Source organism: Mesorhizobium sp. LNHC209A00, assembly GCF_000502915.1.
Taxonomy (GTDB): Bacteria; Pseudomonadota; Alphaproteobacteria; order Rhizobiales; family Rhizobiaceae; genus Mesorhizobium.
In genome coordinates, this window is record NZ_AYWT01000005.1 from 1 (window position 1) to 54,858 (window position 54,858).

Consider the following 54,858-nt stretch of genomic DNA (forward strand, 5'->3'; position numbering starts at 1 on the left):
GCTGCCCCTCATCCGCCTGCCGGCACCTTCTCCCCGTATAGGGACGGGGCGAAGGAAGGGGCTTCAGCGCCGTCCTCGCCCGGTTTGCGGGGAGAGCATGAAGGACAGCGCGGACTTGTCGTCGAAGCGACGCTCGAAGCTCCACCAGCTGAAATCGCCCCGCCTATTCGCCAGCCTGCACCGGTCGAGACGCAGCCGGTCATTGCCGAGGTCGCGCCCGAGCCTCAACCGGTTCCGCAGCCCGCCCGGGAGCCAAAACCCGTTCCCGGCAAGGTGACGGTCGCCAGGAAGGTCGAGCAGAAGGCCGAGCCGCAGAAGGCGCCGGAACCGGCGCCGAGGCAAACCTGGTTCCAGCGCATGCGGGACGGGCTAGCCCGGTCCTCGCGCGAACTGACCGGCAACATTGCCGGCGTCTTCACCAAGCGCAAGCTGGACGAGGAGACGCTGCAGGACCTGGAGGACGTGCTGATCCGCGCCGATCTCGGCGTCGAAACGGCGCTGCGCGTGACCGATTCACTGGCCGCCAGCCGCTACGGCAAGGATGTTTCCGATACCGACGTGCGCGCCGTCATGGCGGCCGAGGTGGAGAAGGTGCTCGCCCCGGTCGCGAAGCCACTCGAGCTCGACCTCTCGCACAAGCCGCATGTCATCCTGGTGGTCGGCGTCAACGGCACCGGCAAGACCACGACCATCGGCAAGCTCGCCGCCAAGCTGACCGATGGCGGCCTGTCGGTGATGCTGGCCGCCGGCGACACGTTCCGCGCCGCCGCGATCGAACAGCTGAAGATCTGGGGCGAACGCACGAAGTCGCCCGTCATTGCCTCCAAGCTCGGCGCCGACGCCGCCGGTCTCGCATACGATGCCTTCGAACGGGCAAAGGAAGCCGGCTCCGACGTGCTGATCATCGACACCGCCGGCCGGCTGCAGAACAAGACCGAACTGATGGCGGAGCTGGAAAAGATCGTCCGCGTGCTGGGCAAGCTCGATCCCGAAGCGCCGCACACCGTGCTGCAGACGGTCGACGCCACGACCGGCCAGAACGCACTCAACCAGGTCGAGATCTTCCGCAATATCGCCGGCGTCAACGGCCTGGTGATGACCAAGCTGGACGGCACGGCGCGGGGCGGTATTCTGGTGGCGATCGCGGCAAAGCATAAATTGCCGGTCTATTTCATCGGCGTCGGCGAACAGGTCGACGACCTCGAACCGTTTTCCGCAAGCGAATTCGCCAGGGCGATCGCTGGAGTGGCTTGAACAGGCATGTTGCCGGAAGTGAGGCTTCCGGATGAGCGTGCGTTAGAAGGAAACCATGAACCCACCCATTCTCGAACGCGATCCGTCCGACCCGCAGAAAGAGAAGAAGGAAGGCATCAATCCCGTGCTCAAGCTGGCGCTGGAGCTTGGGCCGCTGCTCGTCTTCTTTTTCGCCAATGCGCGCGGCGAGTGGCTGACGCAGAAATTGCCCGTGCTGGCTGAATTCGGCGGCCCTATCTTCGTCGCCACAGGCCTGTTCATGGCCGCAACCGCGATCGCGCTGATCGCCTCATGGCTGCTCACCCGCACCTTGCCGATCATGCCGATGGTGTCGGGGGTCGTCGTCTTCATCTTCGGCGCGCTGACGCTTTATCTGCAGGACGACGTTTTCATCAAGATGAAGCCGACCATCGTCAACACGCTGTTCGGCGGCGTGTTGCTCGGCGGCCTGTACTTCGGCCGCTCGCTCCTCGGCTATGTCTTCGAGTCCGCATTCAAGCTCGATGCCGAAGGCTGGCGCAAGCTCACCTTCCGTTGGGGCCTGTTCTTCCTGTTCCTGGCCCTCGTCAACGAAGTCGTCTGGCGGAATTTTTCCACCGACGCCTGGGTTACGTTCAAGGTCTGGGGCATCATGCCGATCACGCTTCTGTTCACCTTCAGCCAGATGCCGCTGATCCTGCGCCACTCGCTGGACGACAAGGCCGGCGGCGAAGAGAAAGTCGGCAAATAAGGTTGCAAAGGGGAGAGCCATGGAATTCGTCACCACCCAGGAGGAGCTGCGGACGATCTACAAGACGCCGCGCCCGACCGATGGCTCGATCCGCAAGGAATTGAAGGCGCTCGACGCCCATTGCCGCTCCTTCATCGGCAAGAGCCCATTCGTGCTGATCGGCTCGTCCGACGGCGAAGGCAATGCCGACGTCACCCCGAAAGGCGACAAGCCCGGCTTCGCCGCCATTCTCGACGAGAACACCATCGCCATCCCTGACCGGCCCGGCAACAATCGGCTGGATACTCTTGAAAACATCATCCGCAATCCCTCGGTCGGGCTGCTCTTCCTCATCCCAGGCATGAACGAGACGCTGCGCGTCAATGGCGATGCCCGCATCACCGTCGATGCCACCTTGCGCGAGCGCCTTGCGGTCGACGGCAGGGAGCCGCAAAGCGTCATCGTGATCGTGGTCAAGGCCGCCTATATGCATTGCGCCAAGGCTTTCATGCGCTCCGATTTGTGGAAGCCCGACAGCTGGCATGATCGCGCCACGCTGCCGACGCTCGGCCAGATCCTGCGCGACCAGCTGGCACTGGCCGATTCGGCCGAGGCGACCGACCGCTGGCTGGACGGCGAGTACAAACAGACGATGTGGTAGGGTTCTCGGCCCCCGATTCGTCTGGACTGGTCCGCCTTGCTCAACCTCATTGCGATATCCGGCAGCCTGCGGGCGGCCTCCACCAATTCGGCCCTGGTCGCGGCACTGGCGCTGAACACGCCAGCGGGCTGTCGCGTCACCGTCTATGACGGGCTTGGCCGGCTGCCGATCTTCAACCCCGACGCCGAGGGCGAGCGGACGCCGCGCGACGTCTCCGATCTGATCGAGGCCGTCACCGGCGCGGACGGTGTCATCGTCTCCTGTCCCGAATATGCCCATGGCGTGCCTGGCGGGCTGAAGAATGCGCTCGACTGGCTGGTTTCGCGCGACGCCGCCGTCGGCAAGCCGGCGATGCTGGCGCACGCCTCCCCACGCTCGCTCTACGCCCGCGCGGCGCTGGCGGAGATCATGCGGACCATGTCGTTCGCGCTTTGCGAAGAGGCCGTGCTCGAGGTTTCGCTCCTCGGCAAGAAGCCGGCGGAGGTTGAACGCATTCTGGGAGAGCCGGCAAACGTGCGGACAATTCGCGATGGCCTGTCAGCCTTCGCGGCGTTCATCCGCTCGCGTCAAATTTGAGCGGACTCGTGCCAAATCTGAGCGGACGCCGTCGTGTCGTCGTCCTGGAAGGACCGGAGGCGTCGGCCAATCGCTACAGCCGATAAACGTACATCACAAAGGTCTCCGCCTCGTCATGCGCCTCCTTGCGCCCCCCGTAAAGTGCGCGGGCAGGCAGATTGTCCGGCTCGGTGCCGACCCATGCCTCTTCGCAGCCTTGCTCACGGCCGAGCGCGAACATGGCGTCGAGCATTCCGCGCGCGATTCCCTGGCGCTGGAAAGCTGGCGAGACGCCGACCTCGTCGACATAGAGTTCGGGCGCCTTGTCCGGATGGCGGTGCATGATCGCCGCGCATTGGCCGACGACAACGTCCTCGGCCAGGGCCACGATCATGAAATGGCCCGATTGCGCGAGATAGCTGGCAAGGCGATCGGGCCGCACCGGCTCGTCGAACACGTCGTCGGCAATCCGCATCACAAGGGCGTCATCTCCCGGATATAGCCTTCTGATCTCAACCGCCATTGTGTAAATTCTCCCAAGTAGGCTTACAAATTTTGACGTTTACGTAAATCCCGAACACACTAACCGATTGAAAATGCAGGGGTCGAAATAATCGTTTGAATTTATTCCGCACCAGAGCTATTGGGTGCGGGAAATTCGCGGTTCCCCGCAGCGGTCCGGCCTCTTCCTCGACGCCGTGTTGGCGCGTTACAGACAAAGGGAAATCATCCTCACATGGCACGCAACAAGATAGCGCTGATCGGCTCGGGCATGATCGGCGGCACACTCGCCCACATGATCGGTCTCAAGGATCTCGGCGACGTGATCCTGTTCGATATCGCCGAGGGTATCCCGCAAGGCAAGGGCCTCGATATCGCGCAGTCGTCGCCGGTAGATGGTTTCGATTCCCGGCTGACTGGCGTCAACGACTATGCCGGCATCGAGGGCGCCGATGTCTGCATCGTCACCGCCGGCGTCCCGCGCAAGCCGGGCATGAGCCGCGACGACCTGCTGGGCATCAACCTGAAGGTCATGGAGCAGGTTGGCGCAGGGCTGAAGAAGTACGCGCCGAAGGCCTTCGTCATCTGCATTACCAATCCCCTCGACGCCATGGTGTGGGCGCTGCAGAAGTTTTCGGGCTTGCCCAAGACCCATGTCGTCGGCATGGCCGGCGTGCTCGACAGCGCGCGCTTCCGCTACTTCCTGGCCGAGGAATTCAAGGTTTCGGTCGAGGACGTCACCGCCTTCGTGCTCGGCGGCCACGGGGATTCCATGGTGCCGATGATCCGCTATTCCACGGTGTCGGGCATTCCGCTTCCCGACCTGATCAAGATGGGCTGGACCTCGAAGGAAAAGCTCGACCAGATCGTGCAGCGCACCCGCGACGGCGGCGCCGAGATCGTCGGTCTTCTGAAGACCGGCTCGGCCTATTACGCGCCGGCGGCCTCGGCTATCCAGATGGCCGAATCCTACCTCAAGGACAAGAAGCGCGTGCTGCCTTGCGCAGCACACCTCTCCGGTCAGTATGGCGTCAAGGGTACCTATGTCGGCGTGCCCGTGGTGATCGGCGCCGGCGGTGTCGAGCGCGTCATCGAGATCGACCTCAACAAGGCCGAGCAGAAGATGTTCGAGGCATCGGTGGCGACCGTGCAGGGCCTGACCGAGGCCTGCGTCAAGATCGCGCCGCAGCTCGCCTCGAAGTAACCCCGCCCAAACGTCACCCCGGCAAAACGACCCTGGAGATAGTTCCCGATGAACATCCATGAATATCAAGGCAAGGCGCTGCTCAAGAGCTTTGGCGCGCCGGTGGCCGAAGGCGTGCCGGTTTTCAAGGCAAGCGAGGCGGAAGCCGCGGCACAAGCGCTGCCCGGCCCGCTCTATGTGGTCAAGAGCCAGATCCATGCCGGCGGCCGCGGCAAAGGCAAATTCAAGGAGCTCGGCCCCGATGCCAAGGGCGGCGTGCGGCTGGCGAAGTCGGTGGCCGAGGTCGTTGCCAACGCCAACGAGATGCTCGGCCACACGCTGGTGACCAAGCAGACCGGCCCGGCCGGCAAGCAGGTCAACCGCCTCTATATCGAGGACGGCGCCGACATCGAGCGCGAACTCTATCTCTCCATTCTGGTCGACCGCTCGGTCGGCCGCATCGCCTTTGTCGTCTCGACCGAGGGCGGCATGGACATCGAGGGCGTCGCGCACGACACGCCGGAAAAGATCATCACCGTCGCCATCGATCCGGAAAAGGGCGTTACGGCTGAGGACGTCAAGGCGCTCAACGACGCGCTGAAGCTCGACGGCGAAGCGGCCAAGGATGGTGGCACGCTGTTCCCGATCCTCTACAAGGCCTTTGTCGAAAAGGACATGAGCCTGCTCGAGGTCAACCCGTTGATCGTGATGAAGAACGGCCGCCTGCGCGTGCTCGACGCGAAAGTGTCGTTCGACAACAACGCGCTGTTTCGCCACCCCGATGTGCTCGAACTGCGCGATACCACCGAGGAAGACGAGAAGGAGATCGAGGCGTCGAAATACGACCTCGCCTATGTCGCGCTCGACGGCAATATCGGCTGCATGGTCAACGGCGCCGGCCTTGCCATGGCGACGATGGACATCATCAAGCTCTATGGCGCCGAGCCCGCCAACTTCCTCGATGTCGGCGGCGGCGCGTCCAAGGAGAAGGTGACGGCGGCGTTCAAGATCATCACCAGGGATCCGGCGGTCAAGGGCATCTTGATCAACATTTTCGGCGGCATCATGAAGTGCGACATCATCGCCGAGGGCGTGATCGCCGCGGTCAAGGAAGTTGGGCTCAAGGTGCCGCTGGTCGTGCGCCTGGAAGGCACCAATGCCGAGCTCGGCAAGAAGATCATCAACGACAGCGGCCTGAACGTGGTTTCGGCCGACGATCTTGACGATGCGGCCAAGAAGATCGTGGCGGCGGTGAAGGGCTGATCCGGTGCCTCCACGCAAGATAAACCTGGTTGAGGCGGCGGATCAGAAGATCACCGCGGTCTTCGATCCGCATATCGCCGGCGACATCAATGACAGCCAGGCCAAGGTCGCCAAGTTCGGCGAGGTCTTCGACTGGCACGCGCATGACAATGAGGACGAAGCTTTTCTCGTGCTGCGCGGCAGGATCGCCATCGATTTCCGCGACGGGCCGATCGAGCTCGGCGAGGGCGACTTCATCGTCGTGCCGCGGGGCGTCGAGCATCGCCCGCGTTCGCTGACATCGGAGCCGGTGGTTCTGATGTTCGAACCGGCGACGACACTCAACACCGGCAATGCCAAGAGCGGCCTGACGGTCACCGATCTGAAGCGGCTCTGACCGATGAACGCGGCCTCCTTCTCCTCGCTCTCTGACGGTCACCAGCGCTTGCAGGCGCTGGTCGGCGCGTGGCGCGGCGAGGAAGAGGTCTCGGACACGCAATGGGCCGATGGCGGCCCAGCGACGTCCGAAGTGCTGGCGCAGGCTGAGTTCGGCGGCCAGTTCGTGGTGCAGCGCTATCGCCAGCGCCGCGACGGTACGATCTCGTTCGGGTCGCACTGCGTGTTCGGCTTCGACCAGCAGAACAGCCTCTTCACCATGCATCAGTTCGATTCGATGGGCTTTGTGCCGGTGTCGCCGGCGACAGGCACGTGGGATGGCAACACACTGACGCTGCTGCGCTCATCGTCGCGCGGAGCCGCGCGCGTGAGTTACGATTTCGATGGCGGTGACAGCTATCGCATGCGGTTGGAGTTTCAGCCGATCGGCAGCGATGCTTGGCAAGACATGGTGAGAGGCCTCTACCGGCGCGTTTTGCCTTCCGAGTTGAGGGAAGGCTGATCGATGGAGATCCTGCGCAAGGCCGTTGAAGAATTACACATAAACACACATATTATGGCTGTGTATTTATGTGGAGATGGACCATGAAGAACGTCACCCTGGCCATGGACGAGGCTCTGCTTGAACAGGCGCGAGGCCTTGCCGAACGTCGCAAGACGACGCTCAACGCCCTCATTCGTTCCCTGCTTGCGCACGAAGTCGAGCAGGAAGACCGGATTGCTTGGGCCAAGGCGGGAATGAAGCGGCTCATGGACGAGGCCGCGAAACGGAGCGATAGCGCCGACACCCCCTACAAGTGGGATCGAAGGGACGCCTATGCCGACCGGGAAGATCGATTGCTTTCTCGACACGAACGTCCTGATCTACGCGGCTTCGGAGAAGAATCGTGATCCGCGCCGCGCGCCAATCGCTGAAGAGCTGGTATCGAGCACTGTCTTTGGCCTGTCGGGCCAGACTTTGGCCGAATTCACCGCAGTGGCGCGCGGGAAATCCCTCCTTGGCGATGATCTGCTCGACCAGTGGCTGGTCCTCCTCGGCACCTGCCCGTTGGTGCCTGTCGATGAAAGCTATGTTCGCGCGGGACTGGACCTCGCGCGACGTTACGGAATTCACTACTACGACGCCGCGCTTCTCGCAGCGGCCGGGTATCTCGGCGCGCCGATTTTCTACACCGAAGACCTCAACCACAACCAGGTTTATGGCTCGGTCCGAGCCGTCAATCCTTTCTTGTAATCGCTGAATTCAGAGGCGTAATCACCCATGTCCATTCTCGTCGACAAGAACACCAAGGTGCTGGTGCAGGGCCTGACCGGCAAGACCGGCACGTTCCATACCGAACAGGCGCTGGCCTATCACGGCACCAAGATGGTGGGCGGCATCCATCCCAAGAAAGGTGGCGAGACCTGGACCGGCTCGAAGGGCGAGAGCCTGCCGATCTTCGCCACCGTCGCCGAAGGCAAGGAAAAGACAGGCGCCAACGCCTCCGTCATCTACGTGCCGCCGGCGGGCGCCGCGGAAGCCATCATCGAGGCGATCGAGGCGGAGATCCCGCTGATCGTCTGCATCACCGAAGGCATTCCGGTGATGGACATGATCAAGGTCAAGGCGCGGCTCGATCGCTCGGCCTCGCGACTGATCGGACCGAACTGCCCGGGCGTGCTTACCCCTGACGAATGCAAGATCGGCATCATGCCCGGGAACATCTTCCGCAAGGGCTCGGTCGGCGTTGTTTCGCGCTCGGGAACACTTACCTATGAGGCTGTGTTCCAGACCACCAATGTCGGCCTCGGCCAGACCACTGCCGTCGGCATCGGCGGAGACCCCGTCAAGGGCACCGAGTTCATCGATATGCTCGAGATGTTCCTGGCTGATGAAGAGACCAAGTCGATCATCATGATCGGCGAGATCGGCGGTTCGGCCGAGGAAGACGCCGCGCAGTTTCTCAAGGACGAAGCCAAGCGTGGTCGCAAGAAGCCGATGGCCGGCTTCATCGCCGGGCGCACCGCGCCGGCGGGCCGCACCATGGGCCATGCCGGCGCGGTCATCTCCGGGGGCAAGGGCGGCGCGGAAGACAAGATCGCGGCGATGGAATCGGCCGGGATAAAAGTCTCGCCGTCGCCGGCACGGCTGGGCACGACGCTGGTCGAGGCGATCAAGGGTTAAGGCAGTAGTGAGTAGCAGGTAGTCAGTAGTGAAGACGGGAAGAACGGGTGAGTAGCAGCTGAGCCGAAAATTCCATTTTCCACTCACTACCCGCTACTCACTATTCCCTCGAAAGGAGACGGAGCCAGGCTCCGCTGAAACGACATGGCAAGACAAGATCAGGCCAACGACCAATTTTCGCTTACCTCTTTCCTCTATGGCGGCAATGCCGATTACATCGACGCGCTCTACGCGGCGTATGAGGACGATCCCGCCTCGGTCAATCCCGANCTATGGCGGCAATGCCGATTACATCGACGCGCTCTACGCGGCGTATGAGGACGATCCCGCCTCGGTCAATCCCGAGTGGCAGGAGTTCTTCGCCGGGCTGAAGGACGATGCCGGCGATGTGCGCAGGAACGCCAAGGGCGCTTCGTGGGCGAAACCTTCCTGGCCGCTGCAGGCCAATGGCGAGCTGGTGTCGGCGCTGGACGGCAATTGGGGCATCGTCGAGAAGCACCTGGAAAAGAAGGTCAAGGACAAGGCCGTCACCAACGGTGTCGTGCTGTCCGACGCCGATGTGCACCAGGCGACACGCGATTCCGTGCGCGCCATCATGATGATCCGCGCCTTCCGCATGCGCGGCCATCTGCACGCCAATCTCGATCCGCTCGGCATCAACACGCTCGAGGATTACAACGAACTGTCGCCGGAGAATTACGGCTTCACCGAAGCCGACTACGACCGGCCGATCTTCCTCGACAATGTGCTAGGGCTCGAATTCGGCAGCATCCGGCAGATGCTGGAGATTCTCACCCGCACCTATTGTTCGACGCTCGGCGTCGAGTTCATGCATATTTCCGATCCCGAGGAAAAGGCCTGGATCCAGGCGCGTATCGAGGGCGCCGACAAGGAGATCTCGTTCACCGCCACCGGCAAGAAGGCGATCCTGCAGAAGCTGGTCGAGGCGGAAGGCTTCGAGCAGTTCATCGATGTCAAGTACAAGGGCACCAAGCGCTTCGGTCTCGACGGCGGTGAATCGCTGATCCCGGCGTTGGAGCAGATCGTCAAGCGCGGCGGCCAGCTCGGCATGAAGGAGATCGTGCTCGGCATGGCCCATCGCGGCCGCCTCAATGTGCTTTCTCAGGTTATGGCCAAGCCGCACCGAGCCATCTTCCACGAATTCAAGGGCGGCTCGGCGGCCCCCGACGAGGTCGAGGGCTCGGGCGACGTGAAGTACCATCTCGGTGCCTCGTCGGACCGCGAGTTCGATGGCAACAAGGTTCACCTGTCGCTGACGGCGAACCCTTCGCACCTGGAGATCGTCGATCCCGTGGTGATGGGCAAGGCGCGCGCCAAGCAGGATTCCCTGTTCGGCCGCGGCCGCGAGGAGATCGTGCCGCTGGAAGAGCGGGCCAAGGTGCTGCCGCTCTTGCTGCATGGCGACGCCGCCTTCGCCGGCCAGGGCGTGATCGCCGAGATCCTCGGCCTGTCGGGCCTGCGTGGCCACCGCGTCGCGGGCACGCTGCACTTCATCATCAACAACCAGATCGGCTTCACCACCAATCCGCGCTTCTCGCGCTCATCGCCCTATCCGTCCGATGTCGCCAAGATGATCGAGGCGCCGATCTTTCACGTCAATGGTGACGATCCGGAGGCTGTGGTGCACGCCACCAAGGTGGCGATCGAGTTCCGCATGAAATTCCACAAGCCGGTGGTCGTGGACATGTTCTGCTACCGCCGCTTCGGCCACAATGAGGGCGACGAGCCGGCCTTCACCCAGCCGCTGATGTACAGCAACATCCGCACCCACAAGACGACAGTGCAGATCTATGGCGATCGCCTGATCACCGAAGGGCACATCACCCAGGCCGAGCTCGATCAGATGAAGGCCGACTGGCGCGCGCATCTGGAAGCCGAATGGGAAGTCGGCCAGCACTACAAGCCAAACAAGGCCGACTGGCTCGACGGCGCCTGGTCAGGCCTGCGCACGGCCGACAACCAGGACGAGACAAGGCGCGGCAAGACCGCGGTACCGGTCAAGACACTGAAGGAAATCGGCAAGAAGCTGACCGAGGTGCCGAAGGGTTTCGAAGCGCACAAGACGATCATCCGCTTCCTCGAAAACCGGCGCCAGGCGATCGAGTCCGGTGAAGGCATCGACTGGTCGACGGCCGAGGCGCTGGCTTTCGGCGCGATCCTGCTCGATGGCAATCCGATCCGGCTTTCTGGCCAGGATTCCGAGCGCGGCACCTTCTCGCAGCGCCATTCCGTGCTTTACGACCAGCGCGACGAGACCCGCTACATCCCGCTAAACAATCTGTCGGCGGCGCAGGCCGGTTACGAAGTCATCAACTCGATGCTGTCGGAAGAAGCGGTGCTGGGCTTCGAATATGGCTACAGCCTGGCCGAGCCGAAGGCGCTGACGCTGTGGGAGGCGCAGTTCGGCGACTTCGCCAACGGAGCCCAGGTGGTGTTCGACCAGTTCATCTCGTCGGGCGAACGCAAGTGGCTCAGAATGTCTGGCCTCGTCTGCCTGCTGCCGCATGGCTATGAAGGCCAGGGCCCGGAACATTCTTCCGCCCGGCTGGAGCGCTTCCTGCAGCTCTGCGCCGAAGACAATATGCAAGTCGCCAACTGCACGACGCCGGCCAACTACTTCCACATCTTGCGCCGGCAGCTGAAGCGCGACTTCCGCAAGCCGCTGATCCTGATGACGCCGAAGTCGCTGCTGCGCCACAAGCGGGCGGTGTCGACGCTGCCGGAAATCTCGGGCGAAAGCTCGTTCCACCGGCTGCTGTGGGACGATGCCCAGCTGTTGCCCAACCAGGCGATCAAGCTGACCAAGGATTCCAAGATCCGCCGTGTCGTGCTGTGCTCGGGCAAGGTCTATTACGACCTCTATGAGGAGCGCGAGAAGCGCGGCATCAACGACATCTATTTGCTGCGCGTCGAACAGCTCTATCCGTTCCCGGCCAAGGCGCTGATCACCGAGCTGTCACGCTTCCGCAACGCCGAGATGGTGTGGTGCCAGGAGGAGCCCAAGAACATGGGTGCCTGGTCGTTCATCGATCCGTATCTGGAATGGGTGCTGGCGCATATCGACGCCAAGCATCAGCGGGTGCGCTACACCGGCCGTCCGGCGGCCGCGTCGCCGGCTACCGGGCTGATGTCGAAGCACCTCGCCCAGCTCGCCGCCTTGCTCGAAGACGCGCTCGGCGAATAAGCAGAACAGAACCGAAAGAACGGACAGGCACAATGGCTACCGAAATCCGCGTTCCCACACTCGGCGAATCCGTCACCGAAGCGACCGTCGGCAAATGGTTCAAGAAGGTCGGCGATGCCATTGCCGCGGACGAGCCGCTGGTCGAGCTCGAGACCGACAAGGTGACGATAGAGGTGCCCGCCGCCGCCGCCGGGACGCTCGGTGAAATCACAGTTGGGGAAGGCGAGACGGTCGGCGTCGGCGCCCTGCTCGGGTCGATTTCGGCCGGTGGCGCGGCTGCTCCCGCGACCAAGCCGCAAGCGGTCGCGCAGGCGTCCAGCCCTGACGCGGCATCCACCACCAAGCAGGCCGCGGCCGAGACCGCCAAGGTTGCCGGCGATGCCGGACCGGTCGAGCCGCGCACCATGCCGCCGGCGCCGGCGGCGGCAAAATTGATCGCCGAGAACAATCTGTCGGTCGACCAGCTCTCCGGCTCGGGCAAGCGGGGCCAGGTGCTGAAGGGCGACGTGCTGGATGCCATCTCCAAGGGTGCGCCGTCGCAGCCGGCCGAGACGCCAAAGGCAACGCCGGCACCGATCGCGGTTCGGGCGCCGTCGTCGGGCGACGATGCATCGCGCGAGGAGCGCGTGCGCATGACCAAGCTGCGCCAGACCATCGCGCGCCGCCTGAAGGAGGCGCAGTCTACCGCCGCCATGCTGACCACCTTCAACGAAGTCGACATGTCGGCGGTGATGGCGCTCAGGACCAAGTACAAGGACGTTTTCGAGAAGAAGCACGGCGTGAAGCTCGGTTTCATGGGCTTCTTCACCAAGGCCGTCACCCACGCGCTGAAGGAAATCCCCTCGGTCAATGCCGAGATCGACGGCACCGATATCATCTTCAAGAACTATGCCCATATCGGTGTCGCGGTCGGCACCGAAAAGGGTCTCGTGGTTCCGGTCGTGCGCGATGCCGACCAGATGTCGATCGCCGAGATCGAGAAGGATATCGGCCGGCTGGGCATCGCCGCGCGCGACGGCAAGCTGTCGGTCGCCGACATGCAGGGCGGCACCTTCACCATCTCCAATGGTGGCGTCTACGGGTCGCTGATGTCGACGCCCATCCTCAATGCGCCGCAGTCGGGCATTCTCGGCATGCACAAGATCCAGGACCGGCCGGTCGTGGTCGGCGGCCAGATCGTGATCCGGCCGATGATGTATCTGGCGCTCAGCTACGATCACCGCATCGTCGACGGCAAGGAAGCCGTGACCTTCCTGGTGCGGGTCAAGGAAAGCCTGGAGGATCCGGAACGGCTGGTGCTCGATCTCTGAGGCGGTCGGATGGCGGCTTGCGGCAAAGAGCGGCCAATGATGGCCCGTTTGCTTGGAGCCACCAAACCGGTTGTGTTGATGGCCGGTATCGTGATGGCTACCGCAGCCGCCCAGGCCGCCTGTCCAATCGAGCTTGCCGTCTATGGCGACGTCCAGAGTGGCGGCGAGATCGATTTTACCCCGACCGGCACATCGGCTGTTGTCACCAACACGTTCCGGCTGATCCTCGACAACAATGTGGTGCTGAACGGCATCGTCACGTGGACCACGGATGTTGCGCGGCCGAACGGCGCGCTGATGTACAAGTGCCCGGAAGGCGACGTGACCGGCGAGGAGCTTGCCGCCTGCACGCTGTGGAACGGCGTCATCTACACGTCCGACGACAAGGGCACTGTCGGGCTTTTGCCGGCCGAGGGTGTCGAGGCGCCGAAGACGCTGATCCTGCCCGATCTCGGGCCGGTGCTTAGGCAATCCCGGGCGTATGGCGGCGGCGGATTTGCGAAAGTGCCATCCGATGTGTTCGCGATGAAGGGATGCCAGGAATGAGCGCGACGCAAAAAGTGCTGCTGGTCACCGGCGGCGGCCGCGGCATCGGCGCCGCCATCTGCCGATTGGGATCGGAGGCGGGCTATCGCGTCGCGGTCAATTATGCCTCCAACAAGGCCGCCGCCGATGCGCTGGTCGCCGAGATCAGGAACGGCGGCGGCGAAGCCGTTGCCGTCAGGGGCGATGTCGGCAAGGAAACCGATATCGTGGCCATGTTCGGCGCCGTCGACCGCGCCTTTGGCCGCCTCGACGCCTTCGTCAACAATGCCGGCATCGTCGACGTCAAGGCGCGCGTCGACGAGATGGATGTTTCGCGGCTGGAACGCATGATGCGCATCAATGTCATCGGCTCGTTCCTGTGCGCCCGCGAGGCGGTCAAGCGCATGTCGACGCGGCATGGCGGGTCGGGCGGTGCGATCGTCAACATCTCGTCGGCGGCGGCGACGCTAGGCTCGCCGGGCGAATATGTCGACTATGCCGCCTCCAAGGGCGCCATCGACACCTTCACCATCGGGCTTGCCCGCGAAGTGGCGCTGGAAGGCATTCGCGTCAATGCGGTGCGGCCGGGCATCATCGACACCGACATCCACGCCTCCGGAGGCCAGCCGGACCGGATAGAGCGGTTCCGCGATCTGCTGCCGATGAAAAGGGCGGGCACGGCGGATGAAGTCGCCGGTGCGGTCCTCTATCTTTTATCCGATGCCGCGTCCTATACGACGGGCGCGATCCTGAATGTCAGCGGCGGCCGCTGAACCCCAAGCAAAGGGAAACAAACATGGCTTATGACGTGGTTATCATCGGCTCCGGACCGGGCGGCTATGTCTGCGCCATCAAGGCGTCACAGCTTGGGCTGAAGGTCGCGGTGGTCGAAAAGAACGCGACCTTCGGCGGCACCTGCCTCAACATCGGCTGCATCCCGTCCAAGGCGCTGCTTTATGCATCGGAAATGTTCGCCGAGGCCGGCCATTCCTTCGACACGCTCGGCGTCGAAATTCCGGCACCCAAGCTGAACCTGAAGAAAATGATGGCGCACAAGGATGCGACGGTGTCGTCCAACGTCAATGGCGTCGCCTTCCTGTTCAAGAAAAACAAGATCGATGCCTTCCGCGGCACCGGCAAGGTGGTCGCCGCAGGCAAGGTCTCGGTGACCGGCGAGGACGGCAAGGTCGAGGAGATCGATGCCAAGAACATCGTCATCGCCACCGGGTCCGATGTCGCCGGCATTCCCGGCGTCAAGGTCGACTTCGACGAGACGGTCATAGTTTCGTCGACGGGCGCTCTGTCATTGGAGAAGGTGCCGGGCCATCTGGTGGTGGTCGGCGGCGGTGTCATCGGCCTCGAGCTCGGCTCGGTCTGGGCACGGCTCGGCGCCAAGGTCACTGTGGTCGAGTTCCTCGACACCATTTTGGGCGGCATGGACGGCGAGGTGTCGAAACAGTTCCAGCGGTTGCTCTCCAAGCAGGGCTTCGAGTTCAAGCTCGGCGCCAAGGTGACCGGCGTCGCCAAGGCCAAGAAAGGCGCGACCGTTACCTTCGAGCCCGTCAAGGGTGGCGCGGTCGAGACCATCGAGGCCGATGCCGTGCTGATCTCGACGGGACGCCGCGCCTTTTCGGACAGCCTCGGGCTGAAGGAAGCCGGCGTCGAGGTCGACGAGCGCGGCCGGGTCAAGACCGACGGGCATCTCAGGACCAGTGTTCCCGGGATCTACGCCATCGGCGACGTCATCGCCGGGCCGATGCTGGCGCACAAGGCCGAGGACGAGGGCGTGGCCGTGGCCGAGACCATCGCCGGCCAGGCCGGCCATGTGAACTATGACGTCATTCCGAGCGTCGTCTACACCAGTCCGGAGATCGCGTCGGTCGGCAAGACCGAGGAAGAGCTGAAGAAGGCCGGCATCGACTACAAGGTCGGCAAATTCCCCTTCACCGCCAATGGCCGCGCGCGCGCCATGCTGCATACCGACGGTTTCGTGAAGATCCTGGCTGACAAGCAGAGCGACCGCGTGCTCGGCGTCCATATCGTCGGCTTCGGCGCCGGTGAGATGATCCATGAGGCGGCGGTGCTGATGGAGTTCGGCGGCTCGTCGGAAGATCTGGCCCGCACCTGCCACGCCCATCCGACGATGTCGGAAGCGGTGAAGGAAGCGGCGCTGGCCACCTTCTTCAAGCCGATCCACATCTAAGGGTGCCCAACGCTTGGTCATACTATGGCGGAACAAGGAGCGAAGCGACGCGGCGTAGACCATAGGCTCCATGCCGTGACTTCAGAGCGCTCCTGCGGTGCGGAATTCTGGTCCGCTGCATTCCTCGGCCGAGGTCGCGGCATGGATCCTCGGGTCAAGCCCGAGGATGACGAACGCGCGGGGGTGGCTTGGCGCCAAAGACCCCCCAACGGTCATCACCCAAAACAAAACGGCCCGCCTTTCAGCGGGCCGTTCGCTTTTTTTGATTCGAGCCGATCAGTTGGCCGGCGCAGGCGCTGGTGCAGGAGCCGGGGCGGGCGCTGGTGCAGGAGCTGGGGCGGGCGCAGGAGCTGGCTTGGCCGGTTCGGCGGGCTTCATCGGTTCAGCCGGCGCGGGCGCCGGAGCCGGTGTGCTGGCCGCTGGCGGTTCGGCGGGTGCCGGGTGCTCGCCACTTCTTCCGAAAACATAATACGCGACAATCGCCAGGATGACGACGACCAGTGCAATCAGCCAGGGGCTGCCGCCACCGCCGCTCGGCCGAGGGGCATTGGTGGTAGAATTGTACGGATCGTTTGGATTTGGTGTGTTCGCCATAAATGTGTCCTCCGGGAAAATGAAAAAGGTCAATCAACATCCATCAACGCGCAACCGTTGAATGGGTTTCACTCTAGCGGAGGAAAACGCCGGAAACGCTGCGTTTGCGTGCCTCCGCTGCCGTCCGACTCAATTGACGGCGGTGACAGTATAGCCGGCTTTGCGGAAATCCTCGACCAGTCCCTCTGGACCGGGCAGATGCAGCGCGCCGACCGCCATGAAGGCGTTGCCCTTGGCCAGGATCGGCTCGGCATGATCGACCATCACCTTGTTGCGGCTGGTGATCATGGTTTCCTCGAAGGCGGCGTAGCCCGCGGGGTCGTCCTGCTCCTCGGGCATGGCGGCGCGGAACAGCGGCCAGAACATGCCGGTGTCGCCACGCTGGTAAAGCACGATCATGGTCTCGTTGATGTCGTTGACCTTGTCGCCCAGCTTCAGCGTGTCGACCAGACCCTTCATGTGAAAGGCGAGCGGCAGCGAAGCCATGGCTCGCAGCTGGCTCTCGGCCGTTTCCAATCCTTCCACCGGCTTGCCGGCCGCCTTGGCGCTCTCCGCCAGCTTCACGTCGAGCACCGGCGCGCCGCTGGACTGGCGGGCGAGCTCGCAAGCCGGAAGCGCCATCATGGCCGACAGCATCCACGGCTTCATCTTGGCGACTGTCGCCGGCGGGATGCCGCGCGCGTCGAGCGCGGCGTTCATGGCCGCCGCTTCGTCCGGCGACAGCAGTGACGAAAGCGTCGTGGAGTCGGTGAACATCATCAGGTCCGGCTCCTTCAGCATCGCCGTCATCNGCCGTCATCATCTTCTGCTTGTCGAGCACGTCGGTGGTCTCGATGATGAGGGTGCCGGCTGCATCGAAGGCCTTCTGCGCATAGGCCGGCAGCGTGGTGACGCGCGGATCGGTCATGTGCATGGTGCCGAACAGGTAGGATGGCTGTTCGCCTGACTTTTCCAGCTTCCACAGCAGCCCCTTGCCGTTCAGCGTGGCAGCCGCCTCGGCCTCGATTTTGCCGTAGGTGGCAGGGTTGTTCTTCTGCAAGGCGGACAGCATGTCGGCGCCGGTACAGGTCGGAATTTCCGCGTGCGCCCTGCCGACGGCGAACAGCAGGACAGCAAGGAAGGACAGGAAAAACAGCACGTTGAGCGCGACAAGCAGTTTCAGCGAGACGGAAGCCGCACGGTCGGCGATGGCAATGACACGTTTCATGGTCCCATTCCTAGGACTGAAAAGCGGCAAAACCGTTAATCGGGAGGGCAAAATTGAAGGGTTCATGCCCTGGGATGGGCCGATTCGTAAATTTCGAGCAGCCTTGCGGTGTCGACGCCGGTATAGATCTGCGTCGTTGACAGGCTGGCGTGGCCCAGGAGTTCCTGGATGGTGCGCAGATCGCCGCCTCGGCCGAGCAGATGGGTGGCGAAGGAATGGCGCAAGGCATGCGGCGTCGCCGTGTCCGGCAGGTTGAGCGCCGAACGCAGCTTCGCCATGTCACGCTGGATGATGGCCGGGTTGAGCGGGCCGCCTCGCGCGCCGCGAAACAGCAGGCCCTTCGGATCGAGATGATAGGGGCAGAGCCGGCGGTATTCGGCGATCGCCCTGCGCGCCACCGGCAGTACCGGCACCAGCCGTGTCTTGCCGCCCTTGCCGGTGACGCGCAGGACGGTGTCGGCTTCCGACGCCAGGTCGGCGGCGGCGAGGCCAAGCGCTTCCGAAATGCGCAGGCCCGAGCCGTAAAGCAGCGTCAGCACGGCGGCGTTGCGGGCGGCGATCCAGGGTTCTTCCGCCAGTTGCCCCTCGACGGAGACCACGTGCCTGGCATCGCTCGCCGTAAGGGGCTTGGGCAGCGATTTGGGCTGGCGTGGCGCTCGCAAGGCCGCGGCACCAGCCGCATTGGCGAGGCCGCGCCGCTCAAGGAACCGCAGCAGTGAACGAATGCCGGCCAGGCCACGGCCAAGCGTGCGGGCGCCGGCGCCGGCATGGCGGCGGGCGGCGAGGAAGCCGCGCAGGTCGGCCGGGCGCAGGTCGGCGATATCTGAAATGCCGGGCGGTCCGCCGATATGGCCGGTGAGGAAGTGCAGGAACTGGCGTGAATCGCGCTCATACGCTTCGACGGTTGCCGGCGAGAGCCGGCGTTCCCGCGCCAGCATCTTCAGCCAGCTTTCGCGCGCGGCCTGGAGATCGGCTTTTGCCGGTATGAGGAATTCCTGCATGGGGCCTGTTCCGGTTCGCCACCATCTTCCGGCAGCCGGGTTAGGAAGCGGTGAAGAGCCCGTTATTGAAATGACCGCGAGGCGGCGCTAGAGCAGGACAAAGGATTTTCGCCCATGAGCAAGCCGCAGAACCCCGTCCAGATGGCCGTAATCGGCGCCGCGCACGGCATCAAGGGCGAACTCAGGGTAAAAACGTTCACCGGCGAGCCAATGGCGCTGGCGGATTATGGGCCGCTCTACGCCAGGGATGGACGAGCCTTTCAGATAACCGACATAAGGCATGCCAACACCGTAGTCGTGGTGCGGTTCAAGGGTGTCAGCGACCGCAATGCGGCCGAGGCGCTCGCCGGCACGGAGCTGTTCGTTGATCGCTCGATGCTGCCCGACGATGGCGAGGAGGACGAATTCTACCATGCCGACCTGATCGGGCTGGAGATCCGGGATGATACCGGCGCCGCCATCGGCAAGGTTGTCGCGGTGCACAATTTCGGCGGCGGCGACATTCTCGATGTGACGCTCGCCGGGCGCAAAGGTGTGCTGATCCCGTTCACGCAAGCCGCCGTGCCTGCCGTGTCGGTCGCCGAGGGCTTTGTCCGCGTCGACCCGGTGGCGGCTGGACTGGTCGAGGACGAGGACGGCGAGGCGTCGCGCGAGGAGGATTTCGACCCCAAGGGCCGGCCGCGCGGACCGCGCGACGCCGGGGGCAACCGGTGAGTTTTGCCGCGTCGGTGCTGACGCTCTATCCCGAAATGTTTCCGGGCCCGCTTGGCCTGTCGCTGGCCGGGCGGGCGCTGGAGGCGGGCACATGGTCGCTGGATGCTATACAGATCCGCGACTTCGCCGCCGACAAGCACCGCACCGTCGATGACACGCCGGCCGGCGGCGGCGCCGGCATGGTGATGCGCGCCGATGTCCTGGCGAAGGCGATCGACCATGCCTCGCCGGAGGGCGATTTGCGTCCGCGCCTGCTGATGAGCCCTCGCGGCAAACCACTGACGCAGGCTCGCGTGCGCGAACTCGCCGCCGGGCCCGGTGCCGTCATCCTGTGCGGCCGCTTCGAAGGCGTCGATCAGCGAGTGATCGATGCGCGGGGACTGGAGGAAGTCTCGATCGGCGATTTCATCCTGTCCGGTGGCGAGCCGGCGGCGCTGGTGCTGCTCGACGCCGTGGTGCGGCTGTTGCCCGGGGTGATGGGCAATGCGGTCTCCGGGGACGAAGAGAGTTTCGAAAACGGCCTGCTCGAACATCCGCACTACACGCGACCGCAGGAATTCGAGGGCCGGGAGATTCCCGAAGTGCTGATCTCCGGCAATCACAAGAAGATCGCCGCGTGGCGCCGAGCGCAGTCGGAGACGCTGACGAAAGAGCGGCGACCCGATCTGTTCGGCGATCAGCCTTTGCTGAAGTAGTAAAAAGCCAGGAACAGGCCGACGGCGATGACGAAGCCGCGCACCACGTTCTGCGGTACGCGCTTGGCGATCCAGACGCCGGCATAGCCGCCCAGCGCGCCGCCCGGGATCATGACGATCGCCTCCGGCCAGGCGACGACGCCGCCGGAGACGAAGACGATGATGGCGACCGCCGCGATGACCACGGCCAGCATGTTCTTCAGCGCGTTCAGCCGATGGTAGTCGCCGGCCTGGGTCAGGCCGAGGGTGGCCAGCATCATCACGCCCATGCCGGCGCCGAAGAAGCCGCCATAGATGGCGGTGACGAATTGCGCCAGCGAGCCGGCGAGCGAGCAGACAGCCGCTTCGTGTCCGGGTTTCGGCGCCGGCTTCAGCCAAGGCCCGGCGGCAAACAGTGCCGTCGCGCCCAAAAGCAGCCACGGCACCAAGACGCGAAAGGACGGATTGTCGAGCGCCAGCAGGATCAGGGCGCCGGCTAGCGCGCCGACGGCCGAGATCAGGCAGAGCAGCAGCGCGCCACGCCAGAAGTGCCTGATGTCGGCCCAGTAGGCGAGGGTCGAGGTGATATAGCCGGGGAACTGGGTCACCGAGGAGGTGGCGTTGGCCACGATCGGGGGGACGCCGACCAGTGTCATGGCGCCGAAGGTGATGAAGGTGCCGCCGCCGGCGACCGCATTGGCGGCGCCTGACAGAAAGCCCGCCAGGAAGAGCAGGATGGCGTCGAAGACAGACATGGATGGCCGCCGTGAAGAAGTGTGCTATTCTGGCTTAGGAAGCTTGGTGGACAGACGCAACCCCGCACGGCAGGATTAAGATGGTGCCATGCTGGGAGCCATGCCGGCAAAAAATGCACGGGCAAGGCGTGACAAAGCGCCGAAATAGCTGTATGTGCCCGCCCGTACCGGCAAGAACAAATCTGCCGGACCCGTCAACAATGACGGTGTAGTCGCCCCTGTCCGATGTCTGGGAGACAAATGTCTTGGAGACAAAGGACATAGCCGAGCGGTCAATGGAACTGCAAGGCGAGCGTAGGGCGCTCTGACTGTCGGAAGAACAAGAAGTGGATTTTTAGATGGATCTCATCCGTCAGCTCGAGGCCGAACAGGCCGCCAAGATCGAAGCCAAGCGCAAGCTTCCCGAATTCCAGCCCGGCGACACCGTGCGCGTCCAGGTCCGCGTGACCGAAGGCACCCGCACCCGCGTCCAGGCTTATGAGGGCGTCGTCATCGCCCGCGCCGGTTCTGGCTTCCAGGAAAATTTCACCGTCCGCAAGATCTCCTACGGCGAAGGCGTCGAGCGCGTGTTCCCCGTCTACTCGCCGATGGTCGAAGGCGTCGAGATCGTGCGCCGCGGCAAGGTGCGTCGCGCCAAGCTCTATTACCTGCGCGATCGTCGCGGCAAGTCGGCCCGTATCTCGGAAAACACCGGCGTGCGCGCCCGCAAGCTGAATGATGAGGAGCGCGACGCGCTGAACGCCGAGAAGGCGCGCATCGAGGCCGAGAAGGTCGCAGCCGCCCAGGCACTGGCCGCCGAGACGGCAGCCAAGGAAGCCGCCGAGAAGAAGGCGGCCGCCGAGGCTGAAGCAGCCGCCAAGGCTGCCGCCGAAGCGACCCCGGCCGAATAAGGGTTCGACGAAGAATTTGAAAAAGGCGGCTTCGGCCGCCTTTTTTCGTTTCACCGAATTGTGAACGGGTTCATCCATCGGAGATGGCGGCGGCAATTGACGCCGAATCATATTGTGTACTAAATAATTGTACACAATTTAATTGGAGTATGGAAGATGGCACTCTACACCACGCAGGCCCAGGTGACAGGCGGTCGCGCCGGCCATGGCGAAACCAGCGACGGCCTGCTCAAGGTCGATCTGGCGATGCCCAAGGAACTCGGCGGACCGGGTGGCGCGACCAATCCCGAACAGCTCTTCGCTATCGGCTATGCCGCCTGCTTTGAAAGCGCGATCCGCTTTGTCGCGCGCAAGCAGAAGCTGCCGCTCGAAGATGCCGCGGTAGCGGCCACCGTCAGCCTGCTTCCCAATGGCGAGGGCTTCAAGCTCCGCGTCGCGTTGGCAGCGGAGACGAAAGGGCTTGATCAGGCGACGGCGGAAGCGCTTGTATCGGCAGCGCATCAGGTTTGCCCCTATTCGAATGCCATCAGGGGCAATATCGAGGTGGCGCTTTCGGTAAAGGCGACATGACGACAAAGGTCGAAACGAAAGCCAGAGAAGCCCCGGCGGAGGCCGCCGGGGCGCACCCAGTGCCACGGCTCGATCAACAGCTCTGTTTCGCGCTCTATTCGGCGAGCGGACTAATGACCAAGCTCTACCGGCCGTTGCTCGATCCGCTCGGCCTGACCTATCCGCAATATCTGGTGATGCTGGCGCTGTGGGAACGCGCGCCGAGCACCGTGGGCGACCTTGGCGAAGCGCTCGGCCTGGATTCAGCGACGCTGACGCCGCTGCTCAAGCGAATGGAAGCGGGCGGCCTCGTCACCCGCCGGCGCGATGCCGACGACGAGCGCCGGGTGCTGGTCGAGCCGACGGCCAAGGGCCAGGCGCTGCGCGCGACCATGAAGGATGTGCAGGCGGCGCTCGATTGCGGCATGCCGCTGGAGCGGGCTGAGCTCAAAACCCTTCACGGCACGCTCACCCGCCTTGTCGCGGGATTGCGCGAAGCCGCGACCGAGCAAGATTGATCGCGGCAAGGACTGTCCTCAAAAACCGCCCCCGGAAGCACTGGAATCCACGTCAACGCGCAAGGTCGCAGTGGACCCGTCTTGCAAGGCGCTTGCGGAAAGCTAAAGTCGGCGCCGATTTCTCTGCCGCGCAAGCATCGCGCGGCCAATCATTTCGGGGAGTGTGTCATGACCAAATCGAAAATGCTGCTGGCCGGCCTGTTGGCTCTGGTCCTGGCGCCCCTTGCCGCCTTCGCGCAAGCGCTGCCCGATCTCGGCGGCAAGAAGGTGGTGGTGGTGACCGAAAACGCCTATCCGCCGCTGCAGTTCATCGATGCCAAGACGGGAAAACAGATCGGCTGGGAATATGACGCTATGAACGAGATCGCCAAGCGGCTCAATTTCAAGGTCGAGTACCAGAACACCTCCTGGGATGCGATGATCCAGGCGGTCTCCGACAACCAGTACAACATCGGCATGACCGGCATCACGATCAAGGACGACCGCAAGCAGAAGGTCGACTTCTCCGATCCCTATATGCGCTCGGAACAATTCATGCTGGTGCGCGGCGATGAAAGCCGTTTCACCGACGCCAAGACCTTCGGCGCCTTCAAGGACGGGCTGATTGGCGCGCAGGCCGGCACCACGCCGTTCTACACCGCCGTCTACAGTGTGCTCGACGGCAATGAGCAGAACCCGCGCATCAAACTGTTCGAGACGTTTGGCGCCACCGTGCAGGCACTGAAATCCGGCGACGTCGATGTCGTGCTGACAGACGGCACCGCCGGCAAGGGTTATGTCGATGCTTCGGAGGGTAAGCTGAAGCTGATCGGCGGCCCGCTCGGCACCGAGGATTTCGGCTTCATCTTTCCCAAGGGATCCGACCTCGTGAAGCCGGTCAACGCGGCGATCGCGGCGCTGAAGGCGGATGGCACGCTGGATGCGCTGAACAAGAAGTGAGATCGGAAGAGCACACGTCTGAACTCCAGTCACCTTGTAATCTCGTATGCCGTCTTNCCTCGTGAAGCCGGTCAACGCGGCGATCGCGGCGCTGAAGGCGGATGGCACGCTGGATGCGCTGAACAAGAAGTGGTTCCTTGATTACAAGATGGGGCAGTGAGCCGTCTTGACGCGGGCGGAGCGCGTGAGGGAACTCGCGCTGAGTTTGCGTCTGGGGGACGCCTGGGCGCCATCCTTCGATACTCTTTACGCCGCCTAATGGCAGCCCCCACCATCTCCAAACCCGACTTCCCCTGGTGGCTCGCTGTTGCCGGTATCCTTGCGCTGGCCGCTGCCCTCGCCATCGCCGCCAGCGATCTCTATGCGCAGGTCTTCGCCACTGTCGCCAAGGGCATCGGCATCACCGTCTTCGTCACCGTGATTGCCTTCGTCCTGGCGTCGGTGATCGGCCTCGGCATCGCTTTGATGGGACTGTCGGGTTCGGCCTGGCTGCGGCAGATCGCGCGCTTCTATGTCGAGATCATTCGGGGCGTGCCGATCCTGGTGCTGCTGTTCTGGATAGCCTTTGCCGGCGCGCCGGCCTTCGTCGCGGCCTGGAACGGGCTGACCGCGCCATTGCAGAATGCCGGCGTCCTCGGCGAATTGCTGGTGCGTGACGTGTCGTTGCTGTGGCGCGCCATCATGGCGCTGACCATCGGCTATTCCGCTTTCATCTCCGAGGTTTTTCGCGCCGGCATCCAGTCGGTCGAGAAAGGTCAGATCGAGGCGGCCAAGGCACTCGGGCTTTCGCGCACGCAGCGTTTCCGACTGATCGTGTTTCCGCAGGCCATCCGCACCATTTTGCCGCCGCTCGGCAACGACTTCGTCGCCATGGTCAAGGATTCCTCCCTGGTCTCGGTGCTCGGCGTCGCCGACATCACGCAGATGGGCAAAATCTACGCCGCCGGCTCGTTCCGCTTCTTCGAGACCTATTCGATAACAGCCTACATCTATCTCATCCTCACCGTTGGCCTGTCGCTGGCGCTCAGGGCGCTGGAGCGGCGTTTGCGCCGCCAGCACGAGCGATAGAAGTCCGGCGCGGGCCGGGCTACGATCGCCATGAGACGCTCGGGAGGATGCAGGCGATGAATGTCGACAAGGCCAACGCGGCACTGGATTCGGTCTATTCGGCCGACACACCGGAAGGGCTGGCCACGGCTTATGCCGACTGGGCAGCGACCTATGACAGCGAGACCGCTTCGCTCGGGTATCTGCTGCCGTTCCTGATCACCGCCTGGGTGGCGCGACATGTGCCGGCGGGCGAAGGCCCGCTGCTCGATGCCGGCTGCGGCACCGGCCTGTCGGCGCCGTCGCTGAAGGCGCTGGGCTACGGCGAGATCGCCGGGCTCGACCTCTCCGACGACATGCTCAAGATCGCCGGCAGCCGCAATGCCTACAGGGATTTGAAAAAGGCGATGCTCGGCGGTCCGCTGCCCTGGCCGGACGGGCACTTTCGCGCCTTCTTCTCCACCGGTGTGTTCACCATCAGCCATGCGCCGGCCACCGGCCTGCGCGAGCTTGTCCGCATCACGCGAAAGGGCGGCCACGCCATCTTCACCGTGCGCGACCAGGTGTTTGAGAGCGGCGGATTTCAGGCCGTGTTCGACGAATTGGAGCAGGCGAGAAAATGGCGGCCGGTCGAGCAAAGTCCGTGGTTCCGCTGCTATGCGATCGCCGAGCCGGATGCGCTGGTGAAGACTTTTGTGTTCAAGGTGATGTAAGCCGAGGGAAGAAGTGCTGGCGACACGCCGCAATTGCCGAAAAGCCAAAACATTGCTATCTAGCCCGCCATGGAAAAGCTTTTCAGCGATCCGGCCTACAAGGGTTTCGTGCTGCAGGACAGAAAACGCCTGCCGTCGCGCTTTTCCGCGCGCGTTTCCGGCGCCCTGACCAGCCGACTTCGCTGATCCCTGACGGCCGGCCGCGGGCTTGCGGCATCAGCTCTTTCCCATTCTCATATCGACGGATTTACGCACATGAGCGCACCGCGCACCCTCTACGACAAGATTTTCGACGACCATGTCGTCGACCGCCAGGACGACGGCACCTGCCTGCTCTACATCGACCGCCACCTCGTCCATGAGGTGACCAGCCCGCAGGCCTTCGAAGGCCTGCGCATGAGCGGCCGGAAAGTCCGTCACCCGGAAAAGACGCTGGCTGTCGTCGACCACAACGTCTCGACCTCGCCCGAGCGCAAGTTCGGCATCAAGAACGAGGAAAGCCGCATCCAGGTCGAAGCGCTGGCCAAGAACGCCAGGGATTTCGGCGTCGAATATTATTCGGAGAACGATATCCGCCAGGGCATCGTCCACATCATCGGCCCCGAGCAGGGCTTTACCTTGCCCGGCATGACCATCGTCTGCGGCGACAGCCACACCTCCACGCATGGCGCTTTCGGCGCGCTGGCGCATGGTATAGGCACGTCGGAAGTCGAGCATGTACTGGCAACGCAAACGCTGATCCAGCGCAAGGCCAAGAACATGCTGGTGCGCGTCGATGGCGTGCTGCCGGAAGGCGTCACCGCCAAGGACATCATCCTTGCCATCATCGGCGAGATCGGCACCGCCGGCGGCACCGGCTATGTCATCGAATATGCCGGCGAGGCGATCCGTGCGCTGTCGATGGAAGGCCGCATGACGATCTGCAACATGTCGATCGAGGGCGGCGCGCGCGCCGGCCTGATCGCGGCCGACGAGACCACCTTCGCCTATGTCAAGGACAAGCCGCGCGCGCCGAAGGGCGCTGCCTGGGACGCGGCGCTCGAATACTGGAAGACGCTGCAGACCGACGAAGGCGCGCATTTCGACAAGGTGATCGTGCTCGACGCGGCCAAGCTGCCGCCGATCGTCTCCTGGGGCTCCTCGCCCGAGGATGTCGTCTCCGTGCAGGGCATCGTGCCGAACCCGGAAGACATCACCGACGAGAACAAGCGCACCTCCAAGCTGCGCGCGCTCGACTATATGGGCCTGACGCCGGGGACGAAGATCACCGACATCACGCTCGACCGCGTCTTCATCGGCTCCTGCACCAACGGTCGTATCGAGGATCTGCGCGCCGTCGCCAAGGTGGTCGAGGGCAAGACGGTCAGCCCGCATGTCGATGCCATGATCGTGCCGGGCTCCGGCCTGGTCAAGGAGCAGGCCGAAGCCGAGGGGCTGGACAAGATCTTCCGCGCCGCCGGGTTCGACTGGCGCGAGCCGGGCTGTTCGATGTGCCTGGCCATGAACGACGACCGGCTGAAGCCGCATGAGCGCTGCGCCTCGACCTCGAACCGCAATTTCGAGGGCCGCCAGGGCTTCAAGGGCCGCACCCACCTGGTGTCGCCGGCCATGGCGGCGGCGGCGGCGATTGCCGGCCACTTCGTCGACATTCGCGACTGGAAATAAGCCAGGCTGGACTTGACCCGAACCTTGCGGCTCGGGTCAAGTCTTCCTGTCGCGCCGGATGAGTTCGTGGAATTCCTCGCGGCGACCAGGTTCGTCCGCCGCGACCACGAGCGCCAACTGCTCTTCGTCGAAGAGCTTGAACCACTCGTCCCATTCGACAAGCTCATAGCCGCCGGCGTTGACGGGCCGTTCCGGCTGGTCCTGGTCCTGATAGGCGTGCTGGCCGAAGACCAGCCTAAGCATGGGCTGCGTCCCAGCCTCTGGCGATATGTCGACGATTGCGGGAAAGCCGGCACGCCCGGCAGCCCATGAACGGATTGCATCGTGGTCGGTCAATGTGATCGTGTCGGCCATGGCCTGCTCCTGGATTGTGGATTCAGGAACGCTTCCGACAGCACCGGGTTCCCGCAAACATACGGCGCCGACAGCCCAGGCTTAACGGCTTGTTTGGGCTTGCCCGATAAGGTCTTCCGCGACGTCAGCAGAGGGGAAGTCACGGTCCTTTGGACACCGGCCTGTTCATAGCGTTGCTCAATCCGACGATCGCGCTGGCGCTCGGCGCGGCCTTCCTCATGCTGTGGTTCCACCAGCGTCATCGCCCCTATCTGGCCGTGCTGGCGCTCAGTTACTGCGTCTCGGCGCCCGGCTTCCTGTTCCAATATTTCACCTTGCCCATCGGTGTGACGCTGACCAAGCTGGTCTCGAACCTCTGCTTCACCATCGCCGCCTGTTGCCTGTCCGGCGCCATCATCGCCCGCTACGGCAGGAAGGTGCCCGGCGCGGGGATCGCCGTGCTGGCGGGCGGCGGCCTTGCGGCATTCGCGTGGTTCCTGTTCGTCACCCCGGATCTCACCTGGCGGATCCTGGCGATGAATTTCGGTTTCGGCGGCGTCAGCCTGCTCGTCGCCGCCGAACTGCGTCCGGTGCGCAACAATGGTCCGACAGAAAAGATCCTGTTCGTGCTGTCGTTGCTGTCCGGCGTCAATTTCTTCGTGCGCACCCTGGCGGTCGTCATCGCGCACGGGCCCTTCGCCAGCTATGACGGTTTCTACGGCTCGTCCTACTGGACGACGGCGCTGCTGTCGCACGCGCTGCTGTCGCTGCTGATCGCGCTTTGCCTCTTCACCGCCGCCGCGCTCGACGTGATGAAGGCGCTGAAGACCGAGACCCATACCGATCCGCTTTCGGGGCTGCTCAACCGCCGGGGTTTCGAGGAGCGCGCCGCCATGCTGCTGCAGCGTTGCGCCGCGGCCAAATTCCCGGTGGCGCTGGTGCTGGCCGACCTCGACCATTTCAAGGCGCTCAACGATATGCACGGGCATGCCGCCGGCGACCGCGTGATCGCGGATTTTGCCGGGAAGCTGCGCTCGGCCACGGGAGCACGAGGTGCCGCGGGGCGCATCGGCGGCGAGGAATTCGCCGTGCTTTTGCCGCTGACCGATCTCGCCGCGGCGCGGCTGTTCGCCGAGGCGGTGCGCACACTCTATTCGGCTGGCGGCGTCGACGGGCTTCCCGCCGGCACCAAGGTCACCGCCAGCTTCGGCGTGGCGGCCCGCAGCGGCGAGGAGACGCTGGAACCGTTGATGCGACGGGCCGACGAGGCGCTTTACAAGGCCAAGAAAAACGGTCGCGACAGCGTGCGCCTCTCCTATGAGCGACCGGAGACGGTGTTCGTGCCGGAGCCGCTCAGGGCCAGCTGACCGCCGCGTCCGCGCTTCGCGTTAACGTCTTTTTCGCCCGTCGATGTTTAGCTGTCGGCGGGGGTCTGAGGATAGATGAGCGGCGCCAACTTCATCCTGTTGATCAATCTGGCGGTTGCCGGGCTGCTGGCGGCATCCTTCATGGCTGTCTCGTTCCACGATGCCGGCCGCGCGCCGGCGCGCTGGCTGGCGTCAGCCTATGTCCTCGGCGTGGTCTATTCAGCGATCGAATTCAGCATTCCGGCCTTCAACGATGCGCGGCTTCCCGTGGTTACGGCCTTTGCCGTCTTCCTCGGCGCCACCATTGCCTTCAACGGCGGACTTGCCCGCAAATATGGCGTGGCGCCGCCATGGACGCCGATGCTGTTCTTCCTGGCCGCAACCACCATCGCGGTCTATTTCGTGCAGGATCTGCCGCGCCAGTCGCTCACCCGCATCATGGCCTACCAGCTGCCCTACGCCGCCATGCAGTTCGTTAGCCTTGGCATCGTCTGGACGTCCAGGCAAAGCCGCGGTCGGCTCGATCTGATCTTGATGGCGGTGCTGGCGGCCAGCGGCCTGCAGTTTGCCTCAAAGCCGTTCATCGCGCATGCGCTCGGCGGCTGGGGCGCCAATCCGCAGGCCTATCTGCAAAGCAGCTACGCGCTGGTGTCGCAGTCGCTGGGCACTGTCTTTGCCTTGGCGCTGGCGCTGCTGACGCTGGGCATTCTCGTTCGCGATGTGCTTGCCGAAGTGACGTCGAAGTCGGAGGTGGACACGCTGTCGGGCCTGCTCAACCGTGGCGGCTTCACGCGTCATGCGGAGCTGGCCGTACACGACGCCAGGCGCCTGGGGGTGCCGGTGGCGATGGTCATCGCCGATCTCGATCATTTCAAGTCCGTCAACGACAGCTTCGGCCATGCGTCCGGCGACCGGGTGATCGAGGCCTTTGCCGGCCTGCTGCGAGAAGCGGCCGAGGGCCATCACGTGCTTGGCCGCATCGGTGGCGAGGAGTTCGCCGTTATCCTGACAGGCGCCAACCTTGCAGCCGCCCGGCTGTTCGCGGAAGGCACCCGCCACGCCTTCGGCGCATTGCCTATCAGCGGGTTGCCGGCCGACAACCGCTGCACGTCGAGCTTCGGCATTGCCGAGCTCCACGTGAGCGAAGGCTTTTCCGACCTGATGCGGCGCGCGGATGAAGCGCTCTACCTGGCAAAGAACGCCGGGCGCGACTGCGTACGTGTCTCCACCGGGCCAGCCGATGGGCTGGCGGTGGTCAAAATCGGCCAAGCCCGCATCAACGGCAGGGGCTGAGCTCCGGCATTTCGCCGTCGGACAGGCCGTACATATAGGAGCGGCCCTTGACGAACACTGGTGGGCGATAGCAGTCCCCTTCGCCCGATATGTCGTCGGATTCGTCTTGGTAGATCACCTTGGGCTGGCCGGCGCTGGTGTAGTCGGACAATTGCCTGGCCAGCTTGCCTTCGCCGACGATGATGCGCTTGTAGCCGGCTGCGCTGTCGATGACGAGATTGCCGAACGAATCGGCGTAGACGCGGTCATGATGGCGCAAGCCGGCCTCGGCCGGCGCGGCCACCGTGACGGCAAGCGCTGCCAGCGTGAGGGCCGCGAGGCTTGTCCGCACTGATTTGGTCCGCACTGATTTGGCCCGCTCTGATTTCGACCGCATGTCGCTCTCCCTGTGTCGGCGCGAGAGAGATCGCGCCCCGATCTGATCCGAATCGGAAATTAACCTTTTCTTAACCTTTGTTAAGGGGAGGAGCGGCCCGACGACCGTTTCTTAATGAACATGGTTAATTTCGCGGGCGCCGCCGATGTCCCCAATGGGTCGACATGGCCGGTCTAATCCGGGGTAAACTTGATCTTGGCGCGCCGCGTGGCTAGCGTGCCCGGCCATGAGGGGGCAGCACATGACGTTTGACCGAACGCTTCGGGTGTCGTTCGCTATTCCGCTGCTTCTCGCGGCTGGAGCCTGTGTGCCGGAGGACGGCGCGCCCAAGGCCGCCAACACAGCGACACCCCTGGTGGCGCCTGCCGCTCCCGTCCAGCAACAGTCCGCGCGACCGGCGACCAAGATCACCACCGATCTCACCGCCCCGCGCTTCACCACGGGCACTGCCACCTACAGATGCGGCAATGGCGGCATGATCACCATTCAAAACCTCGGCACGTCGCTGCGCGTGGTCGGCCAGGAGGGCGTCACCGAGGAGTTCGCGGCGTCACCGGCAAACCAGAGCAGCCGCTACCAGGCGGTCACGCATGACGCAATCGTGATCGACGGACGCGAGGCGCTGGTGATGAAGAGGGGGTCCACACCGCCGACCTGCACCCGGTGAGACACAAATCTCGACACGGCCGCGCCCCTATCCAGACATGCTGCACTGCAGCGATATCGAGCCGGCTTCGGCCGCTCCACCCGCTAATCGATTGAAGCCGTATCCGACCTTTTAGTCAGACTAAATTACGTTTTCGAAACGGTTTTCTGGCTTTGACGCGGTGCAAAAAGAGCATTAGAAACCGGCTGTCCGAAGTCGCAACGGGAAGCGGCAATGCCGCATTTCCACCTGAGCGGCAGACGCCGAACTGGGGCAGCCATGAGCAAATCACCAGCCACCCAAGCCAGACGCGCAAGGCCGCTGTCGCCGCACCTGAGCGTGTACCGGCCGCCGATCACCATGACGATGTCGATCATCCATCGCATCACCGGGGGCGCGCTTTACTTCGGCACGCTGCTGGTTGCCGCCTGGCTGATGGCGGCGGCATCCTCGCAGCCGGCTTTCGATTGGGTGAACTGGGCCTTCGGCACCTGGCTCGGGCGGCTGATCCTGTTCGGCTATAGCTGGGCGCTGATGCATCACATGCTCGGCGGTGTCCGCCATCTGATCTGGGACACCGGCGCCGGGCTTGAAAAGCACGCCGCCTCGAGGATCGCCTGGGCGACGCTTGCCGGCTCGATTCTGCTCACGCTGCTGATCTGGGTCGCCGGCACCATGGCGCGGGGAGCTTTGTGATGAGTGCGAAGAACACCGACATGCGCACCCCGCTGGCCAGGGTGCGCGGCCTGGGCTCTGCCCGCGAAGGCACCGGGCATTTCTGGCGCCAGCGATTGACGGCGATCGCCAACATCCCGCTGATCCTGTTTTTCACCGGGTTCCTGATCGCGCTCAACGGCGCCGGCTATGCACAGGTGCGGACAGCGCTCGCCAACCCGTTCGTGGCATTGGTCATGGCCCTGGTGCTCATCTCGCCGCTCTACCATATGCGGATCGGCATGCAGGTGATCATCGAGGACTATGTGCATGGCGAAGGCATGAAGCTGGCGCTGATCGCCCTCAACACATTCTTCACCATAGCGGTCGGCGTCGCTTCGCTCTTCGCCCTGCTGAAACTGGCATTCGGAGGCTGAAGTCTTGGCCCAGGACACGAAATCAGCCAACACATCAGGCTATACCTTTGTCGATCACAAGTTCGACGTGGTCGTCGTCGGCGCCGGCGGCGCCGGGCTTCGCGCCACGCTTGGCATGGCCGAACAGGGCCTGCGCACCGCCTGCATCACCAAGGTGTTCCCGACCCGCTCGCACACGGTTGCCGCGCAAGGCGGCATCGCCGCGTCGCTGTCCAACATGGGCCCGGATTCCTGGCAGTGGCACATGTACGACACCGTCAAGGGCTCGGACTGGCTGGGCGATGTCGATGCAATGGAATATCTGGTGCGTGAAGCCCCGGCCGCCGTTTACGAACTCGAACATTACGGCGTTCCGTTCTCGCGCACCGAAGAGGGCAAGATCTACCAGCGGCCGTTCGGCGGCCACATGATGAACTATGGCGACGGGCCGCCGGTGCAGCGCACTTGTGCGGCCGCCGACCGCACCGGCCATGCCATCCTGCACACGCTCTACGGCCAGTCGCTGAAGAACAACGCGCAGTTCTTCATCGAGTATTTCGCGCTCGATCTGATCATGGAACCGGACGGCACCTGCACAGGCGTCGTAGCGTGGAATCTGGACGACGGCACCATCCACCGCTTCTCGGCCAAGATGGTGGTGCTGGCGACCGGCGGCTATGGGCGCGCCTATTTTTCGGCGACCTCGGCGCACACCTGCACCGGCGACGGTGGCGGCATGGCGGCGCGGGCGGGGTTCCCGTTGCAGGACATGGAGTTCGTGCAGTTTCACCCGACCGGAATCTATGGCGCCGGCTGCCTGATTACCGAGGGCGCGCGCGGCGAGGGCGGCTATCTCGTCAACTCCGAGGGCGAACGCTTCATGGAGCGCTACGCACCGTCGGCCAAGGACCTCGCCTCGCGTGATGTCGTCTCGCGCTGCATGACGCTGGAAATTCGCGAGGGCCGCGGCGTCGGCAAGGCCAAGGACCACATCTTCCTGCACCTCGATCATCTCGATCCGGCGGTGTTGCACGAAAGGCTTCCAGGCATTTCGGAGTCGGCGAAAATCTTCGCCGGCGTCGACCTGACCAAGGAGCCGATCCCGGTGCTGCCGACGGTGCACTACAATATGGGCGGCGTGCCGACCAATTATTGGGGCGAGGTGCTCAATCCAACCGCGGACAACCCCGACCGGGTCTCGCCCGGCCTGATGGCGGTCGGCGAGGCCGGTTGCGCTTCCGTGCACGGCGCCAACCGGCTTGGCTCGAACTCGCTGATCGACCTTGTGGTGTTCGGCCGCGCCGCGGCGATCCGCGCCGGCCAGGTCATTGACCGCAAGGCGGCGATCCCGTCGCCCAACCAGGCTTCGGTCGACAAGATCATGGATCGCTTCGACCGGCTCCGCCACGCCAACGGCTCGACGCCGACGGCTGTCCTTCGTGAAAAGATGCAAAAGGCGATGCAGGAAGATGCCGCGGTGTTCCGCACGCAGGAATCGCTCGAAAGCGGCTGCAAGCGTATTTCGGAAATCTGGACCGAGCTCAAGGATCTCAAAGTCTTCGACCGCTCGATGATCTGGAACTCGGACCTGGTCGAGACTCTGGAACTGGAAAACCTGATGGCCAACGCCATCACCACCGTCTATGGCGCCGAGGCGCGCAAGGAGAGCCGTGGCGCGCATGCTCGGGAAGATTTTTCCGCACGCGACGACGCCAACTGGCGCAAGCATACGCTCGCCCATCTCAGCGAGGACGGCACGGTGACGCTGACCTATCGGCCGGTGCACACCGAACCGCTGCTGGCCGAAAAGGACGGCGGCATCAGTCTGGCCAAGATTGCGCCGAAGGCCAGGGTGTACTGAGGATGGCGACGGCGGCGGGATATTCCGGTACGCCCCTTGCGGCCAAGCTCGGCCTGAAGGATGGGATGATTGCCGCCTTCATCGCACTGCCGCCCGAACTCGCGGACCTCGCCGAGGCTGTCGATTTTGCCTACGTCGACCGGCTGGCCGATTGGTCCGACATTTCAGGCGCTGTGCTGAAATACGACGCCGTCCACGCCTTCACGAGACAGCGCGCCGAGATCGAGGAGCGCCTCGGCGCACTCGAGACGGCGATCAAGCGCGACGGCATGGTCTGGGTTTCCTGGCCAAAGAAGGCCTCGAAAGTGGCCACCGACGTCACCGAGGGCGTTGTCCGCGCTGAAGCGCTCAAGCTCGATCTTGTCGACGTCAAGGTCGCCGCCGTGAACGAAATCTGGTCCGGGCTGAAGCTCGTCATCCGAAAGGACCTGAGGTAATGGTCGAACTCACACTCCCAAAGAACTCGAAGGTCCAGCAGGGCAAGACCTGGCCGAAGCCGGAGGGCGCCACCAATCTCAGAGAATACCGCATCTATCGCTGGTCGCCGGACGACGACGAGAACCCGCGCATGGACACCTATTTCGTCGACATGGACGATTGCGGGCCGATGGTGCTCGACGCGCTGCTGTGGATCAAAAACAAGATCGACCCCACGCTGACCTTGCGCCGCTCCTGCCGCGAAGGCATTTGCGGTTCCTGCGCCATGAACATCGACGGTTCGAACACGCTCGCCTGCACCAAGGGCTGCGACGACATATCGGGCGCGGTCAAGATCTACCCGCTGCCGCATATGCCCGTGATCAAGGACCTGGTGCCCGATCTTACCAATTTCTACGCCCAGCACGCCTCCATCGAGCCATGGCTGAAGACGGTGTCGCCAACGCCGGCCAAGGAATGGTTGCAGAGCCACGAGGACCGCGAAAAGCTCGACGGGCTCTACGAGTGTATATTGTGCGCCTGCTGCTCGACCTCGTGCCCGAGTTACTGGTGGAACGGCGACCGCTATCTCGGCCCGGCGACGCTGCTGCAGGCCTATCGCTGGCTGATTGACAGCCGCGACGAGGCCAAGGGGGAACGGCTCGACAATCTCGAAGACCCGTTCCGGCTCTATCGCTGCCACACCATCATGAACTGCGCGCAGACCTGCCCGAAGGGGCTCAATCCCGCGAAGGCGATCGCCGAGATCAAGAAGATGATGGTGGAGAGAAGGGTTTAGTCCGGCAGCACGGAGGACGCTGTCCCGCCAAACTCGAAAGCATAGCCAATCTCATGAGCGAAGACCTTCCCACCCTCTCTCCTGCCGAAGCCCGCGTGCTCGGCTGCCTGATCGAGAAGAAAGAGCTGACGCCGGACGTCTATCCGCTGACGCTCAATGCCGCACTTGCCGCCGCCAACCAGAAGACGGCGCGTGAGCCGGTCATGGCGCTGGAACAGACGGAGGTGCATAGGGCGCTGAAACTGCTTGAGCAGAAGGGACTTGTACGGCAGATGTTCGGTTCGCGCGTGGAGCGCTACGAGCATCAGATGGCGCAGCGTTTCTCGCTGACCACGCCGCAGACCGCGTTGCTCGGTCTGCTCTTGCTGCGCGGACCTCAGACGGCACATGAGCTCCTGGCGCGCGCTGAGCGCATGGCGCGGTTTTCATCGATCGAAGACCTGCGCGGCGAACTCGACATGCTGATCGGCCGCCGGCCGCCATTGGTCCAGGAAATCCCGCGCAGGCCGGGCCAACGCGAGGACCGCTACGTGCATCTCCTCGGCGGTCCGGTGGATGTTGCCGTCCTCTCGGCTCAGCGCAGTGCGCCGGCCGCGCCGGCCTCCAATCTGGAAGCGAGGTTGGAGGCGCTGGAGCAGGAAGTCGCGGCCCTTCGCGCCCGGCTTGACGCGCTGGGCGGTTGAGGCCGCCAATCCGAGACGTCGACGGGATGGCCCCCTCTGTCCTGCCGGGCATCTCCCTCACGATGGGCCAGATTGGATGCTGCAACCGCTTCCGCCAATCTCCGATGCAGAAACGCCGGCCCCGGAGCCGGCGTTTGTCACTTCAGGCCAAACCCTTCAGCCAAGCCTGGCGTCGAGCGAAACCTTGATCGCGCCGAGCGCTTGAGAGACCGGGCATTCCGCCTTGGCCTTCTCGGCCAATTCCTTGAACTTCGCCGCATCGATGCCGGGCACCTTGCCGACCAGGGTGATGGCGCTGCCGGTGATGCCGGTGCCGGGAACCAGCGTCACCACGGCCTTGGCGTCGAGTTCTTGCGCCGGCGTGCCGTTTTCGGCGAGGAAATGCGAGAGCTGCATGGCGTAGCAGCCGGCATGGGCGGCCGCGATCAGTTCTTCCGGATTGGTGCCGGATTTGCCGCTTTCGTCCTCGAAGCGCGCCTTGAACGAATAGGGCGTACCCTTCAGGGTTCCGCTCTGCGTGTCGAGCGTGCCCTTGCCCTCTTTCAAATTGCCTTTCCAGACGGCGTTTGCGGTGCGGTCCATGAAGTCCTCCTGGGTTGTCGTGAACTTGTCCTGGGTGAGCCAGCGTCCGGCCAACTATAGCGCGGACGTGGGCGAAGACCACTGCGCTGTTTGGACCACGGCACGATGACGGCCTTTTCCGCCGAAAAAATACCCATGCAAAAATGTCGGCTTCCATCCGGGCCGCTCGTCCTGCGGGCGGCCACGGGATTTGTGGCCGGATGGAGGTTCACATGGACAATCTGTTTTTCGCGCTGTGGAAGAGGCCAGGCCGCGGGCCTGAGCGACAGGAGGACTTCTGGCTGGACCCGCCGGCGTCCGGCCTCGGCAGGCTGCTGGCGGCCCTTGCCATCATCACGGTCGCGGCATGCCTTCTCGACCATGCGGCAACGGTCGCGGGCAAGGCTGACATGGTTGTCGCCGCAGCCTATGGTTTGTCACAAGAAGGAAGCTCGAGATGAAATATGTCTGCCTGGTCTATGGTGAGGAAAAAGACCTGCATGCGCTGACCGCCGAGGGTGCCGCCAAGCTCGATGCCGACTCGCTGGCCTATGACAGGTCATTGGATCAACAAGGCAAGCTGATCATCGCGCAGGCACTGCAATCGGTGAAGACGTCGAAGACCGTACGGCGGCGCAAGGGCAAGCAGCTGATCACCGACGGGCCGTTCGCAGAAACGAAGGAGCAGTTGCTCGGTTTCGTCATGATCGAAGCGCAGGATCTCGACGAGGCGCTGGACATCGCCAGTGAGATTCCCCTGGCCGAAATCGGCACGATCGAGGTGCGCGCGATCTACAACGTGCCGGGGTCATAATTCCCTGTCATGCGCTCACTTGGAAACCAGTACGTTCTGTTGAGCGAACGTCCCGTCTTGCCGGGGCTCAATTCTTGCGTGTTGAAGCAAGCCACGAGTTCTCCTATCGTCGCCCCAAGACTTTAGGGGATTTGGACATGCCTTTCCTGATTGCTGTCCTTGGCGTGCTCGGAGCGGCGGCATTGTGGTGGTACCGGATGAAGGCGATGAACGACGCCGCGCGGGAGGTCGCCGAAGTCGTCGGGCGCGTTCAAGGCAACATCAGGCGCAAGAAGCTGCGCAAGCAGGCCGCACTCTCGCCGCTGACGGCGATCGATGATCCGGTCGTGGCGGCCGCGACGCTGATCACCGCGATCGTTTCGGAAGATGGCCCTGTTCTGCCGCGGCGCGAGGCCGTCATTCGCGAGGTGATTTCGCAGATCGCGGCCGGGCCGAAGAAGACCGACGAGGCGGTCGTCTACGCCAAGTGGGCCGCGTCGCAGATAGACGACACCACCATCGTCATCGACAAGCTGGCGCCCTTCCTGCGCGAACGCCTCGACCCGAACGAACGGGACGATCTGCTGCAAATGCTGAACCGGGTGGCTCAGGGCGGAGAGCAGAGCCTTAAGATACCCGACCAGCGCATGCTGCGACTGCGCCAGAAGCTTGGTTTTGAAGTGAACTGAGATCGCCTCGGCGATTGGCGCGAAACTCCCGCCTCATAGTCATCTACAGCGGAGCAAGGAGCGGAGCGACGCGGCGCAGGCCACAGCCCGCGACGTTAAGTCAGCGAGACGATCAGATCGCCTCGCCCTTTAGCAACCTCGGCGTGCCGGACGACAGTCCCGATGCCTGGCGGATGAAGAACTCCTTCAGCCGTGGCATACGCTCGACGAGACCGAGACCGATGTCGCGGACGGTGCGCAGCGGGGTGATGTCGTTGGAAAACAGCCGGTTCAGCACATCGGTCGTGATGCCCATCTGCACGGTGTCGAAACGCCGCCATTGCTGGTAGCGTTCCAGCACGTCGAGCGCGCCGATGTCCTGACCTAGCCGGTCGGCCTCGACGATCACCTCGGCAAGAGCGGCCACATCCTTGAAGCCGAGATTGAGGCCCTGGCCGGCGATCGGATGGATGCCGTGGGCGGCATCGCCGGCAAGCGCTATGCGCGGTGCCACGAAGGCGCGCGCGATGGTGAGACCCAGCGGCCAGGCGCGCGGCTTGTCGGCGACGCGGATCTCTCCAAGCTTCAGCCCAAAACGCTGTTCAAGTTCGTGTTCGAAGACGAGATCGTCGCCTTCGACGAGCGTTTTCGCATCTTCCGCCCGTTCGACCCAGACGATCGACGAGCGGTTGGTGCCGTCCTCGCCGGGTGTCAGGGGCAGCGTGGCGAACGGGCCGGCGGGCAGAAAATGCTCTTCGGCGCGGCCGTTATGCGGGCGTTCATGTGCCACGGTGCAGACGATGCCGGACTGACCATATTCCCACTTGACCGTCTTGATGCCGGCCATGTCGCGCAGTTTGGAATTGACGCCATCGGCGGCAACGAGCAACCGCGTCTCCAACGTGGCGCCGTCGGCCAGATGCACTGACATGCCGGCCCCATCGGTCTCAAAGCCTTGCACCGCCACGCCTTCGATGATGTCGATGCCGAGCTTTTCGGCTTTGGCCCGCAAGGCGCCGTTCAACGCCCTGTTGGCGACCATATGCGCGAAGGGCTCACCCGGCGCCACCTCGCCGCCGAAGGTCAGGAAGACCGGGCGCACCGGATCGGCGCTGCGTGAATCGGTGATGATCATCTCGGTGATCGCCTGCGCCTTCGGCGCGATCTCGGCCCAGATACCGAGCTGGTCGAGCATGCGGCACGCCGCCGCGGCGATGGCGGAAGCGCGGCCATCCCTTTCCCAGGAACCGGCGGGCGCCGCGTCGACCAGCGCCACGGCGAGGCCCGGGCGGGCCTGTTTCAGCGAGACCGCGGCGGCTAGGCCGACATAGCCGGCACCGGCGACGAGGACATCGAGCCCGGATCTGGCCTTGGCGTCCGCCTTGCGTTCCATTGTCTTGGCTCCTTGCGTGCCGACGGGCCTGCGCCCTTGCTTGCGGCCTTGACGGCTCGTTCTTCCTGTCGGAAACCGCCATAGCAATTTTGCGGCGAGGTCACAAAACATGACGGCGGCGATCGACGAGCTTCTGCGCATTCTCGACCTCGAGAGGCTGGAACACAATCTGTATCGTGGTCGCAGCCCCCAGGTGGAGTGGCAGCGCGTGTTCGGCGGCCAGACCATCGCGCAGGCGCTGGTGGCGGCGCAGCGAACGGTGGAGCCGGACCGTTTCGTGCATTCGCTGCATGGCTATTTCATGCGCCCCGGCGACATCAAGGTGCCGATCATCTACGAGGTCGATCGCATTCGCGACGGCGGTTCCTTCACCACGCGGAGGGTGCTGGCAATCCAGCACGGACAGGCGATCTTTTCGCTGGAAGCTTCGTTCCAGGTCGACGAGAAGGGGCTCGAGCACCAGTTCGCGCTACCTGACGACGTGCCGCCGCCGGAAGGGCTGAAGACGCAGCGCCAACTGCTCGAAACGGCCGACCGGGTGCCGGAGGCGGTTCGCCGTTTCTGGGCGCGCGAGCGACCGCTGGAACTGCGGCCAGTGAACCTCCAGCACTATGAAAGCCGCGACAAACTGCCGCCCCGGCAGAATGTTTGGATCCGACTTGCCGGGCCGGTTCCCGACGACCGCGCGCTGCAGTCGGTGCTGCTCGCCTACCTCTCCGACATGACGCTGCTCGACACCTCGACCTTCGCCCATGGGCGCGGTCTGTTCGATCCCGACATCCAGGCAGCCAGCCTCGACCATTCGATGTGGTTCCATCGGCCGCATTCGCTCGACGGCTGGCTTCTTTATGCGCAGGACAGTCCGTCGAGCTCGGGATCGCGCGGTTTCAGCCGCGGCACGCTGTATGCCCGCGATGGCACGCTGATCGCCTCGATGGCACAGGAAGGGTTGATCCGGCTCAAGCGTTGAGCATTCGTTGTTTTCTTTGAGCAAGATTCTTTGCGAAAGCCGATTCCATTTTCCTGATCATGCTCAAAGCCGGCAAATTAGGCAATTTCGCAAAAATGCTTAAATTTTGAGCACGTGGCGCGCCGCATACGCACACAGCTATTAATGACTGTCGCTCCATTCTTTTTGTTTACAACAGCTTAACACCCTGCTTCGGCACTTGGCACGGAGCTTGAATCCTTGGGAGCACTCTCCGGCTCTTTGGGATCGGTGAAGTCGTGCAAACGCGGGGCACCGCAACAGCAAAGGGTGAACCTTATGAAAATCGTGATGGCAATCATCAAGCCGTTCAAGCTGGACGAGGTACGCGAAGCGCTTACCGCCGTCGGCATCCAGGGCCTGACCGTCACCGAAGTCAAAGGCTACGGGCGTCAGAAGGGGCATACGGAAATCTATCGGGGGGCGGAATACGCGGTCAGCTTCCTGCCGAAGATCAAGATCGAAGTCGCGGTCGCGGCCGACATGGTCGACAAGGCCGTCGAAGCGATCACAGCCGCTGCCAAGACCGGCCAGATCGGCGACGGCAAGATCTTCGTTTTCGGCATCGACCAGGCGGTGCGCATCCGCACCGGCGAAACAGACAGCGACGCGCTCTGAGCGGCGAACACGTATTCCAATGGAGAGTTCAATGAATATTCCTTCCACCTTGAAGACGACGGGACGGGCGGCCCTTCTGGGCACGCTCGCTCTCGCAGCGCTGGGCAGCGTCGCCGCCTTCGCGCAGGAAGCCGCACCCGCTGCCGCTGCAGCGGCACCTGCTGCCGCGCCCACCCCGGTTCTCGATACCGGCAACACCGCCTGGATGCTGACCTCCACGGCGCTGGTGCTGATGATGACCATCCCGGGCCTAGCGCTGTTCTACGGCGGCATGGTGCGCAAGAAGAATGTGCTCGCCACCGTCATGCAGAGCTTCGCCATCACCTGCTTGGTGACGGTGCTATGGTTCATGTTCGGCTATTCGCTGGCATTTTCCGACGGCGGCGGCATGAATGCCTATCTCGGCGGCACCTCGAAATTCTTCCACCACGGCATCACCACCGCCAGCCTGTGGCTGCCGGGTGTGGCCAACATCCCTGAATTCGTCTTCTCGATGTTTCAGATGACCTTCGCCATCATCACGCCGGCGCTGATTGCCGGCGCCTTCGCCGAACGCTTCAAGTTCTCGGCACTGCTGATCTTCATGGCGCTGTGGCTGCTGATCGTCTACGTGCCGATCGCGCATTGGGTCTGGGGTGGCGGCTTCCTCGGTACGGCTGGCGTGCTCGACTTCGCCGGCGGCACGGTCGTTCACATCAATGCCGGTGTCGCGGGCCTCGTCTGCGCTCTGGTTCTCGGCAAGCGCGAAGGCTATGGCACCACCAACATGGCGCCGCATAACCTTGTCTATTCGGTCATTGGCGCATCGCTGCTGTGGGTCGGCTGGTTCGGCTTCAACGCCGGTTCGGAACTGGCGGCCGACGGCCTTGCCGGTGCCGCCATGCTCAACACCCAGGTTGCCACCGCCGCCGCGGCACTGGCCTGGATGTTCGCCGAATGGATCATCGCCAAGAAGCCTTCCGTGCTCGGCATCATCTCGGGCGCCGTCGCAGGCCTCGTCGCGGTGACACCGGCTTCCGGTTTCGTCAACCCGACCGGCGCCTTCATCGTCGGCATCGTCGCTGGCGTCGTCTGCTACCTCTCGGCGGTCAAGGTGAAGCACATGTTCGGCTATGACGACTCGCTCGATGCCTTCGGCGTGCATGGCGTCGGCGGCGTGGTCGGCGCTCTGCTGACCGGCGTGCTTGCCGACCCTGCGATCAACAGCCTCTCGTCGGGCGCTTCGCTCGGCAAGCAGATCTACGGTGTCGCCGTCACCATTATTTGGACGGCGGTTGCCACCTTCGTCATTCTCTACGTCGTCAAGGCGCTGGTCGGCCTGCGTCCGACGACCCAGGAAGAGGTCGAAGGCCTCGACATCTCTCAGCATGGCGAAGTGGTGCCGTAAGGCATCCTTGCCAACGGGGCCGGCGGAACCCTCCTCCCGCCGGCCCCATGTTTGCCGCGCAGTTCCGGAGGGACCGCGAATCCCTTTTTTCTGGAATTGCTTTGAAAGCATCCCGTCGTGACGCTCCCGCAAGGAGTTCACGCCTTGAGGCCCGGATCGCTCCGGGCCTCTTTTTTTGCAAATTCGTTCTCGCTTCGTCCAAGTCCGCGCAATCACGTTCGCGTGAAGAAGCTTTTCGAGGAAACATCGACCGCTCTGTCGCCGAACTCAGGAGGCGATCGTCGTTTTGACGCTCTTGTTTTTGAAACAGGGAAGGAATTTTTCTCATGAACCTCAAGAATGTCTGCCTCGGGGCACTCGCACTTTCCATGGTCAGCGGCTTTGCATTTGCCGGCGCGCTGGACGAGCCGGACAACATGGCGCCGTTCTTCACCGATTCCAGCATGAAAACCATGAAGCCGATGGAGGAATTCAAGGCAGCTTTCATGGCCATGCCGAAGGAGAAGCAGGACGCCATGAGGAAGGAATGCCAGGACGCGGCGATGAGCAAGCCGCACGCCGAGTTCTGCGCCAATGTGAAAATGCTCGGCGGCAGCAAGTAGCACGCTGCCCGACCCAACGAATGGATGGCGGGCAAGGGCGCCCGCCATTTTTCATTGGTCCGGCCACTGGTAGATGTCGGTGCCAAAAAGGGCGGTCGCCCCCGCTCTTATAGTTAATGCGCCCTTAACCTTCCCACGCCTAGTCTGGCATCCGAATCTGCCGGAGTGCGTCATGCGCTCCTGCCAGGCAATCACTGACGAGGAAGAGCATGCGTTCAGGGGCTTCAGCACCGCTCGCGCTGACCGATACGGGGCACGGCATCCAGGCATTCGCGCGGCGCCAGGTCGGCCGGCTGATCGGCACTGGCCTGTTCGCGTTCACGGCCTTCGCCGTCGCCAGCCTCGCGACCTGGAACGTCGCCGATCCCAGCTTCTCGCACGCCACCGCCAACACCGTCACCAACGCCATGGGCTATGCCGGCGCGGTGTTCTCGGACCTCGCCATGCAGTTCTTCGGCCTTGCCGCGGTCGCCGCGCTGGTTCCGGCGGTGATCTGGGGATACCTCCTGTTTTCGGCGCGCGGTGTCGACCGGCTGCCCAGGCGCGGGCTGTTCTGGTTCGGTTTCGCGCTGCTGGCCGCCGCCATCGCCGGCTGCATCGTTCCGCCCAAGACCTGGCCCCTGCCCACCGGCCTCGGCGGCGTCTTCGGCGACATGGTGCTCAAGATCCCCGGTGTCCTCATCGGCGGCTATCCGAGCGGGCTGGTGGCCAGCGTGCTCGCCATAGTGCTGGCTGCGCCCGCGCTCTGGCTGTTCGCCTATGGCGCCGCGCTGCTCGGGCGCAAGAACGGCTTCGCCGTGATGGAAGAACCGGCCGCCGCGGACCCGCGCGAGGACGAGCTTCTGTTCGACAATGACGAGGACGAGGGCGACGAGGGCATACTGGCGCTGGGCGCCATCACCCATTGGTGGCTTTCATTCCGCGCGTGGATGCATCGTCGCGCGGTGCGCCGCAGGCAGGAGCACGACGAGTTCGAACCGGAGATGGAGCCGCGCGCCAGCGCCTGGCGCCGCGCCGCCGAACGCGTCGAGTCGGCCGAGTTCGCCGAGCAGCGCATGAGCCATGACGGCCGCGCCCGTGTCGAACCGGAATTCTTCGCCGCCATGGTCAACGACCGCAGCGTCTCCGTCGACCCGGACGACGACGATGTCTTCGGCCGCGACGACGTGGATATGGATTTCGATGACGAGCCCGTCGCCCAGCGGCGCGCTCAGACCAAGGTCCAGCAGTTCCGTTCCGATGCCGCCACCCGGGTGGAGGCGCCGGCGGCGAGACCCGTGCCGGGCGCGCGCGTCCAACGCGAGGCGCAAACCTCGCTGATCGGCTCCGACAGGTTCGAAATGCCGTCGCTGCATTTCCTGTCCGAACCGAAGAATGTCGCGCGCGACCCAAGTCTTTCCAAGGACGCGCTGGAACAGAATGCGCGCCTGCTCGAAGGCGTGCTGGAGGATTTCGGCGTCAAGGGCGAGATCATTGCCGTTCGCCCGGGTCCGGTCGTCACCCTTTACGAACTCGAACCCGCGCCGGGCATCAAGTCGTCGCGGGTCATCGGCCTTTCCGACGACATCGCCCGTTCGATGAGCGCGATCGCTTGCCGCGTCGCCGTGGTGCCGGGACGCAACGCCATCGGCATCGAATTGCCCAACGCCAAGCGCGAAACGGTTTACCTCCGCGAGATCATGGCCAGCCGCGACTTCGAGACGACCAAGGCCAAGCTGGCGCTGGCGCTGGGCAAGACGATCAATGGCGAGGCCGTCATCGTCGACATCGCCAAGATGCCGCACGTGCTGGTCGCCGGCACCACCGGTTCGGGCAAGTCGGTCGCCATCAACACCATGATCCTGTCGCTGCTCTACCGGCTCACCCCGCAGGAGTGCCGGCTGATCATGATCGATCCGAAAATGCTCGAACTCTCCGTCTATGACGGCATCCCGCATCTTCTGACGCCCGTCGTGACCGACCCGAAGAAGGCGGTGGTGGCGCTGAAATGGACCGTGCGCGAGATGGAGGACCGCTACCGCAAGATGTCCAAGGTCGGCGTGCGCAACATCGACGGCTTCAACGCCCGCGTGCAGCAGGCCGAGAAGAAGGGCGAAAAGATCTCGCGCACCGTGCAGACCGGCTTCGACCGCCAGACCGGCGAGGCGATCTACGAGACCGAGGACCTTAATCTCGAGCCAATGCCCTATATCGTCGTCATCATCGACGAAATGGCCGACCTGATGATGGTCGCCGGCAAGGACATCGAAGGCGCGGTGCAGCGGCTGGCGCAGATGGCGCGTGCGGCCGGCATCCACGTCATCATGGCGACGCAACGTCCGTCGGTCGACGTCATCACCGGTACCATCAAGGCCAATTTCCCGACCCGCATCTCCTTCCAGGTGACGTCCAAGATCGACAGCCGCACCATTTTGGGCGAGCAGGGCGCCGAGCAGCTGCTCGGCATGGGCGACATGCTCTACATGGCGGGCGGCGGCCGCATCCAGCGCGTGCACGGGCCGTTCGTCTCTGACGACGAGGTCGAGAAGATCGTCGGGCACCTGAAGCTGCAGGGCGTGCCGGAATATCTCGACGCCATCACCGAGGACGACGGCGAGGACGACGACGAGCCGTCCGGCAAGGGCGGTTCGGGCGGCGGGGGGGGCGGCAATTTCGAGGATTCCGACGACCCTTATGATCAGGCGGTTTCGGTGGTGCTGCGGGACGGCAAGGCCTCGACCAGCTACATCCAGCGGCGTCTGGGCATCGGCTATAACAGAGCTGCCTCGATCATCGAGAAGATGGAAAAGGAAGGCATTGTCGGCCCGGCCAACCATGCCGGAAAACGCGAAATCCTGGTGCCGACCGAAGACGACAAGTTCTGACAGTGGAGAGTTCGCGGCAACTTTGAACCTTTTGGCGCGTTCACCGACTGAGCAGCGATCGCCTCGCCAAACTTCAGCCCAACTGGGGGTTCACGACAGCGACCAAATCAGGAACCGGACGAGAGTGACCGATATGAAAAACGATCTTTCAGCGCTCAGCGATTTTGCCCCGACACGCCGCCAATTGCTCGGCCTCGGCCTGGTGTTCGCGGGTGCCGCCGCCCTCAACGTGGTGCCCGGATTCGAGTTGCTCGCCTCGGCACAAGCGGCCGTACCGGCGGCGGCACAGAAGATCGCCGACCATTTCTCGGCGGTCAAGTCGATGAGCGGCGAATTCGTGCAGTTCGGTCCCAAGGGCGAGCAGACCGGCGGAAAATTCTTCCTGGAACGGCCGGGCAAGATCCGCTTCAACTACGACGGGTCTTCGAATTTCCGGGTGATTTCCGACGGCAGATCGGTTGCCATACTCAACAAGAAACTGAACACGTCGGACCTTTATCCGCTGTCGAAGACGCCGCTGAAGCTGCTGCTCGACGACCACATCGACCTCTCCGGCAACCGCGTCAAGAGCGTCAAGGAAGAAGACGACCTCACAACCATCCAGCTTTCCGACAAGTCGGTTTTCGGCAACGCGCGGATCACCATGATGTTCGACCCGAAAACCTATGATCTGCGGCAGTGGACGATCACCGACGCGCAGGGCAAGGACACGACGGTGATGATCTTCAACACCAAGGAAGGCGTCAGCTTCGCGCCCGATACCTTTGCCATCGACTATACGGCCAATCGCGAGCTGAACACCAAGACGCGGTAGGCCCGCCGATATAGCCAGGCCTGTAGCGGAGCGGGCTGGCTTGTTTTTGCGGCGCGCGACTGGCAGTAGAATGGCGATCTCTTGCCGGACCCCCTCCGCATGCCCTTTTCGATCGCCACCTGGAATATCAACTCCGTGCGCCTGCGCATGCCGATTGTCGAACGCCTGCTCGATGAGTACGCGCCCGATGTGCTCTGCCTGCAGGAAACCAAGGTCCCGGACGAGCTGTTTCCCGAAAAAGCCTTTCGCAAGGTCGGCTATCCCTACATCGCATTCCATGGCCAGAAGGGCTATCACGGCGTGGCGACGGTGGCGCGGCGGCCGATCGAGGTGGTCGAAAAGCGCCGCTTCTGCGACATCGAGGACAGTCGCCACTTGTCGGTGACGGTACAGGCCGGAGGCAAGACCATCCTGGTGCACAATTTCTACGTGCCCGCGGGTGGCGACGAGCCGGATCCCGAGATCAACAGGAAGTTCAGGCACAAGCTCGATTTCGTCGCCGAGATGAACGCCATCCGGGCCGAACACGGCGAGGTGTCGGCGTCGGTGCTGGTCGGGGACCTCAACATCGCGCCGCTGGAGCATGATGTCTGGTCGCACAAGCAATTGCTCAACGTGGTCAGCCACACGCCGGTAGAGACCGAAAGCTTCGAGGCGATGCGGCGCGCCGGCGGCTGGGTCGACCTGATGCGGCACAACGTGCCATCGGAGCAGAAGCTCTATACCTGGTGGAGTTATCGGGCGCAGGATTGGGAGGCGTCCAACCGCGGCCGGCGGCTCGACCATGTCTGGTCGTCGGCAAACCTGGTGCCCAGTTTTGCCGGCTACGAGATCCTTAGAGCCGCCCGTGGTTGGGACCGGCCGTCGGACCATGTGCCAGTTATTGCCCGGTTCGATCTGGGTTAGGGTGTATCGATATTCGGGTGAAGCCGGCCTGCAAACGGCGGCTTCCTGAGCTTCCGGTGTTCACGTACTTCAAGGACGCTCCGCTCCGGTTCTCGGAATCCACCGTCTTCGCCCCGGCTTGACCTGAATCGCGACCCCTACGACGCCAAATGCCAGGTCAACCCGAAAAGCGTGGGGCCAATTCCTCGATGCGTCGGATCATGTCGTGAAATTCCTCGGAGATGCGCTGATGCAGTTTCACCGCTAATTCCGGATACTCCTCCAGGATGCGCCGGAACATCTTGCGGCTCAGCCTTATTACTTCCGAGTCGATTTCGGCCGAGGCGCTGGTCAGCCGGTTGGTATCGGCGATCAGCGCCAGCTCGCTGAGCATCGTGCCGGGGCCGACCTTGCCGATCGGGATGCGCTCGCCATCCTGCTCGCGATAGAGCACGATACGCCCGCTGACCACCACATAGGCCGAGTCGGCCACATCGTCCTCGCGATAAAGCTTGTGGCCGGCCTGCACCAAAGTGGCCTCGGCACCGAAGGCGAGCAGGCGCAACTGTTCCTGCGTGAAGCCCTCGAAAAGCCTCACGGCGGACAGGATGCGGATGTCGTCATCCAGCGCCATCTAGCTGTGTCCCCGAACGGTCAGTCCAATCCCTCCTCTGCGGTACGGTCCCAGAATCCCCCTTCGACAGGATCGTACCCGAAAGCGGCCCCGCCCGAACCGCTCATTTGAATGGTGAAATGTTTAAGGAACCAGCTTGTAGCCGCCGCTTTCTGTCACAAGAATTTCAGCATTGGAAGGATCGCGCTCGATCTTCTGGCGCAGACGGTAGACATGGGTTTCCAGCGTGTGCGTGGTGACGCCGGAATTGTATCCCCACACTTCCTCCAGCAGCACGTCGCGCGTCACCACCTTCTGGTCGGCGCGATAGAGATACTTGATGATCGAGGCCTCCTTTTCCGTCAGCCGCACCTTGCCGCCGCGCTGATCGATGAGCAGTTTCTGGCTGGGCTTGAAGGTGTAGGGGCCGACCGAGAAGGTCGCGTCCTCGCTCTGCTCATGCTGGCGCAGCTGTGCCCGGATGCGGGCAAGCAGCACCGCGAACCGGAACGGCTTGGTCACATAGTCGTTGGCGCCGGCCTCGAGACCCAAAATCGTGTCCGAATCGGTGTCGTGGCCGGTCAGCATGATAATGGGGGCCTTGTAGCCGCCCTTGCGCAGGATTTTCACCGCTTCTCTGCCGTCCATGTCGGGCAGGCCCACATCCATGATGAGCAGGTCGATGAGCCCGCCGCGCGCAGCGGTGACGCCTTTTGCCGCAGTCGCTTCCTGCAGCACATCGAATTCCTCGTAGAGGGACAGTTGCTCGACCAGCGTGCCGCGCAGGTCGTCATCGTCATCGACGATCAGGATGGTACGTGAGGTCATGGATCAATCCGTTGTTTTGAAAAGTGAATTCAGTTGACCGCTGCGTATTTATGCGGAAGCTGGCCGGCACAATAGCCGATCACAGTGATTTGTTCCGTGGCACGATCATACAAGAAAAAACGCGATCGCAATGCAGCCGGCGCAATTTTGGCAAAACGGCTGCGCGTGCTGACCGTGCGGGCTAGGCCCGGCCATCCAAGCCAAGGGCTGCTGCAGGCCGGCAAAACGGTGTTTGCGTGCGCGCTGGGGCGCGGCGGCATCTCGGCCGGCAAGCGCGAAGGCGACGGCGCCACGCCGCTCGCCTCGATGCGCATCCTAGCGGGCTATTTCCGGGAGGATCAGTTTGCCGCCGGCCGCAGAACGCGCCTGGCGATGGCGCCGATCGGGCCGCACCTCGGCTGGTGCGAAGTGCCGGACGACCGCAACTATAACAGGCCGGTCAAGATTCCCTACGGCGCCAGCCACGAACGCATGCGGCGCGACGACCGGCTCTATGACGCCTGCCTGGTGCTCGACTGGAACATCGCGCCGCGCCGGCGCGGGCGCGGCAGCGCCATCTTCTTCCACCTGGCGCGTCCCGGCTTCACGCCGACGGAAGGCTGCGTGGCGGTAACCGCGCGCACGATGGCGCGGCTCTTGCCGCTCCTGTCGGACCGGACAGTGGTAAGGGTGGTGAGATAGGGGGAATAGGGAAGTCTTGGCGGCAGCAGACACGCTAAAGTCGCATCATCCTACTCCCATGCTCGCTTATCCCTTCCTATTCCGCTGCCAGCCGATGTCGAGAAGGCCCAACCGGCCTGTCTCGCGGTCCATGGCCCGGGCGATGTCCCTGCGGGCGGCCCCGACATCGCGCAACTGGCGATCGGAGAGGTCCTCGACGTTCTGGTGGGGAAGGTTGATCTCGTAGGGAAGGTTGATCGCGACCCTGGCCTGCCGCAGCCAGGTACGGGCAGCCGACATCCAGTCTGGCCGGGCGATGTATGCAGGGCGAAGAGCGATGTGAGACATGAGGTGATCCGTATTCTCCGGACATCAAATCCGGTTTGATGGTGTCTTTGATGCCGCAATCATGCCGTATTGAAAAACAAACGGGAAACGAGTAGTTCTTTTCTCATCGTCAAGTTTTATTTGAGGATTGAGGCTCCATGAGCCGCTTCGATCAGGTCGCACGCTGATGGCAGCGCTCTTGCCGGGAACGCGGGCGCTCAGGACGCTGGAGGCGGCGGCCCGGCACCTCAACTTCACCCGTGCCGCCGACGAGCTCGGCCTGACGCCCGCCGCGGTCAGCCACCAGATCAAGGAAATCGAGGATCAGCTCGGCATCGTGCTGTTCACCCGCACCAGCCGCACCATCCGGCTGACGGAGGCGGGCACGGTGCTTTACGAGGCGGCGACCGACACGCTCGACCTGCTTGGCCGTGCCGTGATGCGGGCGCGCAAGATGGCGCGCGGCACCGAATTTCTGAAGGTGACGCTGGACGCGCAGTTCGCCGCGAAATGGCTGATGCGGCGCGTCGAGAATTTCCGCCAGCAGCGGCCGGGCATCGAACTCAGGTTCGACATCGCCTATGGCCTGCGCGATTTCGATCTCGACGACGTCGATGTCGGCATCCGCTTCGGCGCCGGCAAATATCCGGGGCTCAGCGCGCACCGCCTGTTCGACAACATCATTATTCCGGTGTGCAGTCCGGGCCTGCTGACGTCCGGGCCGCCCCTGCGCGAGCCGCGCGACCTGTTCAACCACACGCTTGCTCATATCGAATGGGCCCGCCAGGGCGTGACATGGCCGAACTGGCGCATGTGGATGGCGGCGGCCGGCATCAACGATTTCGACGACAGCCGCACAGTCGTTTTCGGCACATCGACGGATGCGGTCCAGGCAGCGCTCGACGGCAATGCCGTCGCGCTCGCCGATTTCGCCATGGTGGCCAACGACCTGTCCGAGGGCCGGCTGGTGCGGCCCTTCGAACTCAGCATCAGGGTTGCGCCGGAATACGCCTATTTCCTAGTTTATCCCCAAGCCATGGCCGACGATCCCCGCATTGTCGCCTTCCGCGAATGGATCCTAGAGGAAGTTTCCAGGACGCGAACGGCGGACAAACTTTAGATCGTCAGGACCGGGCGTTGTGGCCGAAGATCATGCGTCGGTACTTCTTCACGTTCCATTTCAGCTTCTTGTAGAGCAGCGGCTGCATCTTGCCGGCGACGGAAGTCTGGAAAGCGCCGTTTTCGCTGCCTTGCTCGACGATTGGCCGCTCGAACCACAGCATCTCCACCCCCAGTTTCTCGTCCATCTGCTCGATCTGGTGGTCGATCACGGTGTAGATCTTGTGTTGATCGATCCAGGCACAGCGGGCTTCGGCGACCGGACGGGTGATGAGATAGGAATCCGCGCACCTGGCATGCAGCGCCGGGTAGAGCCTCTGGCCCCTGCGCAATTTCCAACTCGGCGTGTAGTAGTTGCTGCCGTTGCCGAGATAGATGACGGCCTTGCGCATCGGGCTGCCGAGTTCGGCCAGCCCTTGCCGGAATTTGGCGACGAAGTCGCGCGCGAGGAAGACGTCATCCTCGAAGACCAGGCAATAGGGCAGGTCGGTTTCGAGGAAGTCGCGCCAGATGCCGACATGCTTCAGCGCCAGCGAGACCTGCGCCGGGTGGACAAAATCGGGAGCGACCAAGTCAGCACGAATCTCCGGGGTGATTTCCGCCCTGTCCCAGTCGGTGTAGAAGGTGACCGGCACGCCGCGCCGGTCGAACTCGCGCACGATGTGCCGGCGCCGGTCGTCGTAGCCCTGCTTGACGTGGCAGATCCTGGTGAACACCAGGTCGCGGGGAAATCCGGACTCGTCCGCCATCGTCAACGCACCGTCAGCTTGCTGCGGCGCCAAACCAGCCGATCACCGCGCCGATGATCAACAGCACGCCAAGCCAGTGACCGCCATCGATGAGGGTCAGGTCCCAGCCGAAATTCTCGTAGCGATGGTTGACCGACAGCGTCGTGGCGACGAAACCCAGCCAAAGCACGAAGCCGAAGATCAGCCCGGCCAGCCAGGTCGGCTCACCACCCGTCATCGCGCCGACGACCAGGGCCATGATGTAGGCCATCAGCAGTTCGGCGATGAAGGAGATGACGAAGGGCAGCGGCGATTTCTTCATCGTCGCCGGATCGAGCTTGGCGGCCTTCAGCCAGGGCTTGCTCAACGCCATGTACCAGGCGGCACCGAACAGCCAGGCCACGACGGCGGCGGCGATCACCGCCAGCCAATTCACTGCTGAAAAATCCATGAGTTCCCCCTCCTGTTTGGTTTTTATGGAAACGCCTGTTCGGCGATAGCGTCAAGCAGTCGCCATACCGTGGTGCGTTTGGCTTCGGCATCCTCGAGCGCCCTTGTCACCGGCACCTGATAGACGCCAAGCGGCTCCAGCCCCGATCGCGGCAGATAGGACCGGCCGGGATCGCCGACCAGAATGTCGGCGCCACGCCGTTTGAGCGTCGAAAACCACGGCATCAGCCGGTCGGCAAAGGGTTTGTCATAGAAGACGTCGCCTGCCAGGACCACGTCCCAGCCCGCGTCCGTGCCCACACAGTCCGTGCCGAGGAACCCGACGCCGACGCCGTTGGCCTCGCTGTTGAGGCGGATCGCGGTGGCGCAGAACGGGTCGATGTCGGCGGCGGTTACCTCGGCAGCGCCCGCCTTGGCGGCGGCGATGGCGACGAGGCCGGAGCCCGAAGCGAAGTCGAGCACGCGCTTGCCTCGCACCAAATCGGGATTGTCGAGGACATAGCGGGCGAGGCCCTGGCCGCCCGCCCAGGCAAACGCCCAGAAGGGCGGCGGCAGGCCGATCTCGACCAGTTCATCCTCTGTCCGCTGCCAGAGATCATGCGCTTCGTCGGCGAGGTGGAGACGAATCTCAGGCACATGCGGCGGCGCCATCAGCGCCGTGTTGTCGAGAACGAATTGCTTGGCGCTATCGGGTGAAAGTGCCGTCACGGCGCAGGCGTCAGGCCGCCCATACGGCAGACTTCCTTCCATTCGGCCGGGGTCACCGGCTGCACGGAAAGCCGTCCGAGCCGTACCAGCGCCATCTCGGCCAGTTTTGGATTGGCTTTGACTTCTTCCAGCGTCGGCGGGTTCGGCATGTCACTGACGGCGCGGATGTCGACACATTCCCAGCGCGGATCATCCGACGTGGTGTCGGGATGGGCCAGCGCGCAGACCTCGGCGATGCCGACCACGTTCAGCCCCTCGTTGGAATGGTAGAAGAAGCCGAGATCGCCGACCTGCATGGCCTTCATGTTGTTGCGGGCGGCGTAGTTGCGTACGCCGTCCCATTGCGTGCCGGCCTTGCCCTTGGCCTTCAACGCCTCGAAGGAGAAAACCGAGGGTTCGGATTTGAACAGCCAGTAGTTCATTTTCTCTCCTCCTTGCGGCTCGGTCGCGGGCGCCGCGAATTAACTAGCCGCCGGCTTGTTGAACGTCCAGTTCCACTGGCGGATTTCGATGCTTTCGAACAAGCCGGCCTTTGCGTAGGGGTCGGCGGCCGACAGAGCCCGCGCGCTGGCCAGATCGGGCGTCTCGACCACCACGAGGCTGCCATTGGGCTTGCCGTCGGCGTCGAGGAACGGACCGGCAAAGGCCAATTTCTTGTCGCCGTTCAGCCCTTCGAGAAAGGCGACATGCTCGGGCCGCGTGTCGAGGCGCACGTGCAGGCTTCCTGGCTTGTCCTTGCAAATCAGAGCAAACAGCATGGTCTTTCTCCTGGGTGATTGGATCAGAGTGTGGGCATCAATCGTTGGTTTCGGTCTTCAGCGGCCGGGTCATCAGCGCCGTCACGGCCTGCCCGATGGTGATGGTGCCGTCCAGTATGGCAGCGACCGCGGCTATGATCGGCGCATCGATTTCGCGCTCGGTGGCGATGCGGGCGGCGATCGCCGCGGTCGGCACCCCCTCGGCCAGCGGCAATCCGGAAAGAGCCTTGCCCTGTCCGAGCGCCAGCCCATAGGCGAAATTGCGCGACTGCGCCGACGAGCAGGTAAGCAGCAGGTCGCCAAGGCCGGAAAGCCCCATCAGGGTCTCGGGCCTGGCGCCGAAGGCGGCACCGATGCGGCGCAGTTCGACGAAGCCGCGCGTCACCATGGCCGCCTGTGCGCTGGCCCCGAGTCCGGCCCCGGTGACAGCGCCGGCGGCGATGGCGAAGACGTTCTTCAAAGCGCCGCCGATCTCGACGCCGATCAAGTCGTCGCTCGAATAGCAGCGCAGGTTTTCAGCCGAAAAACGGGCGGCAAGGTTTGCGGCAAGCGCCTCGTCGCCAGCGGCCACCACCACGGCCGTCGGCAGGCCGCGGGCGACATCGCTGGCAAAGCTCGGCCCCGACAGGGCGGCAACCGGGTTTGGCGGCACGATTTCCGCAGCGATTGCCGACAGCAAGGCGCCGGTGTCGCGCTCGATGCCCTTGGCGCAGAGCACGAGCGGAATGCCGGCCGGCATATGATCCCTCGCGGCGGCCAGCGTGGCCCGCAACGCCTGAGCCGGCGTCACCGTCAGCACGCAATCGGCCCCAGTGAGGGCTGCCTCCATGTCGCTCGTCGCCTCGATGCCGGGCGCGATGGCGATGCCCGGGAGATAGCGTGGGTTCTCGCCCCGCCCGATCGCGGCGACGGTTTCAGGATCACGCGCGAACAACCGCACCGTATGGCCGGCGCGCAGCATGGCCAGCGCCAGCGCCGTGCCCCAGGCGCCGCCGCCGAGCACGGCGACGTGCCAATCGCTTTTGCCCAGACCCCCGCTCTTCATGGCTCGATCGGTCATGCCTTGGCTCCGCGA

Annotated in this window: 61 protein-coding genes and 2 pseudogenes (1 of these 63 only partly in view); 45 read left to right on the forward strand and 18 right to left on the reverse strand. The window is 63.7% G+C overall.

The annotated features are described in order from the left end of the window. The 4 genes from ftsY to X739_RS151295 all read left to right on the forward strand — a co-directional run. Positions 1 to 1,254: signal recognition particle-docking protein FtsY (gene ftsY / locus X739_RS151310; RefSeq protein WP_031252053.1), on the forward strand; the 1,254-nt coding region annotated here is incomplete at its 5' end. Between the two features lie 55 nt (positions 1,255 to 1,309). Beyond that, positions 1,310 to 1,984 (forward strand): septation protein A, encoded by a 675-nt coding sequence (locus X739_RS151305; protein WP_023763224.1) that lies wholly within the window; start codon positions 1,310 to 1,312, stop codon positions 1,982 to 1,984. A gap of 19 nt (positions 1,985 to 2,003) precedes the next feature. After that, positions 2,004 to 2,624, forward strand: coding sequence for a pyridoxamine 5'-phosphate oxidase family protein (locus X739_RS151300; protein ID WP_023775437.1), 621 nt, complete (start codon positions 2,004 to 2,006; stop codon positions 2,622 to 2,624). Positions 2,625 to 2,660: 36 nt separating this feature from the next. After that, entirely contained in the window at positions 2,661 to 3,200 is a 540-nt protein-coding gene (locus X739_RS151295; RefSeq protein ID WP_023794777.1) for an NADPH-dependent FMN reductase, read from the forward strand. A gap of 73 nt (positions 3,201 to 3,273) precedes the next feature. Here the strand turns inward: X739_RS151295 and X739_RS151290 are convergent, their stop codons facing one another. Then, positions 3,274 to 3,702: a GNAT family N-acetyltransferase gene (locus tag X739_RS151290; RefSeq protein WP_023775435.1), complete on the reverse strand. Its 429-nt coding sequence runs from the start codon at positions 3,700 to 3,702 to the stop codon at positions 3,274 to 3,276. A gap of 213 nt (positions 3,703 to 3,915) precedes the next feature. On the opposite strand from X739_RS151290, the gene mdh reads away from it, so the two are divergent. The 12 genes and pseudogenes from mdh (at position 3,916) to lpdA (ending at position 15,908) form a co-directional block, all read left to right on the forward strand. Then, a complete protein-coding gene (mdh, locus tag X739_RS151285) occupies positions 3,916 to 4,884 on the forward strand; it encodes a malate dehydrogenase (protein WP_023775434.1) in 969 nt (322 codons plus the stop codon). 48 nt (positions 4,885 to 4,932) lie between these two features. Continuing rightward, the gene (sucC, locus tag X739_RS151280) at positions 4,933 to 6,126 is read left to right on the forward strand and encodes an ADP-forming succinate--CoA ligase subunit beta (protein ID WP_023794778.1); all 1,194 of its coding nucleotides are present in this window, start codon (positions 4,933 to 4,935) and stop codon (positions 6,124 to 6,126) included. A 4-nt stretch (positions 6,127 to 6,130) separates the two neighbouring features. Then, entirely contained in the window at positions 6,131 to 6,502 is a 372-nt protein-coding gene (locus tag X739_RS151275) for a cupin domain-containing protein (RefSeq protein ID WP_023794779.1), read from the forward strand. Between the two features lie 3 nt (positions 6,503 to 6,505). After that, positions 6,506 to 7,003 carry a DUF1579 family protein gene (locus tag X739_RS151270; RefSeq protein ID WP_023794780.1) on the forward strand — a complete coding sequence of 166 codons (498 nt, stop codon included), beginning with the start codon at positions 6,506 to 6,508 and terminating at the stop codon, positions 7,001 to 7,003. Positions 7,004 to 7,086: 83 nt separating this feature from the next. Next, positions 7,087 to 7,392: a hypothetical protein gene (locus X739_RS1000000169315; RefSeq protein WP_023784120.1), complete on the forward strand. Its 306-nt coding sequence runs from the start codon at positions 7,087 to 7,089 to the stop codon at positions 7,390 to 7,392. Further along, the gene (locus tag X739_RS151265) at positions 7,319 to 7,735 is read left to right on the forward strand and encodes a PIN domain-containing protein (protein WP_023794781.1); all 417 of its coding nucleotides are present in this window, start codon (positions 7,319 to 7,321) and stop codon (positions 7,733 to 7,735) included. Before X739_RS1000000169315 ends, X739_RS151265 begins: the two co-directional genes overlap by 74 nt. A 27-nt stretch (positions 7,736 to 7,762) precedes the next feature. Further along, positions 7,763 to 8,665, forward strand: coding sequence for a succinate--CoA ligase subunit alpha (gene sucD / locus X739_RS151260; RefSeq protein ID WP_023794782.1), 903 nt, complete (start codon positions 7,763 to 7,765; stop codon positions 8,663 to 8,665). A gap of 144 nt (positions 8,666 to 8,809) precedes the next feature. Then, a pseudogene (locus X739_RS0134380) lies at positions 8,810 to 11,870 on the forward strand (2-oxoglutarate dehydrogenase E1 component). Positions 11,871 to 11,902: 32 nt separating this feature from the next. Next, positions 11,903 to 13,180 (forward strand): 2-oxoglutarate dehydrogenase complex dihydrolipoyllysine-residue succinyltransferase, encoded by a 1,278-nt coding sequence (odhB, locus tag X739_RS151255; RefSeq protein WP_023794783.1) that lies wholly within the window; start codon positions 11,903 to 11,905, stop codon positions 13,178 to 13,180. 36 nt (positions 13,181 to 13,216) lie between these two features. Continuing rightward, entirely contained in the window at positions 13,217 to 13,726 is a 510-nt protein-coding gene (locus tag X739_RS151250; protein ID WP_023794784.1) for a hypothetical protein, read from the forward strand. Then, positions 13,723 to 14,478: an SDR family oxidoreductase gene (locus X739_RS151245; protein WP_023794785.1), complete on the forward strand. Its 756-nt coding sequence runs from the start codon at positions 13,723 to 13,725 to the stop codon at positions 14,476 to 14,478. Before X739_RS151250 ends, X739_RS151245 begins: the two co-directional genes overlap by 4 nt. Positions 14,479 to 14,501: 23 nt before the next feature. Continuing rightward, the gene (lpdA, locus tag X739_RS151240; RefSeq protein WP_023794786.1) at positions 14,502 to 15,908 is read left to right on the forward strand and encodes a dihydrolipoyl dehydrogenase; all 1,407 of its coding nucleotides are present in this window, start codon (positions 14,502 to 14,504) and stop codon (positions 15,906 to 15,908) included. 723 nt (positions 15,909 to 16,631) lie between these two features. On the opposite strand, the pseudogene X739_RS01000000166120 reads toward lpdA, so the two are convergent. Both X739_RS01000000166120 and X739_RS151235 read right to left on the reverse strand, forming a co-directional pair. Then, positions 16,632 to 17,709 (reverse strand): annotated as a pseudogene (locus X739_RS01000000166120) (TraB/GumN family protein). A gap of 62 nt (positions 17,710 to 17,771) precedes the next feature. Beyond that, entirely contained in the window at positions 17,772 to 18,710 is a 939-nt protein-coding gene (locus X739_RS151235; protein ID WP_023794787.1) for a tyrosine recombinase XerC, read from the reverse strand. A gap of 114 nt (positions 18,711 to 18,824) precedes the next feature. Between X739_RS151235 and rimM the strand changes: the two genes are divergently transcribed. Together rimM and trmD are read left to right on the forward strand one after the other, a co-directional pair. Further along, positions 18,825 to 19,424 carry a ribosome maturation factor RimM gene (gene rimM, locus X739_RS151230; RefSeq protein WP_023794788.1) on the forward strand — a complete coding sequence of 200 codons (600 nt, stop codon included), beginning with the start codon at positions 18,825 to 18,827 and terminating at the stop codon, positions 19,422 to 19,424. Beyond that, positions 19,421 to 20,119 carry a tRNA (guanosine(37)-N1)-methyltransferase TrmD gene (trmD, locus tag X739_RS151225; protein ID WP_023771904.1) on the forward strand — a complete coding sequence of 233 codons (699 nt, stop codon included), beginning with the start codon at positions 19,421 to 19,423 and terminating at the stop codon, positions 20,117 to 20,119. Before rimM ends, trmD begins: the two co-directional genes overlap by 4 nt. Here the strand turns inward: trmD and X739_RS151220 are convergent. Then, positions 20,101 to 20,853 (reverse strand): sulfite exporter TauE/SafE family protein, encoded by a 753-nt coding sequence (locus tag X739_RS151220; RefSeq protein WP_023771903.1) that lies wholly within the window; start codon positions 20,851 to 20,853, stop codon positions 20,101 to 20,103. The genes trmD and X739_RS151220 overlap by 19 nt on opposite strands. Positions 20,854 to 21,191: 338 nt before the next feature. On the opposite strand from X739_RS151220, the gene rplS reads away from it, so the two are divergent. The 6 genes from rplS (at position 21,192) to leuC (ending at position 27,174) form a co-directional block, all read left to right on the forward strand. After that, complete coding sequence (gene rplS / locus X739_RS151215) at positions 21,192 to 21,743, forward strand: 50S ribosomal protein L19 (RefSeq protein ID WP_013892267.1); 552 nt, start codon at positions 21,192 to 21,194, stop codon at positions 21,741 to 21,743. Positions 21,744 to 21,899: 156 nt separating this feature from the next. Continuing rightward, entirely contained in the window at positions 21,900 to 22,313 is a 414-nt protein-coding gene (locus X739_RS151210) for an organic hydroperoxide resistance protein (protein ID WP_023771902.1), read from the forward strand. After that, the gene (locus tag X739_RS151205) at positions 22,310 to 22,810 is read left to right on the forward strand and encodes a MarR family winged helix-turn-helix transcriptional regulator (protein WP_023771901.1); all 501 of its coding nucleotides are present in this window, start codon (positions 22,310 to 22,312) and stop codon (positions 22,808 to 22,810) included. The genes X739_RS151210 and X739_RS151205 overlap by 4 nt, the downstream gene beginning before the upstream one ends. A 1,197-nt stretch (positions 22,811 to 24,007) precedes the next feature. Then, complete coding sequence (locus X739_RS151195; protein WP_023771899.1) at positions 24,008 to 24,817, forward strand: amino acid ABC transporter permease; 810 nt, start codon at positions 24,008 to 24,010, stop codon at positions 24,815 to 24,817. A 56-nt stretch (positions 24,818 to 24,873) separates the two neighbouring features. Continuing rightward, complete coding sequence (locus X739_RS151190) at positions 24,874 to 25,509, forward strand: class I SAM-dependent methyltransferase (protein ID WP_023794791.1); 636 nt, start codon at positions 24,874 to 24,876, stop codon at positions 25,507 to 25,509. Between the two features lie 255 nt (positions 25,510 to 25,764). Beyond that, the gene (gene leuC, locus X739_RS151185; RefSeq protein ID WP_023771896.1) at positions 25,765 to 27,174 is read left to right on the forward strand and encodes a 3-isopropylmalate dehydratase large subunit; all 1,410 of its coding nucleotides are present in this window, start codon (positions 25,765 to 25,767) and stop codon (positions 27,172 to 27,174) included. A 36-nt stretch (positions 27,175 to 27,210) separates the two neighbouring features. Here the strand turns inward: leuC and X739_RS151180 are convergent, their stop codons facing one another. Then, positions 27,211 to 27,528, reverse strand: coding sequence for a hypothetical protein (locus X739_RS151180; RefSeq protein ID WP_023771895.1), 318 nt, complete (start codon positions 27,526 to 27,528; stop codon positions 27,211 to 27,213). 149 nt (positions 27,529 to 27,677) lie between these two features. On the opposite strand from X739_RS151180, the gene X739_RS151175 reads away from it, so the two are divergent. After that, entirely contained in the window at positions 27,678 to 28,874 is a 1,197-nt protein-coding gene (locus X739_RS151175) for a GGDEF domain-containing protein (RefSeq protein WP_023794792.1), read from the forward strand. 75 nt (positions 28,875 to 28,949) lie between these two features. Next, positions 28,950 to 30,167: a GGDEF domain-containing protein gene (locus tag X739_RS151170; RefSeq protein WP_023794793.1), complete on the forward strand. Its 1,218-nt coding sequence runs from the start codon at positions 28,950 to 28,952 to the stop codon at positions 30,165 to 30,167. Here X739_RS151170 and X739_RS151165 read toward each other — a convergent pair. Further along, positions 30,151 to 30,513: a hypothetical protein gene (locus X739_RS151165; protein ID WP_023771892.1), complete on the reverse strand. Its 363-nt coding sequence runs from the start codon at positions 30,511 to 30,513 to the stop codon at positions 30,151 to 30,153. The genes X739_RS151170 and X739_RS151165 overlap by 17 nt on opposite strands. 271 nt (positions 30,514 to 30,784) lie before the next feature. Here X739_RS151165 and X739_RS151160 point away from each other — a divergent pair, with 271 nt between their 5' ends. From X739_RS151160 to X739_RS151130, 7 genes are all read left to right on the forward strand, one after another. Next, complete coding sequence (locus tag X739_RS151160; RefSeq protein WP_023794794.1) at positions 30,785 to 31,210, forward strand: hypothetical protein; 426 nt, start codon at positions 30,785 to 30,787, stop codon at positions 31,208 to 31,210. Between the two features lie 258 nt (positions 31,211 to 31,468). Continuing rightward, entirely contained in the window at positions 31,469 to 31,885 is a 417-nt protein-coding gene (gene sdhC / locus X739_RS151155; RefSeq protein ID WP_023794795.1) for a succinate dehydrogenase, cytochrome b556 subunit, read from the forward strand. Further along, positions 31,885 to 32,280: a succinate dehydrogenase, hydrophobic membrane anchor protein gene (gene sdhD / locus X739_RS151150; RefSeq protein WP_023784142.1), complete on the forward strand. Its 396-nt coding sequence runs from the start codon at positions 31,885 to 31,887 to the stop codon at positions 32,278 to 32,280. Before sdhC ends, sdhD begins: the two co-directional genes overlap by 1 nt. 4 nt (positions 32,281 to 32,284) lie before the next feature. Beyond that, positions 32,285 to 34,120 carry a succinate dehydrogenase flavoprotein subunit gene (gene sdhA, locus X739_RS151145; protein ID WP_023794796.1) on the forward strand — a complete coding sequence of 612 codons (1,836 nt, stop codon included), beginning with the start codon at positions 32,285 to 32,287 and terminating at the stop codon, positions 34,118 to 34,120. Between the two features lie 2 nt (positions 34,121 to 34,122). Further along, positions 34,123 to 34,557 (forward strand): hypothetical protein, encoded by a 435-nt coding sequence (locus X739_RS151140; protein WP_023771887.1) that lies wholly within the window; start codon positions 34,123 to 34,125, stop codon positions 34,555 to 34,557. Next, positions 34,557 to 35,336 carry a succinate dehydrogenase iron-sulfur subunit gene (locus tag X739_RS151135; RefSeq protein WP_023771886.1) on the forward strand — a complete coding sequence of 260 codons (780 nt, stop codon included), beginning with the start codon at positions 34,557 to 34,559 and terminating at the stop codon, positions 35,334 to 35,336. Before X739_RS151140 ends, X739_RS151135 begins: the two co-directional genes overlap by 1 nt. 53 nt (positions 35,337 to 35,389) lie before the next feature. Continuing rightward, positions 35,390 to 36,019, forward strand: a complete 630-nt coding sequence (locus X739_RS151130; protein ID WP_023794797.1) for a DUF480 domain-containing protein — start codon at positions 35,390 to 35,392, stop codon at positions 36,017 to 36,019. A 156-nt stretch (positions 36,020 to 36,175) separates the two neighbouring features. Here X739_RS151130 and X739_RS151125 read toward each other — a convergent pair whose 3' ends face one another. Continuing rightward, positions 36,176 to 36,601: an OsmC family protein gene (locus X739_RS151125; protein ID WP_023771884.1), complete on the reverse strand. Its 426-nt coding sequence runs from the start codon at positions 36,599 to 36,601 to the stop codon at positions 36,176 to 36,178. Between the two features lie 212 nt (positions 36,602 to 36,813). Here X739_RS151125 and X739_RS151120 point away from each other — a divergent pair, with 212 nt between their 5' ends. The 3 genes from X739_RS151120 (at position 36,814) to X739_RS151110 (ending at position 38,062) form a co-directional block, all read left to right on the forward strand. Beyond that, the gene (locus X739_RS151120) at positions 36,814 to 37,041 is read left to right on the forward strand and encodes a hypothetical protein (RefSeq protein ID WP_023771883.1); all 228 of its coding nucleotides are present in this window, start codon (positions 36,814 to 36,816) and stop codon (positions 37,039 to 37,041) included. Continuing rightward, positions 37,038 to 37,394, forward strand: coding sequence for a YciI family protein (locus X739_RS151115; RefSeq protein WP_023794798.1), 357 nt, complete (start codon positions 37,038 to 37,040; stop codon positions 37,392 to 37,394). The genes X739_RS151120 and X739_RS151115 overlap by 4 nt, the downstream gene beginning before the upstream one ends. Positions 37,395 to 37,531: 137 nt before the next feature. Then, on the forward strand, positions 37,532 to 38,062 hold the full coding sequence (locus X739_RS151110; RefSeq protein ID WP_023784146.1) for a hypothetical protein: 531 nt from the start codon (positions 37,532 to 37,534) through the stop codon (positions 38,060 to 38,062). A gap of 112 nt (positions 38,063 to 38,174) precedes the next feature. Here X739_RS151110 and X739_RS151105 read toward each other — a convergent pair whose 3' ends face one another. Next, entirely contained in the window at positions 38,175 to 39,434 is a 1,260-nt protein-coding gene (locus X739_RS151105) for a ubiquinone biosynthesis hydroxylase (RefSeq protein ID WP_023771880.1), read from the reverse strand. A 109-nt stretch (positions 39,435 to 39,543) separates the two neighbouring features. On the opposite strand from X739_RS151105, the gene tesB reads away from it, so the two are divergent. The 7 genes from tesB to X739_RS151070 all read left to right on the forward strand — a co-directional run bounded on the left by tesB (position 39,544) and on the right by X739_RS151070 (position 47,613). Further along, complete coding sequence (gene tesB, locus X739_RS151100) at positions 39,544 to 40,404, forward strand: acyl-CoA thioesterase II (RefSeq protein ID WP_023771879.1); 861 nt, start codon at positions 39,544 to 39,546, stop codon at positions 40,402 to 40,404. 297 nt (positions 40,405 to 40,701) lie between these two features. After that, positions 40,702 to 41,040 carry a P-II family nitrogen regulator gene (locus tag X739_RS151095; RefSeq protein ID WP_015315049.1) on the forward strand — a complete coding sequence of 113 codons (339 nt, stop codon included), beginning with the start codon at positions 40,702 to 40,704 and terminating at the stop codon, positions 41,038 to 41,040. Positions 41,041 to 41,071: 31 nt separating this feature from the next. Beyond that, complete coding sequence (locus X739_RS151090; protein WP_023784148.1) at positions 41,072 to 42,427, forward strand: ammonium transporter; 1,356 nt, start codon at positions 41,072 to 41,074, stop codon at positions 42,425 to 42,427. A 326-nt stretch (positions 42,428 to 42,753) separates the two neighbouring features. Continuing rightward, a complete protein-coding gene (locus X739_RS151085; protein WP_023771878.1) occupies positions 42,754 to 43,029 on the forward strand; it encodes a hypothetical protein in 276 nt (91 codons plus the stop codon). 209 nt (positions 43,030 to 43,238) lie between these two features. Then, entirely contained in the window at positions 43,239 to 45,893 is a 2,655-nt protein-coding gene (locus X739_RS151080) for a DNA translocase FtsK (protein WP_023784150.1), read from the forward strand. 133 nt (positions 45,894 to 46,026) lie between these two features. Continuing rightward, positions 46,027 to 46,707 carry an outer membrane lipoprotein carrier protein LolA gene (locus tag X739_RS151075; RefSeq protein WP_023771877.1) on the forward strand — a complete coding sequence of 227 codons (681 nt, stop codon included), beginning with the start codon at positions 46,027 to 46,029 and terminating at the stop codon, positions 46,705 to 46,707. A 99-nt stretch (positions 46,708 to 46,806) separates the two neighbouring features. Beyond that, positions 46,807 to 47,613 carry an exodeoxyribonuclease III gene (locus tag X739_RS151070; protein WP_023771876.1) on the forward strand — a complete coding sequence of 269 codons (807 nt, stop codon included), beginning with the start codon at positions 46,807 to 46,809 and terminating at the stop codon, positions 47,611 to 47,613. A gap of 157 nt (positions 47,614 to 47,770) precedes the next feature. Here the strand turns inward: X739_RS151070 and X739_RS151065 are convergent, their stop codons facing one another. After that, a complete protein-coding gene (locus X739_RS151065) occupies positions 47,771 to 48,226 on the reverse strand; it encodes a cyclic nucleotide-binding domain-containing protein (RefSeq protein WP_023771875.1) in 456 nt (151 codons plus the stop codon). Between the two features lie 123 nt (positions 48,227 to 48,349). After that, entirely contained in the window at positions 48,350 to 49,033 is a 684-nt protein-coding gene (locus X739_RS151060; protein ID WP_015315056.1) for a response regulator transcription factor, read from the reverse strand. Between the two features lie 144 nt (positions 49,034 to 49,177). Between X739_RS151060 and X739_RS151055 the strand changes: the two genes are divergently transcribed. Beyond that, on the forward strand, positions 49,178 to 49,714 hold the full coding sequence (locus X739_RS151055; protein WP_198019203.1) for a L,D-transpeptidase: 537 nt from the start codon (positions 49,178 to 49,180) through the stop codon (positions 49,712 to 49,714). Between the two features lie 66 nt (positions 49,715 to 49,780). On the opposite strand, the gene X739_RS151050 is transcribed toward X739_RS151055, so the two are convergent. Then, positions 49,781 to 50,041, reverse strand: coding sequence for a hypothetical protein (locus X739_RS151050; protein ID WP_023771873.1), 261 nt, complete (start codon positions 50,039 to 50,041; stop codon positions 49,781 to 49,783). Between the two features lie 166 nt (positions 50,042 to 50,207). Here X739_RS151050 and gcvA point away from each other — a divergent pair, with 166 nt between their 5' ends. Then, positions 50,208 to 51,140 carry a transcriptional regulator GcvA gene (gene gcvA, locus X739_RS151045; RefSeq protein ID WP_023771872.1) on the forward strand — a complete coding sequence of 311 codons (933 nt, stop codon included), beginning with the start codon at positions 50,208 to 50,210 and terminating at the stop codon, positions 51,138 to 51,140. Positions 51,141 to 51,144: 4 nt separating this feature from the next. On the opposite strand, the gene X739_RS151040 is transcribed toward gcvA, so the two are convergent. The 7 genes in view from X739_RS151040 to tsaD are tightly spaced (at most 39 nt apart) and all read right to left on the reverse strand, a layout consistent with a single transcriptional unit that may run on beyond the window. After that, positions 51,145 to 51,888, reverse strand: coding sequence for a glycosyltransferase family 25 protein (locus X739_RS151040; RefSeq protein ID WP_023771871.1), 744 nt, complete (start codon positions 51,886 to 51,888; stop codon positions 51,145 to 51,147). A 13-nt stretch (positions 51,889 to 51,901) separates the two neighbouring features. Beyond that, the gene (locus X739_RS151035) at positions 51,902 to 52,318 is read right to left on the reverse strand and encodes a DUF1761 domain-containing protein (RefSeq protein WP_023771870.1); all 417 of its coding nucleotides are present in this window, start codon (positions 52,316 to 52,318) and stop codon (positions 51,902 to 51,904) included. Positions 52,319 to 52,341: 23 nt separating this feature from the next. Then, positions 52,342 to 53,025 carry a methyltransferase gene (locus tag X739_RS151030; RefSeq protein ID WP_023771869.1) on the reverse strand — a complete coding sequence of 228 codons (684 nt, stop codon included), beginning with the start codon at positions 53,023 to 53,025 and terminating at the stop codon, positions 52,342 to 52,344. Then, positions 53,022 to 53,447: an EVE domain-containing protein gene (locus X739_RS151025; RefSeq protein WP_023771868.1), complete on the reverse strand. Its 426-nt coding sequence runs from the start codon at positions 53,445 to 53,447 to the stop codon at positions 53,022 to 53,024. The genes X739_RS151030 and X739_RS151025 overlap by 4 nt, the downstream gene beginning before the upstream one ends. A gap of 39 nt (positions 53,448 to 53,486) precedes the next feature. Then, a complete protein-coding gene (locus X739_RS151020) occupies positions 53,487 to 53,783 on the reverse strand; it encodes a YciI-like protein (RefSeq protein ID WP_023771867.1) in 297 nt (98 codons plus the stop codon). 37 nt (positions 53,784 to 53,820) lie between these two features. Beyond that, complete coding sequence (locus X739_RS151015; protein ID WP_023771866.1) at positions 53,821 to 54,843, reverse strand: NAD(P)H-dependent glycerol-3-phosphate dehydrogenase; 1,023 nt, start codon at positions 54,841 to 54,843, stop codon at positions 53,821 to 53,823. Next, positions 54,840 to 54,858: the 3' portion of a tRNA (adenosine(37)-N6)-threonylcarbamoyltransferase complex transferase subunit TsaD gene (tsaD, locus tag X739_RS151010; RefSeq protein WP_198026145.1), read on the reverse strand. It continues 1,067 nt past the right edge of the window; 19 of the gene's 1,086 nt are visible here — the last part of the coding sequence; the start codon falls outside the window, past its right edge; the stop codon is at positions 54,840 to 54,842. The genes X739_RS151015 and tsaD overlap by 4 nt, the downstream gene beginning before the upstream one ends.

Coding starts and splice junctions, on each gene's coding strand:
- X739_RS151035 (WP_023771870.1), bottom strand. CDS start 52,318: ATGGATTTTTCAGCAGTGAATTGGCTGGCGGTGATCGCCGCCGCCGTC.
- X739_RS151290 (WP_023775435.1), bottom strand. CDS start 3,702: ATGGCGGTTGAGATCAGAAGGCTATATCCGGGAGATGACGCCCTTGTG.
- sucD (WP_023794782.1), top strand. CDS start 7,763: ATGTCCATTCTCGTCGACAAGAACACCAAGGTGCTGGTGCAGGGCCTG.
- X739_RS151070 (WP_023771876.1), top strand. CDS start 46,807: ATGCCCTTTTCGATCGCCACCTGGAATATCAACTCCGTGCGCCTGCGC.
- X739_RS151060 (WP_015315056.1), bottom strand. CDS start 49,033: ATGACCTCACGTACCATCCTGATCGTCGATGACGATGACGACCTGCGC.
- X739_RS151265 (WP_023794781.1), top strand. CDS start 7,319: ATGCCGACCGGGAAGATCGATTGCTTTCTCGACACGAACGTCCTGATC.
- X739_RS151190 (WP_023794791.1), top strand. CDS start 24,874: ATGAATGTCGACAAGGCCAACGCGGCACTGGATTCGGTCTATTCGGCC.
- mdh (WP_023775434.1), top strand. CDS start 3,916: ATGGCACGCAACAAGATAGCGCTGATCGGCTCGGGCATGATCGGCGGC.
- X739_RS151125 (WP_023771884.1), bottom strand. CDS start 36,601: ATGGACCGCACCGCAAACGCCGTCTGGAAAGGCAATTTGAAAGAGGGC.
- X739_RS151020 (WP_023771867.1), bottom strand. CDS start 53,783: ATGCTGTTTGCTCTGATTTGCAAGGACAAGCCAGGAAGCCTGCACGTG.
- X739_RS151050 (WP_023771873.1), bottom strand. CDS start 50,041: ATGTCTCACATCGCTCTTCGCCCTGCATACATCGCCCGGCCAGACTGG.
- X739_RS151015 (WP_023771866.1), bottom strand. CDS start 54,843: ATGACCGATCGAGCCATGAAGAGCGGGGGTCTGGGCAAAAGCGATTGG.
- gcvA (WP_023771872.1), top strand. CDS start 50,208: ATGGCAGCGCTCTTGCCGGGAACGCGGGCGCTCAGGACGCTGGAGGCG.
- X739_RS151195 (WP_023771899.1), top strand. CDS start 24,008: ATGGCAGCCCCCACCATCTCCAAACCCGACTTCCCCTGGTGGCTCGCT.
- X739_RS151205 (WP_023771901.1), top strand. CDS start 22,310: ATGACGACAAAGGTCGAAACGAAAGCCAGAGAAGCCCCGGCGGAGGCC.
- X739_RS151110 (WP_023784146.1), top strand. CDS start 37,532: ATGCCTTTCCTGATTGCTGTCCTTGGCGTGCTCGGAGCGGCGGCATTG.
- X739_RS151065 (WP_023771875.1), bottom strand. CDS start 48,226: ATGGCGCTGGATGACGACATCCGCATCCTGTCCGCCGTGAGGCTTTTC.
- X739_RS151250 (WP_023794784.1), top strand. CDS start 13,217: ATGATGGCCCGTTTGCTTGGAGCCACCAAACCGGTTGTGTTGATGGCC.
- X739_RS151095 (WP_015315049.1), top strand. CDS start 40,702: ATGAAAATCGTGATGGCAATCATCAAGCCGTTCAAGCTGGACGAGGTA.
- X739_RS151180 (WP_023771895.1), bottom strand. CDS start 27,528: ATGGCCGACACGATCACATTGACCGACCACGATGCAATCCGTTCATGG.
- X739_RS151135 (WP_023771886.1), top strand. CDS start 34,557: ATGGTCGAACTCACACTCCCAAAGAACTCGAAGGTCCAGCAGGGCAAG.
- sucC (WP_023794778.1), top strand. CDS start 4,933: ATGAACATCCATGAATATCAAGGCAAGGCGCTGCTCAAGAGCTTTGGC.
- rplS (WP_013892267.1), top strand. CDS start 21,192: ATGGATCTCATCCGTCAGCTCGAGGCCGAACAGGCCGCCAAGATCGAA.
- X739_RS151025 (WP_023771868.1), bottom strand. CDS start 53,447: ATGAACTACTGGCTGTTCAAATCCGAACCCTCGGTTTTCTCCTTCGAG.
- X739_RS151270 (WP_023794780.1), top strand. CDS start 6,506: ATGAACGCGGCCTCCTTCTCCTCGCTCTCTGACGGTCACCAGCGCTTG.
- X739_RS151170 (WP_023794793.1), top strand. CDS start 28,950: ATGAGCGGCGCCAACTTCATCCTGTTGATCAATCTGGCGGTTGCCGGG.
- X739_RS151120 (WP_023771883.1), top strand. CDS start 36,814: ATGGACAATCTGTTTTTCGCGCTGTGGAAGAGGCCAGGCCGCGGGCCT.
- X739_RS151220 (WP_023771903.1), bottom strand. CDS start 20,853: ATGTCTGTCTTCGACGCCATCCTGCTCTTCCTGGCGGGCTTTCTGTCA.
- X739_RS151075 (WP_023771877.1), top strand. CDS start 46,027: ATGAAAAACGATCTTTCAGCGCTCAGCGATTTTGCCCCGACACGCCGC.
- sdhC (WP_023794795.1), top strand. CDS start 31,469: ATGAGCAAATCACCAGCCACCCAAGCCAGACGCGCAAGGCCGCTGTCG.
- X739_RS151300 (WP_023775437.1), top strand. CDS start 2,004: ATGGAATTCGTCACCACCCAGGAGGAGCTGCGGACGATCTACAAGACG.
- X739_RS151040 (WP_023771871.1), bottom strand. CDS start 51,888: ATGGCGGACGAGTCCGGATTTCCCCGCGACCTGGTGTTCACCAGGATC.
- lpdA (WP_023794786.1), top strand. CDS start 14,502: ATGGCTTATGACGTGGTTATCATCGGCTCCGGACCGGGCGGCTATGTC.
- sdhD (WP_023784142.1), top strand. CDS start 31,885: ATGAGTGCGAAGAACACCGACATGCGCACCCCGCTGGCCAGGGTGCGC.
- X739_RS1000000169315 (WP_023784120.1), top strand. CDS start 7,087: ATGAAGAACGTCACCCTGGCCATGGACGAGGCTCTGCTTGAACAGGCG.
- leuC (WP_023771896.1), top strand. CDS start 25,765: ATGAGCGCACCGCGCACCCTCTACGACAAGATTTTCGACGACCATGTC.
- X739_RS151115 (WP_023794798.1), top strand. CDS start 37,038: ATGAAATATGTCTGCCTGGTCTATGGTGAGGAAAAAGACCTGCATGCG.
- rimM (WP_023794788.1), top strand. CDS start 18,825: ATGAGCAAGCCGCAGAACCCCGTCCAGATGGCCGTAATCGGCGCCGCG.
- X739_RS151210 (WP_023771902.1), top strand. CDS start 21,900: ATGGCACTCTACACCACGCAGGCCCAGGTGACAGGCGGTCGCGCCGGC.
- X739_RS151140 (WP_023771887.1), top strand. CDS start 34,123: ATGGCGACGGCGGCGGGATATTCCGGTACGCCCCTTGCGGCCAAGCTC.
- X739_RS151160 (WP_023794794.1), top strand. CDS start 30,785: ATGACGTTTGACCGAACGCTTCGGGTGTCGTTCGCTATTCCGCTGCTT.
- X739_RS151085 (WP_023771878.1), top strand. CDS start 42,754: ATGAACCTCAAGAATGTCTGCCTCGGGGCACTCGCACTTTCCATGGTC.
- odhB (WP_023794783.1), top strand. CDS start 11,903: ATGGCTACCGAAATCCGCGTTCCCACACTCGGCGAATCCGTCACCGAA.
- X739_RS151130 (WP_023794797.1), top strand. CDS start 35,390: ATGAGCGAAGACCTTCCCACCCTCTCTCCTGCCGAAGCCCGCGTGCTC.
- X739_RS151235 (WP_023794787.1), bottom strand. CDS start 18,710: ATGCAGGAATTCCTCATACCGGCAAAAGCCGATCTCCAGGCCGCGCGC.
- X739_RS151105 (WP_023771880.1), bottom strand. CDS start 39,434: ATGGAACGCAAGGCGGACGCCAAGGCCAGATCCGGGCTCGATGTCCTC.
- X739_RS151090 (WP_023784148.1), top strand. CDS start 41,072: ATGAATATTCCTTCCACCTTGAAGACGACGGGACGGGCGGCCCTTCTG.
- tesB (WP_023771879.1), top strand. CDS start 39,544: ATGACGGCGGCGATCGACGAGCTTCTGCGCATTCTCGACCTCGAGAGG.
- X739_RS151245 (WP_023794785.1), top strand. CDS start 13,723: ATGAGCGCGACGCAAAAAGTGCTGCTGGTCACCGGCGGCGGCCGCGGC.
- X739_RS151080 (WP_023784150.1), top strand. CDS start 43,239: ATGCGTTCAGGGGCTTCAGCACCGCTCGCGCTGACCGATACGGGGCAC.
- X739_RS151305 (WP_023763224.1), top strand. CDS start 1,310: ATGAACCCACCCATTCTCGAACGCGATCCGTCCGACCCGCAGAAAGAG.